Source organism: Azospirillum sp. (assembly GCF_050789165.1).
On sequence record NZ_JBOZRT010000153.1, the window covers coordinates 1 to 42,933 of the forward strand.

The window sequence follows — 42,933 nt, forward strand, 5'->3', positions numbered from 1 at the left end:
CCACGGTGATGCAGCGCTCCAAGGGCCTGTTCGGGCCGTCCAACGCCGCCAACGTCCAGAACCTCTCCGCCGGCATCGGCAACTTCGCCGGCCAGGGCGCCCTCGTCCGCCAGCGCTGAGCGCCGTGACCTGCAAAGCCCCTCTCCCGTCAAGGGAGAGGGGCTTTTTGCTTACTCCGCGGCCAGCGCCGGCTCGGACGCGGGCGTCCAGCGCAGCACCGGCTTGCGGGCCGCCGCCGTCTCGTCCAGGCGGCGGCGCGGGGTGAGCCGCGGGGCGCCCTGGAAGTACGCCACGTCGCCCGTCTTGGCGCGCTCCGCCAGCGACTTCAGCGCCAGGATGAACTGGTCGAGGCCGGCCTTGGACTCGGTCTCGGTCGGCTCGATCAGCAGGGCGCCGTGCACCACCAGCGGGAAGTACATGGTCATCGGGTGGAAGCCCTCGTCGATCAGCGCCTTGGCGATGTCGAGCGTGGTCACCCCCGTGCCCTTCAGGAAGCGGTCGTCGAACAGGCACTCGTGCATGCACGGCCCCTCGAACGACGCGCTCAGCGTGTCCTGCAGGCGCGCCATCACGTAGTTGGCGTTCAGCACCGCGTCGCCCGCCGCCTGCCACAATCCGTCGGCGCCGTGGCTGAGGATGTAGGACAGCGCGCGGACGAACATGCCCATCTGGCCGTGGAAGGCCTTCATGCGGCCGACCTCGGTGCCCTGCTCGCTGCCTTCCACCAGACGGAAGCCGTTTGCATCGTGCACCACGTAAGGCACCGGCACGAAGGGCGCCAGCGCCTCGGAGAACACCACCGGCCCCGACCCCGGCCCGCCGCCGCCGTGCGGCGTGGAGAAGGTCTTGTGCAGGTTGATGTGCATGGCGTCGATGCCGAGGTCGGCGGGCTTCACCCGGCCGACGATGGCGTTGAAGTTGGCGCCGTCGCAGTAGAAGTAGCCGCCGGCCCCGTGGATGGCGTCGGCGATGGCGCGCACGTCGCGCTCGAACAGGCCGCAGGTGTTGGGGTTGGTCAGCATGATGCCGGCCACGTCCGGCCCCAGCTTGGCCTCCATCGCCGCCAGATCGACGCGCCCGTCCGGCCCGGCCGGGATCGGATCGACCGAGAAGCCCAGCGCCGCGGCGGTCGCCGGGTTGGTGCCGTGCGCGCTTTCCGGCACCAGCACGCGGGTGCGCGTTTTCTCGCCGCGGTGCTCCAGCGCCGCGCGGATCGCCATCATGCCGGCCATCTCGCCGTGCGCGCCGGCCGCGGGGGCCAGCGTCACCGCCGGCATGCCGGTCAGCGTCTTCAGCCAGTGCGCCAGCGCGTCCATCAGCTCCAGCGCGCCCTGCACCGTGCTGACCGGCTGGAGCGGGTGCACGTCGCCGAAGCCGGGCAGCCGCGCCATCTTCTCGTTGAGGCGCGGGTTGTGCTTCATGGTGCAGGAGCCGAGCGGGTACAGCCCGGTGTCGATGGAATAGTTCTTCTGCGACAGCCGCGTGTAGTGGCGGACCACCTGCGGCTCCGACAGGCCCGGCAGACCGATGCGGGCGCGCGGCTTGACGGCGCCGAGGCGGAGCTGCGTGGCGGGCACCGCGGGCAGGTCGACGCCGGACATGCCGGGGCTGTCCTGCTCGAAGATCAGCGCCTCTTCGATCTGCAGGCCGCGGTTGCCGGTGACGGTCTCCGGAACGGCGCTGTCGGCGCCGGCCGGGGTGGAGGGGCGTCCCTGGGAATTCATCGTCATCACAGCACCTCGGAGAGCGCCTTGGTCAGCGCATCCATGTCGGACTCGGTGGTGGTCTCGGTGGCGGCGAGGATCAGGTGATCCTCCAGCTGCCCCGCGAACAGGCGCGAGGCCGGCACGCCGGCGAGGATGCGGCGCTTGGCCAGTTCCTCCACCACCTCCGCCGCGGCGCGCGGCAGGGTCACCGTGAACTCGTTGAAGAAGCTGTCGTTCACCACCGACACGCCCTTCACCCCGGACAGCCGGTCGGCGAGCTGCACCGCCTTGGCGTGGTTGATCGCCGCCAAGCGCGTGAAGCCCTCCTCGCCCAGCAGGCTGAGGTGGATGGAGAAGGCCAGCGCGCACAGCCCGGCGTTGGTGCAGATGTTGGAGGTCGCCTTCTCGCGGCGGATGTGCTGCTCGCGGGTGGACAGCGTCAGCACGAAGCCGCGGCGGCCGTCGGCGTCCACCGTCTGGCCGCACAGGCGGCCGGGCATCTGCCGGACGTACTTCTCCTTCACCGCGAACAGGCCGACGTACGGCCCGCCGAAGTTCAGCGCGTTGCCCAGCGACTGGCCCTCGGCCGCGACGATGTCGGCGCCCATCTCGCCCGGCGGGGTGAGCAGGCCGAGCGACACCGCCTCGGTCACCACGACGATCAGCAGGGCGCCCTTGGCCTGGCACTGCTGGGCGAGCGCGGTGTAGTCGCGCACATGGCCGAAGACGTCCGGGTTCTGCACGACGACGCAGGCGGTGTCGGCGTCCACCTGCGCGACCAGATCCTCGCCACCCTTGGGCGCCGGGGGCAGCGCCACCGCCTCGAAGCCGATGAAGTGGGCGTCGGTGGTGGTGACGTCGCGGTAGTGCGGGTGCAGGCCGCCGGACAGGATCGCCTTCTTCCGCCGGGTCAGGCGGTTGGCCATCATGACGGCCTCGGCGCAGGCGGTGGCGCCGTCGTACATGGAGGCGTTGGCGACGTCCATGCCGGTCAGCAGCGCGACCTGGGTCTGGAACTCGAACAGGACCTGCAGCGTGCCCTGGCTGATTTCCGGCTGGTACGGCGTGTAGGCGGTCAGGAACTCGCCGCGCTGGACCATGTAGTCCACGGTGGCGGGGATGTGGTGCTTGTAGGCGCCGCAGCCGACGAAGCTCGGCACCGTGCCGACCGCGATGTTCTTCGCCGCCATCGCGGACAGCTGGCGTTCGACCTCCAGCTCGCCCGCGAAGCCCGGCAGCCCCTCGACGGGGCCGGAGCGGCGGGCCGCCGCCGGCACGTCGCGGAACAGCTCGTCCACCGACGACGCGCCGATGGCCGCGAGCATCGCGTGCCGGTCGGCCTCGGTGAGGGGCAGGTAACGCATCAGTGCAGACCCTCCACGAAGCCCTTGTAGGCCGCTTCGTCCATCAGGCCGTCCAGCTCGGCCGGGTTGGCGAGCGTCATCTTGAAGAACCAGCCGTCACCCTCGGCGCCGGTGTTGACCTTGGCCGGCTCGCCCTCCAGGTCGGGGTTCACCTCGGTGACGGTGCCGGACGCGGGCGCGAAGACCTCGCTGGCGGCCTTGACGGACTCGACGACCGCGGCCTCCTTGCCCTGCTGCAGCGCGCGGCCGACCTCCGGCAGCTCGACGAAGACCACGTCGCCGAGCTGGCTCTGCGCGTAGTCGGAAATACCCACCGTGGCGACGTCGCCCTCGACGCGGACCCACTCGTGATCCTTGGTGTACTTGATGGTCATGGAAGCCCCCTGTTCGATGTTCGGTCTCTTAGCCCCTCCCCCCTCGCGGGGGAGGGGTTGGGGAGAGGGGGAGAAACGTGGCCGCTTCGCGGCGCCACCCTCTCCCCACCCCCTCTCCCGTCAAGGGAGAGGGGCTTGACGCTCAGCCCCGGTAATAGCGTTGCGGAACGAACGGCATGGCCGCGACCCGGGCGGCCAGCGGCTTGCCGCGGACCAGCAGCGCCAGCGGCGTGCCCTCGGATGCGCGGCCGATGTCCACGTAGCCCATGGCGACCGGGCCGTTCACCGTCGGGCCGAAGCCGCCGCTGGTGATCTCGCCCAGCCGGTTGCCGGCCTCGTCGACGATCTCCGTGTGCTCGCGCGCCGGGGCGCGGCCATCGGGCTTGATGCCGACCCGCCGGCGCTGGGCGCCGGACTTCAGCTGGCCCAGGATGATCTCGGCGCCGGGGAAGCCTCCCTCCTCGCGGCGGCGCTTGGACAGCGCCCACTCCAGCCCCGCCTCGACCGGCGTCGTCGTCTCGTCGATGTCGTGGCCGTACAGGCACAGGCCGGCCTCCAGGCGCAGCGAATCGCGGGCGCCCAGGCCGACGGCTTCGACCTCCGGCTCGGCCAGCAGGGCGCGGGCGATCGCCTCGGCGTCCACGGACGCGCAGGAGATCTCGTAGCCATCCTCGCCGGTGTAGCCGGAGCGGGTGATCAGCACCGGGATGCCGTTGAAGGTGGCCGGCAGCAGCGTCATGAACTTCATGGTCGCCGCCTCGGGGATGAAGCGCGCCAGCACGCCGGCCGCGTCCGGCCCCTGCAGCGCCATCAGCGCGGCGTCGGGCAGCGGCTCCACCTCCGCCTTGCCCTTCAGGCGCTCGCGCAGGTGGGCGATGTCGTGCTCCTTGCGGGCGGCGTTGACCACCAGGAACAGGTGGTCGCCGGCGTTGGTGACCATCAGGTCGTCCAGGATGCCGCCGGTCTCGTTGGTGAACAGCGTGTAGCGCATGCGGCCGCGGCCCAGCCCCCGGATGTCGCCGGGCACCAGCGCCTCCAGCGCCGCCGCGGGGTCCTCGCCGGTCAGGCGCACCTGCCCCATGTGCGACACGTCGAACAGGCCCGCCTTCGCGCGGGTGTGCAGGTGTTCCTTGAGGATGCCCGCGGGGTACTGCACCGGCATGTCGTAGCCGGCGAACGGCACCATGCGCGCGCCCAGCTCGACGTGCAGGGCGTGCAGGGGCGTCTTCAACAGACTTTCAGGCGAATCGGTCACGCGCGTCCTCCGACAGTGGTTCACGCCGCGCGGATGCGCGGTGTGCCAGCCCCCTCTGTCGTGGACCTGAGAGATTCACCGGCCGGGCGCAAGCCCGGAAACCGGTTTACTCCTTCGGTGAGACGCCCTGCCCGATGGCGGGGCGCCTGCTTTCCAGAGTGCCTTTCCCTGCGGTCCGTTTGCCTGAGAGTTTCCGGGGGCGGTTGCTCCTTCGGCGCCGCCTGCCAGCGCCTGATGAAGGCGCTGCGGCGGTCTCTCCCGCGAGGGGTCGTCGGCGTGTGCGGCTACCCTACCGGCTCGCCCCGGATTGTCAATCCGCGCGAAGGGCGGTAGGCCAAGCCGCTCAGCGCTTGATCTGCGCGAGGTTGAAGTTGAGCTGCTCCGGCGTCAGCTGGAAGCCGACCAGCACGCGCCAGCTCTTGGCGTTGGCGTCCTTGGGCAGCGGGATCTTCGGCGCCAGCTCCTCCTTGGTGACGACTCGCGTCTGGCCCTTCGGGAAGTTGACGGTGGTCTCGAACTCAGCCTTGCTGGCCGGGTTCTCCTCGTCCGGGCGGGCCACCGCCACGAAGTAGCGGTAGGTCGCCTGGTCGCCCTGCATGGCCGGGCCGCGCTCGGCCAGCACGAAGAGGTTCAGGTTGATGGTGACGCCGTCGCTGCCGTACTCGCAGTTGCCGCTGTAGTCGGTGAGCGCGGCGCGCGAGGTGACGTCGGTCATGTCCTTGCCGCCGGCGCGGAACTGCGTCATCTCCGACAGCTCACGCACGATGCCGATCTTCGGGCAGGCCAACGCCGCGGTCGCCGGATTCGCCGGCTGCCCGCCGCCGAACATCGAGCAGCCGGACAGCGCCAGAACGCCGAACGCCAGCAGGCTTTTCCGGACGGGGGTTCCTATATTACGGTCGCGGCGGTCCATGGGTCTGGCCTGTTCTCGGTTGGATCGTGTGGCGCCGCACTGTAGAGAACCCGCCGCACCCGCACAAGGCGGCGCACCGCTCTTGAGGACCCCGAGGACGTATGACTGCCAAGCCCCCGCTGACCATCCTGCTCGCCGCGCCGCGCGGCTTCTGCGCCGGCGTCGACCGGGCGATCCAGATCGTCGAGGTGGCGCTGGAGCGCTACGGCGCGCCGGTCTACGTGCGGCACGAGATCGTGCACAACCGCTTCGTGGTCGAGAGCCTGGAGGCCAAGGGCGCCGTCTTCGTCGATGAGCTGGACGAGGTGCCGGACGGCGTGCCGGTGGTGTTCTCGGCGCACGGCGTGCCCAAGGCGGTGCCGGCCGAGGCGGAGCGGCGCGGCCTGTTCTACCTGGACGCCACCTGCCCGCTGGTCAGCAAGGTGCACCGCGAGGCCGAGCGCCGCCACGCCGAGGGCCGGCAGGTGATCCTGATCGGCCACGCCGGCCACCCCGAGGTGGTCGGCACCATGGGCCAGCTGCCCCCGGGCGCGGTGGTTCTGGTGGAGACGGTGGAGGACGTGGCGCGCATCGAGGTCGAGGACCCGGGCAACCTCGCCTTCGCCACCCAGACGACGCTGTCGGTGGACGAGACGGCGGGCATCCTCGCGGCGCTCCAGGAGCGCTTCCCGGCGATCTCCAGCCCGCGCAAGGAGGACATCTGCTACGCCACCACCAACCGCCAGCAGGCGGTGAAGGCCATCGCGCCCACGGTGGACGCGGTGCTGGTGCTGGGCGCGCCGAACTCGTCCAACTCCAAGCGGCTGGTCGAGGTGGCGAAGAACGGCGGCTGCACCCGCGCGCAGCTGGTGCAGCGGGCGGCGGACATCGACTGGACGGCGCTGAGCGACATCCGCCGCCTCGGTATCACGGCCGGCGCCTCGGCGCCCGAGGTGCTGGTCGAGGAGGTGATCGCCGCGGCGAAGGAACGCTTCGAGGTCAGCGTGGAGCAGGTGCGGACGGCCACCGAGGACGTGGTGTTCAAGCTTCCCAAGGCGCTGACGGAAGAGGATGGGGCTTCCCGGAAGGTGGGGGCGGACGCATAATTCTCTGCGTTTGCGGTCCTGCGCTGGGCCCCCACCCTAACCCTCCCCCACGTCGCGGGGAGGGGATCTGTTCCTTCCCCCGCGACGTGGGGGAAGGTTGGGATGGGGGCCCAATGCATGCGCCTTTCCGGTCTCCAAGGCGGGAGAATGATGTGGCCGAGCCGATCAGCACGCCGATGACCATCGATACGTTCATCCCCTGGGCCGAGCAGATCCCCGATATCCGGTACGAACTCGTTCACGGCAAACCGAGAGCCAAGCCACTCAACACCGTGGGACATGGCTTGATCGTCGGCAACCTCATCGGTGAACTTGGCGGACGCCTGCACAAACCCTTTCGCGGCTTGATGGGCTGTGGCGTGCGGTTCGACGACCGCGATGAGTGCCTCTATTCTCCTGACTTCACCGTAACCGGCACGCCATACGACCCTCATGCTTATTGGGTCCGGCTTCCAGTCCTGATCGTGGAAGTCCTCTCCGAGAGCACCGCCACCCACGACCGCGGCACCAAGGTGCCTGACTACATGCGGATCCCCTCGGTGCAGGAGATCCTGCTGGTGGACAGCCGCGCCCCACGCGTCCAGCTGTGGCGCCGCGACGGGACGCGCTGGATCGTCGAGGACTTCGCGGACACCGCCACGCTGCCGCTGGCCTCGGTGGGCGTCGACCTGCCGATCCCGGCGCTGTACGAGGGCGTGGCGTTGTAGCCGTTGACCGCCGCCGCGAATCCCGGTAAGCGGCTGGCCCATGGCCGTATACACCGAAGTCTCCGACGAGGAGCTGAGCGCGTTCGCCGCCCAGTACGACCTGGGCGCCGTGCTGTCGTGCAAGGGCATCGCCGAGGGGGTGGAGAACTCCAACTTCCTCCTCGTCACCGAGACCGGGCCGTACATCCTCACCCTCTACGAGAAGCGCACCCGGCGCGAGGACCTGCCCTTCTTCCTCGGCCTGATGGAACATCTGTCGGAGCACGGGGTGGACTGCCCGCTGCCGGTGCACGCCCGCGACGGCGAGGCGCTGCACGAGCTGTGCGGCCGGCCGGCGGTGATCGTCACCTTCCTCAAGGGCATGTGGCCGCGCCGCATCCAGCCGCAGCACTGCGCGCAGCTGGGCGAGGCGCTGGCGCGCCTGCACCTCGCCGGGGCCGGGTTCGGCATGACGCGCGCCAACGCGCTGTCGCTGGCCGGCTGGCAGGACCTGTTCGCCCGGTGCGCCGAGCGCGCCGACGAGGTGCGCCCCGGCCTGCGCGACACGCTGGCGACGGAGCTGGACGCGCTGGCCGCGCACTGGCCGGGCGGGCTGCCGAGCGGCGTCATCCACGCCGACCTGTTCCCCGACAACGTGTTCTTCAGCGGCGAGCGGCTGTCCGGCCTGATCGACTTCTACTTCGCTTGCAACGACTACCTCTCCTACGACATCGCCATCTGCATGAACGCGTGGTGCTTCGAGGCGGACGGGTCGTTCAACGCCACCAAGGCGCGGCTGCTGCTGACCAACTACCAGCGCGTCCGGCCGCTGTCGGCGGAGGAGCTGAGCGCCCTGCCCTGGCTGTGCCGCGGCAGCGCGGTGCGCTTCCTGCTGACCCGGCTGTACGACTGGCTGAACCACCCGCCGGGCGCCTTCGTGCGGCCCAAGGACCCGCTGGAGTACCTGCGCAAGCTGCGCTTCCACCAGACGGTGCGGAGCGTCGGCGACTATGGCCTGGACACCGCGCCATGAGCGAGGCAAGCGACGCCAAGGCCGTCGACATCTTCACCGACGGCGCGTGCAGCGGCAACCCGGGCCCGGGCGGCTGGGGCGCCATCCTGCGCTTCGGCGCGGTGGAGAAGGAGCTGTGCGGCGGCGAGGCCAACACCACCAACAACCGCATGGAGCTGATGGCCGCCATCCAGGCGCTGGAAGCCCTCAAGCGGCCGGTGAAGGTGCGGCTGTACACCGACAGCGAGTACGTGAAGAACGGCATCACCCAGTGGATCAAGGGCTGGAAGGCCCGCGGCTGGCTGACGGCCGACAGGAAGCCGGTGAAGAACGTCGACCTGTGGCAGCGCCTGGACGAGGCGGCGCAGCGCCACGACATCGAGTTCCACTGGGTGCGCGGCCACGCCGGCCACCCGGAGAACGAGCGCGCCGACGAACTGGCCCGGCGCGGGCTGGCCGAATCGCGCGAGGAGCGCGGGCTGGGGCGGGCTTGACGCCTGCCGGCGCAGCTCTCAGAATTCTGAGAGCAATCGGAGTGGCGCCATGAAATCCGTACGCGTCCGGATCGACGAGCAGGGGCACCTCGCGCTTCCCGTCCAGCATCGGCAGGCCCTCGGCCTGAAGCCCGGCGACGAGGTGACGATCAGCGTCGAGGATCACGCGCTGCGGATCGCGCGGACGTTGACCGCACAGGCGGGCATCGCCGAAGCACGCCGCATCGTGCGCCAGTACGACCAGGGGAGCGGCTCGCCCGTTGACGACCTGATCGCGCAGCGACGGGCGGAGGCGCGGCGTGAGTGAAGCCGCTCTCGCCTGCGTGGTCGATACGTCGGCGGTGCTGGCCCTGCTGTGGGAAGAACCCGGAGCCGACATGGTGGCGGCGGCTCTCGAACAGGCCGCCATAAGCGCCGTAAACTGGTCGGAACTGGTTGCCGTCATGACCGAACGCGGCCTGCCGGACGATGCGGTCCGCGGCAGCCTGTCGGCCCTGCCCATCGCCGCCGTGGTTCCCTTTGATGGCGACCACGCGGAAATCGCGGGGCGCCTTCGGCGATCCACACGTCACGCCGGCCTGTCCCTGGGCGACCGCGCCTGCCTTGCACTCGGCTTGGCTCTGGGGCTGCCTGTCCTGACCGCCGACCGCGCGTGGCGCGACCTGCAAATCGGCGCCGAGATCCGCCTCATCCGATAGGTCGGGGTGCAGGGGCCCTGCCCCTGCCGCGGGAAGCGCGAGGGGCGCGCAGCCCCTCGCTACGTTCCGATCAAAGCGTCGCCAGCACCGCCTCGGCGCTCGACACTTCGAACTTGCCGGGCTCCTCGACGGCGAGGTGGGTGACCTTGCCGTCCTCGGCGACCAGCACGAAGCGCTGGCCGCGCTTGCCCAGGCCATAGCCCGAGCCGTCCATGGTCAGGCCCAGCGCCTCGGTGAAGGCGGCGTTGCCGTCGGGCAGCATGAACACCTTGCCCTCGGTGCCGTTCTTCTCGCCCCAGGCGCGCATGACGAAGGGGTCGTTGACGGCGAGGCAGACGATCTCCTGCACGCCCTTGGCCTTGAGCGCCTCGGCCTGCTGGACGAAGCCCGGCAGGTGCTTGGCCGAGCAGGTCGGCGTGAAGGCGCCGGGAACCGAGAACATCACGACTTTCTTGCCCTTGAAGAAGTCGCTGGTGTTCAGCTCCTGCATGCCGTTGTCGGTCAGGTGCTTCAGTGCGACGGACGGAACGGCGTCGCCAACGGAAATGGTCATGGTGTCTCTCTCCCTTTGTTCGCCGGCCCTTTGGTTCGTTGGGCCAAGCATCCGTTGTACCGGCGGGGCCGCCGTCCGGCAAGCTCAGCGCTTGGCGGATGCCCTGTCGAGCGCCTCGACCACCACCGCCTCGCTCAGCAGCTCGGGCAGGGCCACGCCGTCCGGCGCGCCGGGGCCGTAGACGATGTTGAACGGGATGCCGTAGCGGCCGTTCGCCGCCAGATAGGCGGTGATCCGCTCATCCGGCCGCGTCCAGTCGGCGCGCATGGCGACGATGCCGCCGCCCTTCAGCCGCCTGGCGGTCTCGCCGCGGTTGATGACCAGCTTCTTGTTGGCCTGGCAGGTGATGCACCAGTCGGCGGTGACGTCGACGAACACCGTGCGGCCGGCGGCGACGTGGCTGCGGACCGCCGCCTCGTCGAAGCTCTCCCAGCGCGCCACCGCGTCCACCACCGGGGCGGCGTCGGCGCCGCGGCCGAACTGCGCCGGCACGACGAAGGAGGCGACGGTCAGCAGCGCCGCCAGCGCGGCGCCACCCCACCCCACCGGCCCGCTTCGGCCGCCGCCGGCCCACAGCGCCGCCAGCAGCGCCAGCATCAGCCCTGCGACCACCGCGGCCACCGTGTCGCCGACCTGCACCGCCATGACGGTCAGCAGCCACACGCCGGTCAGCGCCAGCGCCGCGCCCATCACCCGGCGCAGCGCCAGCATCCAGCGCCCCGGCCGCGGCAGCAGCCGCGCGGCGCGCGGGAAGGCCGCGACCGCCAGGTACGGCAGCGCCAGCCCGACGCCCAGCGCCGCGAACACCGCGACGATCTCCAATGCTCCACGCGCCAGCGCGAAGCCCACGGCCGTGCCGAGGAACGGCGCCGAGCACGGCGTGGCCAGCAGCGTGGCGAAGGCGCCGGTGGCGAACGGCCCGGCCAGCCCATGCCCCTCCTCCGGCCCGGCCAGCGCGTCGGCGATCCGGCGCGGCAACGGGATCTCGAACAGGCCCCAGAGGTTGGCGGCGAACAGCGTCACCAGCACCACCATGAAGACCAGGAACAGCGGCTGCTGGAACTGGATGCCCCACCCCACCGCGGCGCCCGCCGCCTTCAGGCCGACCATGACGCCGGCCAGCAGCAGGAACGAGGCGACGATGCCCGCCGCCGAGGCCAGGAAGCCGGCGCGCACCGCGCGCGGCGGCGCGGCGGAGTGCTGCACGGCGTGCAGCAGCTTGAGCGACAGCACCGGCAGCACGCACGGCATCAGGTTGAGGATCAGCCCGCCGAGCAGCGCCACGCCCAGCATGGCGAGCAGCGACGGCGCCACCCCCGCCGGAGCGCCGCCGACCGGCCCGGCGGCGACGGTGGCGCGCAGCTCCGCGGCACGGGCGCCGTCCACCACGGTCAGCACCGCCGGCCGGCCGGTCAGGTCGGTGTCCTTCGGGGCGTCCGGCACCTGGAAGCGCAGCACCGCGGTGCGCCCGCCGTCCGACAGGCGAACGGTCGGCGCGGTGAGCGGCGCCGGCGGGTCGAGTTCGACGAAGACGTCGGGCTTGGCGAAGGGCTCGCGGGCGGTGGCCTCGACCTCCAGCACGGCGCCCTGGGTGCGGACGGCGCGGATCTCCAGCCCCGCCGCGCGCCCGTCGCCGGGCACGGAGTTCTCGGCGCGGGAGACGATGTTGGCTTCCGGCCCCGCGGCCGCCGGCCCGGCCGGCAGGGTCAGCGCCACATCGACGCGCTGCGGCACGCAGATCTCCGAGCACACCAGCAGGTCGACGCCGGCCTTGAGGCCCAGCGGCTTCCCCGGCTCGGCCGGCACGGCGCGCACCGGGAAGGTGACCACGCCCTCGTAGCCCACCGTCTCGATGCCCAGGGTCGTCGTGCGGTGCGGCACCGGGTAGCCGAACCCGGCCTCCTTCAGGTTGGCCGAGCCCTCCCACTCCACACGCGGCGGCAGGCCGGCGTCGCCGGGCGAGCGCCAGTAGGTCTTCCAGCCCTTGTCGAGGCGGACCTCCAGCGCCAGCGGCAGCGACTCGCGCTCGCCCACCGCCTCCACCGCCGAGACCAGCCGCGCTTCCACCGGCCCGCCCTTGACCCAGGGACCGGCGGCGGCGAAAGCGTTGCCCGAAAGGACAAGACCCAAGAGCATCGGAAGGACGGCAAGCTTTTTCATCGTCCGCACTGTTCTCATCTCAGTCCGCGATCCACCGCGCGTCCGGTGGCGCAAATTTGGGTGACAGCCTGCGCCTCCTGCTGTCACACTTGCAATTCAGGCGGCGGCGGGGTCCGTGCACCCCGGGTGTTTCCGCCCAGGACGAAGGATAGCCGCGCATGCCGTACTCGACCATGTCTTCCGGTCTCCTGAAGTCTTCCGAGTACCTCACCGGACAGCTTCTGATCGCCATGCCCGGCATGACGGATCCGCGCTTCCACCGCACCGTAATCTACATGTGCGCACACAACGAGGACGGCGCCATGGGGCTCGTCGTCAACAAGCTGTTCGGTTCGATCACGTTCCATGACCTGCTCGACCAGCTGGGCCTGGAGGATACCAAGCCCACGGTCAATTTGCCCGTGCATTATGGCGGACCTGTGGAATCCGGGCGCGGATTCGTCCTGCATTCGACCGATTACGTGCGCGAGGGCACGCTGGTGGTGGACGACGAGGTGGCGCTGACCGCCACCATCGACATCCTGCGCGCCATCGCCGAGAACCGCGGGCCGAAGCGCTCGTTCCTGCTGCTCGGCTACGCCGGCTGGGGGCCGGGTCAGCTGGACGCGGAGATCCAGGCCAACGGCTGGCTGAACGTGCCCTGCGACGAGGACCTGCTGTTCGACCCCGACCTGGAGGCGAAGTGGGAGCGCGCCATCGGCAAGCTGGGCGTGAGCGTGTCGATGCTGTCGGGCGAAGCCGGGCACGCGTGAGACGTCAAAAAGCCCCTCTCCCCTCGCGGGAGAGGGGTTGGGGAGATGGGCCGGCGCGGTAGTCCACCACGTTCGCCAAGCGCCTCCGCCAGAATTCCACGGACGTTGAACGCCGCCTCTGGAGCGCGCTCCGCAACCACCGACTCAATGGGCTGAAGTTCAAACACCAGCAGCCGATCGATCGGTACATCGTCGATTCCGTCTGCTTCGAGCGCCGGCTCGTCATCGAAGTCGATGGCGGCCAGCACGGCGCACCGGTGGACGCGGCGCGCACGGGGCACTTGGAGGCCCATGGCTTTCGGGTGCTGCGGTTCTGGAACCCGGGGGTTTTGACGAGACTGGAGGATGTGCTCGCCACGGTCCTCGCGGCGGCGGAGGATCCGGGCTTCGTGCGGGGCGGCTGAAGTGCCCCCCTCTCCCCAACCCCTCTCCCGCGAGGGGAGAGGGGCTCCAAACTTCTTAGCGCGAGGCCACCGCCAGGGCGACGCCGCGGGCCTGCATGAACTCCTGGCAGCGCTCGACCACGCGGCTGCCGACGACGATCGCCCAGGCGCTCTGGAACCCGGCGGACTCGTAGCGCACCTCGACGCGGCGGTCGGCCAGATTCAGCGTGTAGTGGCGGGAGGATTCCTGCGTCCAGATCGGCTTCTCGGTCATCGCTGCACCATAGGCTTTTGGAACGTTGTTGCCTGCAGGATGCCTGGAAGAGGTTAAACGTTGCTTAACCGCGCAATGTCCGGAATGTCCGAATAGGAGTTATTGATACTTCCTAATCGCGCCACTCCTCGCGCAGCATGGCGTAGAGCACGTGGTCGCGCCACGTGCCGTCGATGCGCAGGTAGCCGCGGGCATAGCCCTCGTGGGTGAAGCCGACCTTTTCCAGCAGGCCGCGGCTCGCCTCGTTGGTCGGCAGGCAGGCCGCCTCGACGCGGTGCAGGCCGAGCTGGCCGAAGGCGAAGTCCAGCACCAGCCGCGTCGCCGCGGAGATGTAGCCGCGCCGCGCGTACGGCTTGCCGGCCCAGTAGCCGAGCGTCGCCATCTGCGCCACCCCGCGCCGCACGTTGGACAGCCCCAGGCCGCCGACCATGGTGTCGCTCTGCCGGTCGAAGGCGAGGAAGCTGTAGCCCTCGTCGTCGCGCCATTCCTGCGCCTGCCGCCGCAGCCGGCGGGTGAAGGAGGAGCGGGTCAGCGCGTCGGCTGGCCAGGTCGGCTCCCAGGGCGTCAGGAAGGCGCGGGATTCGGCGCGCAGATCGGCCCATTCGCGCCAGTCGCGCGGCAGCGGCGGCCGGATGTAGCAACGCGACCCGTCGAGCCGCACCGCCGGCGGGCTGATCAGGCCGCTGCCGAGCAGGCGGATCATAAGGGCGCGCCTTTACGCCGGAAGCCGTCAGGCCAATCGGGCCGCGATCCGCTCATACGCCTCCAGACGGTGCACGGGGCCGAGCGCCGCCACGGTCGGGCGGCACTGGCGCAGGCGGCGGGCGGCGCGGGTGATCGCGTCCGCGTCCACGCCCTCGATGCGGGTGACGATCTCCTCCACCGGGATCGGCCGGCCGTAGACCAGCAGCTGCTGGCCGAGCTGCTCGCAACGCGACATGGTGCTCTCCAGCGCCATCAGCGTGCCGGCCTTCATCTGGGCGCGGGCGCGGGCCAGCTCGTCCTCGCTGACGCCGTCGGCGACCTTGACGATCTCCTCGCAGACCACCGGGACCAGTTCCTCCACCTCGCCCTCGCCGGTGCCGGCGTAGACGCCGAACAGCCCGCCGTCGCGGTAGCCCCCGGTGAAGGTGTAGATGGAGTACACGAGGCCGCGCTTCTCGCGGATCTCCTGGAACAGGCGGGACGACATGCCGCCGCCCAGCAGCGTCGACAGCACCGCGTGGGCGTAGAAGTCCGGGTCGTGGATGCCCACCCCGTCGAAGCCGAGCACGAGGTGCAGCTGCTCCAGGTCGCGCTCCTCGCGGAAGTCGCCGCCGCGGTAGAGGGCGGGCTCCGGCTCGGCGTGCGTGGTGTTGGGCAGATGGGCGAAGGCCTTCTCGGCCAGGGCGACGAAGGCGTCATGCTCGATCCGCCCGGCGGCGGCCAGCACGGTGGCCGGGCCGGAGTAGTGCCGGCCCAGGTAGTCCACCAGGGCCGAGCGCGGCAGTTTCCCGACGATCTCCGCCGAACCGAGCACCGGGCGCCCCAGCGCCTGCTCCGGGTAGGCGGTGGACTGGAAATGGTCGAAGATGATGTCGTCGGGCGTGTCGATGGCCTGCCCGATCTCCTGCAGCACCACGGTGCGCTCGCGCGCCAGCTCGCCCTCGTCGAGCAGCGAGTGCTGGAGCATGTCGGCGATGATGTCCAGCGCCAGCCCGGCGTCCTCGTGCAGGACCTTGGCGTAGTAGGCGGTGTGCTCGCGCGTGGTGTAGGCGTTGAGCTGGCCGCCGACGTTCTCGATCTCCTCGGAGATGCGGAACGCCGAGCGGCGCTTGGTGCCCTTGAACAGCATGTGCTCCACGAGGTGGGCGACGCCGTTGACGCTGGACGCCTCGTTGCGCGTGCCGACGCCGACCCAGCAGCCGAGCGACACGGTCTGCACGTCCGGCATGGTGTCGGTGGCGACGCGCAGGCCGTTCGCCAGCGTGGTCACCCGCACCCGGCTCATGCCACCCCCTGCGCCGCGCGGGCGCGCTGGGCGACGAAGGCCTGCACTTGGGCGAGGTCGTTGGGCAGCACGCTCAGCCGCTCCTCGCGCTCGTACAGGTCGCCCAGGCGCGGCGGCAGGGCGGGACGGCGGCCGGTGGCCTTCTCGACGGCGTCGGGGAACTTGGCCGGATGCGCGGTGGCCAGCACGACCACCGGGCGGCCGGGCGCGGTCTCGACCGCGGCGGCCGAGGCGACGCCGACGGCGGTGTGCGGATCGACGGTGTAGCCGCCGTGGCGCTTCCAGGTGTCGGTGATGGTGGCCATGGTGGCGGCCTCGTCCACCCGGTGGCCGGCGAAGACCGCCAGCGCCTGGGCGAGCTGCGCGTCGGTGACGGCGAAGCGGCCCTCGGCGCGGAAGGTGCGCATGCAGGCCTCCACCGCGGCCCCGTCGCGGCCCAGCAGGTCGAACAGCAGGCGTTCGAAGTTGGACGAGATCTGGATGTCCATGCTGGGGCTTAAAGTAGGCGTGACGCCCTGCGCCGCCATGGTGCCGCTGGCGAAAAAGCGCGCCAGGATGTCGTTGGTGTTGGAGCCGACGATCAGCTTGCCGATCGGCAGCCCCATGGCCCGCGCGCCGTAGGCGGCGTAGACGTTGCCGAAGTTGCCCGTGGGCACGACGAAGTCGATCTCGCGGTCCGGCGCGCCGAGCGCCGCCGCCGCCGCGAAGTAGTAGACGATCTGGGCCATGATGCGCGCCCAGTTGATGGAGTTCACCGCCGACAGGTTCAGCTTGTCGCGGAAGGCGGTGTCGTTGAACATCGCCTTCACGAGGTCCTGGCAGTCGTCGAAGCTGCCTTCCAGCGCGATGTTGTGGACGTTGGAGGACAGCACGCTGGTCATCTGCCGGCGCTGCACCTCGGACGTGCGGCCCTTCGGGTGCAGGATGAAGATGTCCACGTTGTGGCGGTCGCGGCACGCCTCGATGGCGGCGGAGCCGGTGTCGCCCGAGGTGGCGCCGACGATGGTCACCCGCTCGCCGCGCTTCTCCAACACGTGGTCGAACAGGCGGCCGAGCAGCTGCAGCGCCACGTCCTTGAAGGCCAGCGTCGGACCGTGGAACAGCTCCAGCACCCAGGTGCGCTGGTCGAGCTGGACCAGGGGCGTCACCGCGTCGTGGTCGAAGGTGGCGTAGGCGTCCCGCACCAGGGCGCGGAAGTCGCTTTCCGAGATCGCACCGCCAAGGAACGGCAGCATGACGCGCACCGCCACCTCGCTGTAGGGCAGGCCACGCAGCGCGCGGATGTCGTCGGCGGTGAACTGCGGCCAGGTCTCCGGCACGTACAGGCCGCCGTCGCGGGCGAGCCCGGTCAGAAGGACGTCCTCGAAACCCAGGGCCGGGGCCGCGCCCCGCGTGCTGATGTAGCGCACCGCGATCACTCTCGCTGGACAGGAAAGGCGGCAAAAGTAGCGGTAGGCGCGGGTTTTCCGCAAGCGGCATGGGCGCGATAAATCGCGGCGCACCGCATGGAATTTGCCGCACCGTGCGCCGGGCGCCGGACATGCTATAGCCACGGCATCGCTTCACGCAGCACACGGAGGACGGCATGGCGATCCGAACCCTCGCGGGAACCCTGGCCGCGCTCGCGCTGCTGGCCGCGGACCCGGCCGGCGCCGCCGGCGCCGCGACCGCCACCGGCATCCCCGGCCTGACCGTCCTCGGCACGGCAAGCGCGGAGTCGATGCTCACCGCCTTCCAGGGCATCTACGGCACGACCGAGGTCAACCCGCCGTTCGAATTGGGCACCACCGCGTACGTCGTGCGCACCACGCAGCCCTTCGTGGCGGTGCGCAGCTACGTCAGTCCACGCGACCTGCCAGGCAAGGCCGGGCAGACCGGCGGCTGGGTCATGCCGATCGCCGAGATGCGCGGGCTGACTCGGGCGCAGATCCTCGACCGCTGGGCGCTGCCGGTCTACGGCGACGGCACGCGCAACAACATGATGACGTTGGTCGTCGTCCCGGCCGGCGTGTCGTTCTGGAGCGGCGTCGCCGGCCCGATCACCAACGCCGTGGACGGCACCGGCAGCTGGGGCCAGGGCGGCGGCATCCAGTATTACGTCGGCTGGGGCGCGGCGGGTGTGCAGGGCTATCAGGTGCCGGCGGCCAACTACACCGTCACCGGCAGCGCCGACCCGGGGCCGGTGCTGGTCTACGGCCCGCGGCTGTCCGGCCCGGCGAAGGCGGTCGGAAGCTATCTGGACAGCCTGCCGGTGGCCGCCTACAGCGACCTCGACCGCGCGCTGCTGACGCTCGACGTGCTGAACCTGACCAGCCCGGCCGACGCCGCGCCGTTGCAGGCCGCCGTCCGGCAGTTCGGGCCGGAGGTGTACGGCGCGCTGCCGCACGTCCTCGACCACCAGCGCACGCTGTTCCTCGACGCGCTCGACCGGCGGGGCGGCCGGCCGGAGGCGGCGCTGGCGCCGGGGCTGACGGTGTGGACGCAGGCGCTCGGCTCGGCGGCGCGCCTGGGCAGCACCGAGACGATGGCGGGCTACCGCGCGGTCACCTGGGCCGGCATGAGCGGCGTGGACTACCGCGTATCCGAGGCGCTGGCGGTCGGCCTCGGCGGCGGCTACCTGCGCAGCCGGCTGGATTGGAAGGACGCCGGATCCAGCACCGGCCGGGTCGAGACGGCGCTGCTGGGGGTGCACGGCACCTACACGCCGGGCAGCGTCGTCCTGAACGGGCAGGTGGCGGGCGGCACCAGTTGGGGCGACGTCGGCCGCCGCATCGCCATCGCCGACAGCGGTGCCCTGCCCGGCGTCTCCACCGCCATCGCCCGCACCGCCACCGGCAAGCCACGGGCGGACTCCGTCGTCACCCGCCTCGACCTCGGCACCGAAGTGGCGCTGGAAAGCGCGCGGGTGACGCCCTTCGTCGGGCTGCAGCACGCGTGGCAGCACGGGCGCGGCTTCACGGAGAGCGGCGCCGACGGCCTGAACCTCGCGGTGGAGGGGCGGGACGGGCACAGCCTGCGCTCGCGCGCGGGCATCGCTCTCGCCTACCCGCTTGCCGCGGGCTGGACGCTGGGCGGCCGCCTGCTGTGGAGCCAGCGGCTGTCGGCGTCGTCCGCGGCGGTAAGCGCGGGGCTGGCCGGGCAGCCGGGCTCGTTCACCATCGGGACCACGGGTGAATCGCCGTGGAGCGTGCAGCCGGCGCTCGGGCTGTCCGGGCGGTTCACGGGCGGGCGGGCGTATGTGCGGTACGAAGGGGACCTGCGCCGGAACTACCGGGCGCATGCGGCGGTCGCGGGGGCGGCCCTGGCGTTCTGAGAACGTTTCTGAGCTGAGCCCCCACCCTAACCCTCCCCCACTGCGCGGGGGAGGGGATCAACTCCTCCCCCCGCGAAGTGGGGGGAGGTTAGGAGGGGGGCCGGGCCCTACGACTCATCCGCCCAGATACCGCCGCTCCAGATGCCGCTTGAACACCGCGGCGTCGAGCGGCCGGCCGGTGGCCCCGGTCAGCAGCTCGTCCGTGCTCGCCGGCAGGCTGCCTCGGCCGTGCACGTTCGTGCGCAGCCATCCCACCAGGGGGGCGAAGTCGCCGCGCGCCAGCCCCGGCTTCACGTCGGGCTCGGCGGCGCAGGCCGCTTCGAACAGCTGTGCGGCGGTCATGGCGCCCAGCGTGTAGGTCGGGAAATAGCCCCAGCCGCCGCCCGGCCAATGGATGTCCTGCAGGCAGCCCAGCCGGTCGTTCGGCGGCTCGACGCCGAGCAGCGTCCGCATGCCCTCGTTCCAGGCGCCCGGCAGCTCGGCGAGGTCGAGGTCGCCGGCGATCAGCGCCTTTTCCAGCCGGTAGCGCAGGATGACGTGCGCCGGGTAGGTCACCTCGTCGGCGTCGACGCGGATGAAACCGCGCTCGACGCGGGTGGTGAGGCGGCGCAGGTTATCCGGCTCCCAGGCCGGTCCGCCGCCGCCGAACGCCGCGCGCGCCTCGCCGGCCAGCCAGCCGATGAACTCGGCCGAGCGGCTGGCCTGCATCTCGACGATCAGCGACTGCGATTCGTGCGCCGCCATGCCGCGGGCGTTGCCCACCGGCTGCAGCATCCAGGCGCGCGGGCGGCCCTGCTCGTACAGCGCGTGGCCGGTCTCGTGCAGCACGCCCATTAGCGCCTTGGCGAAGTCGGCCTCGTCGTAGCGGGTGGTGATGCGCACGTCGTCGTTCGCGCCGCCGCAGAACGGGTGCAGCGACACGTCCAGCCGGCCGCGCGTGAAGTCGAACCCGGCGGCACGCATCATCCGCTCGCCCAGTTCCTTCTGGCGATCCACCGGGAACGGTCCCTCCAGGCGCAGCACCGGCGGCTCGGCCGCCTGCTTCTCCAGGACGCGCTCCAGCAGGTCGGGCAGGAAGCCCGCGAGGTCGTCGAACAGCGCGTCGATCCGCGCCGCGCGCGAGCCGGGGTCGTGCTCGTCCAGCAGCGCGTCGTAGGGGGAGACGCCCAGCGCCTCGCCCTTCGCCCGCGCGCCTTCGCGCACGAGGCGCAGAACCTCGCGCAGGGACGGCAGCAGGGCGGCGTAGTCGCTCTCGGCCCGCGCGGTGCGCCACGCCATCTCGCAGGCGGAGATCGCCTTGCTGGTCGCCTCCACCAGATCGGCGGGCAGCGCAGTGGCCTGGACGTGCAGGCGCCGCATCTCGCGCAGGTTGGCCGCCTGCCACGCGTCGAGCCCGCCCTGCGCCTCGGCCGTCGCGAGGAGGTCGGCCATGTCCGGCGCCGTCATCAGCTCGTGCGCCAGCACGGACAGGGTGGCGGTCTGCTCGGCGCGGCCGTCGGCGGCGCCATCCGGCATCATGGTCTGGGTGTCCCAGCCGAGGATGCCCAGGGCTCCGCCGATGGCGGCGACGCGGGCGAAGCGGCGTTCCAGGTCCTGGTAAGCGGTCATGGGTCCGATCTGCGGCGAAGGTGGAAGACGACGTAGATGACCAGCAGGGTCGCCGCGAGGCTATACCAGGTGATGGCGTATTGCAGGTGGTTGTTCGGCAGGTCCACCCGCGGCTCGATGCCCGCGGGGCCGCCGGGCGAGGACTGTCCCGGCAAGGCTTCCACCACCACCGGCGCCACCGCGGCCAAGCCGAGCGCGGCGGCCATGGCGGGCGGGTCGAGGCGGCTCCACACCTCGGCGCCGGGCGTGTTGCCGGGCTGCATCCAGCCGGCCGGCGCCGGCACGCGGGCGACGCCGCGCAGCGTCACCTCACCCGGCGGGCCGTCGCGGCGGGCCTCCTTGCGGTCCATCGGGATCCAGCCGCGGTTGACCAGCACCGGCGGGCCGCCGTCGGCGCGCTGCAGGGGGGTCACCACCTCGTAGCCCATCTGCCCCTGGCGCGGCCGGGCGATCATCAGGAGGGCGCGGTCGTTGAGCAGGCGCCCGGTGACGGTGACCGGGCGCAGGTCGAGAGCCTCGGGCTCGGGGAGGGAGGCCGGCAGCGGGATGGGGGCGGCCGCCATGCGCTCGTGCACGCGGCGGATCAGGTCTTCCTTCCAGCCCAGCCGCTCCACCTGCCACGTGCCGAGGCCGAGCATCGCCAGCACCGCCGGAACGGTGAACAGCGTCGCCCACAGGCTGGGGCGGAAGCGGCGGACGGAACCGGACATGGCGGCGGCGCTCACGCGGCGGGCCCCTCGTAGTCGTGGCGGCGGTAACGGTACTGGAGCGCGATCATGTAGGCCTTGGCCGGCCGCAGCATGCCGAGCGCCAGACCGAGGATCAGCGTGCCCCAGACCAGCGTGTGCAGCCACAACGGCCATTCCGCGTGCATCGACACCCACAGCGCGACCGGCACCACCAGGAAGCCGAGGATGAAGATCAGGAACACCGCCGGGCCGTCGCCGGTGTCCTGCTTGCACAGGTCGAGGCCGCAGACCTCGCAGACGTCGGCCACGGTGAGGAAGCCCTTGTAGAGCCTCCCCTTGCCGCAGCGCGGGCACACGCAACGCATGCCCGCGCTCAACGGCGCTACCCGTGGGTAGTATGTGGTCAATGCCCGGCGGCCGCGCCCAGCGACCCCCACCAGTAGATGGAGACGAACAGGAACAGCCAGACCACGTCCACGAAGTGCCAGTACCAGGCCGCCGCCTCGAAGCCGAAGTGGCTGTTCGGCGTGAAGTGCCCCTTCACCGTGCGGTACCAGCAGACCGCCAGGAAGATGGTGCCGACGATGACGTGGAAGCCGTGGAAGCCCGTCGCCATGAAGAAGGTGGACGGGTAGATGCCGTCGGTGAAGCCGAACGAGGCGTGGCTGTACTCCCAGCCCTGGAAGAAGCTGAACATGATGCCGAGCAGCACGGTCAGGCCCAGCGCCTGCGCGGCCTTCTTGTTGTTGCCGTGCACGATCTCATGGTGCGCCCAGGTGACCGTGACGCCGGACAGCAGCAGGATGACCGTCATCATGAACGGCAGGTGGAACGGGTCGAACGGCTTGATGTGCGGCGGCGGCCACACGCCGTGCGGGTTCTGGGCGAAGATCTTCGGGAACAGCGAGGCGTCGAAGTACGCCCAGAAGAACGCCGCGAAGAACATCACCTCCGACGCGATGAACAGCGCCATGCCGTAGCGCAGGCCGATCTTCACCACCGGGGTATGGGCGTGCTCGACCACCGCTTCCTTGATGATGTCGCGCCACCACAGGAACATCACCGCCGACACCGCCAGGAAGCCGAGGACCAGCAGCCACACGGTGTTGTAGTGCATGTACATGACGGCGCCGGTGGCCAGCAGGCCGCCCGCGAAGGCGCCGGCCAGCGGCCAGGGGCTGGGCTTCACCAGGTGGTAGGGGTGCGGGATGCCCTCCCCGTGCGCCGTGGGCGCTGTGTCGTGCGTGATGTCGGCCATTTGCTCCAACCCCGTGCTCAATTCGTGGCGCCGGTCTCGCCCGGGCGGGCGGCCGTACGCTCCTTGGTTGACGATGCCGCGCCGGTCTTGGCGCGGAAGAAGGTGTAGGAGAGCGTGATGGTCTTCACGTCCTCCGCGTCGCGGTCGTTGACGATCGCCGGATCGACGAAGAACGCCACCGGCATATCGACGGCCTCACCGGGGTTCAGCACCTGCTCGGTGAAGCAGAAGCACTCGATCTTGTTGAAGTAGGCGCCGGTCTTCTCGGGCGTCACGTTGAACACGGCGGTGCCGGTGAGCGGCTCCTTGCCGCGGTTCTCCGCGTGGTAGCTGACCAGCACCGTCTCGCCGAGCTTCGCCGTCACCTCCCGCTGGTTGGGGCGGAAGACCCAGGGCAGCCCGGCGTTGACGTCGGCGTTGAAGCGCACCGTCACCGTGCGGTCGAGCACGGTGTCCGGCGCCTTCTCCGCCCGCTGGGTGGTGCCGCCAAAGCCGGTCACCTGGCAGAACAGCGAGTAGAGCGGCACCGACGCGTAGGCCAGCCCGACCATCCCGAAGGCCAGACCCAGCAGGCCGAACAGAAAGTTGCGGTTGCGGCGGCGGGTGCGCTCGTCCATCCCCAGCCTCCCGGCTCAGTGCCCGCCGCCCATGCGGACGATGGTGATCAGGTAGAACAGCGCCACCAGTCCCAACAGCGCCAGCAGCGTGGCGATGTTGCGGCCGCGCAGCCGCTTGGCACGATCGTCTTGCGGTTCGGTCATCGCCATTTAGAAACCTCCGGGCCTTAGAAATTCACGGGAACGGCGTGCTCGCCCACCAGCAGGGCGAACAGCAGGAACAGGTACAGGATCGAGAAGCCGAACATCTGCTTGGCCGGCTTGTCGTCGGTGGCCTTCAGCACGCGCACCGCGCACAGCACGAACAGCAGCCCCAGCACCACCGCGCCGGCCAGATAGGCGTAGCCGGCGATGCCCAGGACGAACGGCGCCACCGCGGTCGGCAGCAGCAGCAGCGTGTAGAGCAGCATCTGCCGCTTGGTGGCATCCGGCCCCTCGACCACGGGCAGCATCGGCACGCCGGCCCGCGCGTAGTCGCCGCTGCGGAACAGCGCCAGCGCCCAGAAGTGCGGCGGCGTCCACAGGAAGATCAGCGCGAACAGCGCGATGGACGCCACGTCCACCCCGCCGGTCACCGCCGCCCAGCCGATCATCGGCGGGAAGGCGCCGGCGGCGCCGCCGATCACGATGTTCTGCGGCGTGCGGCGCTTCAGCCACATGGTGTAGACGAAGACGTAGAACAGCGTGGCCAGCGCCAGGATGCCGGCCGCCACCCAGTTCACCGCCAGCCCCATCACCACCACCGAGGCCACCGCCAGGAAGACGCCGAAGGCCAGCGCCTCGTCCGGCGCCACCCGGCCGGTGGGGATCGGCCGCTTGGCCGTGCGGGCCATCACCGCGTCGATGTCGCGGTCGTACCACATGTTGATGGCGCCCGACGCCCCGGCGCCGACGGCGATGCACAGCACCGCCACCGCGGCGAGCAGCGGGTGCAGGTGCCCCGGCGCCACCACCAGCCCGGCGAAGCCGGTGAACACCACCAGCGACATGACGCGGGGCTTCAGCAGCTCGATGAAGTCGCCGACGGTGGCGGACGGCGCGTCGGCGGAGACGCGCTGGACGGTGAGATCCGTCATTCTTCTTCCTCCGGTGACGGGGGAGGCGGTTCCCTCCCCCGCGTCTCTAACCCTCGACCAGGTTTACGCGATGCCCGATCACTTGATCTTGGGCAGCGTCTCGAAGGCATGGAACGGCGGCGGCGAGCTGACCGTCCATTCCAGCGTCGTGGCGCTCGGGCCCCAGTAGTTCGCCCCCACGCGCGCCCCGCGGGTCAGCGTGGTGATGGCGATCCACACGAACAACAGCGTGGAGCCGAAAGAGATGTAGGAGCCGATCGAGGAAATCATGTTCCAGCCGGCGAACGCATCCGGGTAGTCCGGGATGCGGCGCGGCATGCCCGACAGGCCCAGGAAGTGCTGCGGGAAGAAGGTCAGGTTGACGCCCACGAAGGTCGTCCAGAAGTGGACCTTGCCCCAGAACTCCGGGTACTGGCGGCCCGACATCTTGCCGATCCAGTAGTACCAGCCGGCGAAGATCGAGAACACCGCGCCCAGCGACAGCACGTAGTGGAAGTGCGCGACCACGTAGTAGGTGTCGTGCAGCACCACGTCCATGCCGCCGTTGGCCAGCACCACGCCGGTCACGCCGCCGACGGTGAACAGGAAGATGAAGCCGAAGGCCCACAGCATCGGCGTCTTGAACTCGATGGAGCCGCCCCACATGGTGGCGATCCAGCTGAAGATCTTGATGCCGGTGGGCACCGCGATGATCATCGTGGCGGCGGTGAAGTAGGCCTTGGTGTCGACGCTCAGGCCCACCGTGTACATGTGGTGCGCCCACACGACGAAGCCGACGACGCCGATGGCGACCATGGCGTAGGCCATGCCGAGGTAGCCGAACACCGGCTTCTTCGAGAAGGTCGACACGATGTGCGAGATGATGCCGAAGCCCGGCAGGATCATGATGTAGACTTCGGGGTGGCCGAAGAACCAGAACAGGTGCTGGAACAGGATCGGGTCGCCGCCGCCCTCCGGGTTGAAGAAGGAGGTGCCGAAGTTGCGGTCGGTCAGCAGCATGGTGATGGCGCCGCCCAGCACCGGAACCGCCAGCAGCAGCAGGAACGCGGTCACCAGCATCGCCCAGACGAACAGCGGCATCTTGTGCAGCGTCATGCCCGGGGCGCGCATGTTGAAGATGGTGGTGATGAAGTTCAGGGCACCCAGCACCGACGAGGCGCCGGCGAGGTGCAGCGCGAAGATCGCCATGTCCACCGACGGGCCGTTCTGGCCCATGGCGCCGGACAGCGGCGGGTAGATGGTCCAGCCGGTGCCGGCGCCCTGGCCGACGAAGGCCGAGCCCAGCAGCAGCAGGAAGGCCGGCACGATCAGCCAGAAGCTGATGTTGTTGAGGCGCGGGAACGCCATGTCCGGCGACCCGATCATCATCGGCACGAACCAGTTGCCGAAGCCGCCGATGACCGCGGGCATGACCACGAAGAACACCATGATCAGGCCGTGCGCGGTGATCAGCACGTTCCACATCTGGCCGTCGCCGACGATGCCGAGGCCCGGGTGCTGCAACTCGGCGCGCATGATGACGGAGAACAGACCGCCGATCAGGCCGGCGATCACCGAGAACACCAGGTACAGCGTCCCGATGTCCTTGTGGTTGGTGGAGAACAGCCAGCGCTCGACGAAGCCCGGCGTGTGGTGGTCGTGCCCGTGGGCGTCATGCCCGTGCGCACCGGTGGAGTTAGCCATCTCTATCCCTCGCTTATGCGATTCTTATGCGGGCGTCAGCGCGTCTCGGCCGCCGTGGGCATCTGCGCCAGCTCGCGCGAGCCGTCCGGCGTGCCGTAGGCGAGCTTCGCCTTGGCGACCCACTCCGTGAACTTCTCCTTCGACATCGCCTCGACGGCGATGGGCATGAAGCCGTGGTTGGTGCCGCAGATCTCCGAGCACTGGCCGTAGTAGACGCCTTCCTTCTCGACCTTGAACCAGGTCTCGTTCAGGCGGCCGGGCACCGCGTCCTTCTTGACGCCGAAGGCCGGCAGCGCCCAGGCGTGGATGACGTCGCCGGCGGTGAGCTGCACGCGCACCACGGTGTTGACCGGCACGACCACGCGGTTGTCCACCTCGAGCAGGCGCTTCTGGCCCGGCTTCAGGTCGGACTCCTGGATCATGTAGCTGGAGAAGGCGAGACCGCCCTGGTCCGGGTACTCGTAGTCCCAGTACCACTGCCGGCCGGTGACCTTGATGGTCATCTCGGCCTCCGGCGTCACCTCCATCATGTAGAGGACGCGGAAGGACGGCACGGCGATGACGATCAGGATGATCACCGGAACCACCGTCCACGCCACCTCGAGCAGCGTGTTGTGCGAGGTGCTGGACGGGGTCGGGTTGCGCTTGGCGTTGAAGCGGACGGCCACCGCGACCAGCAGCGCGAACACCAGCAGCGTGATGGCGATGATGATCACCAGCAGCAGGTTGTGGAAGTCGTCGAGCGCGTGCTTGACCGGCGAAGCCGCCGGCTGCAGGCCCATTTCCCACGGCTGGGGCGCGGCGGCCAGCGCGCTTTGAGCCAATCCGAGTACGCAAGTCAGTGCCGCCACGCCGGCGGCGCGCAAGGTGTGCCTGGTCATCCCCAACCCTCTCTCTGCCGTGCGGCCGACCACGGCCCACGGATGCCCCTATGGCCCGGCTGCCACCCCGTCCTGTCTCTCGCGCCCCGCCCGGTTCTCCGGGTCTGGGGGCGGACGGTTCCGGCGGCGCCGGTGTTGATTTCTCCGCGGGCCGTCCATGCGCGCCGGGGTGGTCTCCGATACCCCCACTGCATGTGCGGCAAATCCGCGCACCTAGAACGTAGCTCCTGCCATGCCCGCCTTACAAGGTCTTCCGTATACAAAATGTGGCTTTATGCCGCATTCCGGAAGCCCGACGGTCCGCAGCGTGGCCGCAGCCTTTTCCTAATGGTTGAGTGTCTTCGTCAAGTGATAAGTGCGACAGGTTGACGCAGGCCGTCAGCCGGGCTGACGATTGCCGTTGGTCAATTGGACGCAAAAAGCCCCTCTCCCCTTGCGGGAGAGGGGTTGGGGAGAGGGGTTGGGGAGAGGGGCCTATGCGGCGCTTTCCAGCCGCGGCGCTCCGGCCACCAGCTGCGGGAAGGTGCGGGCGAACGCCTCGGCGTCCGTGCCCGCCAGTTCGAAGCGCACGCGGAGGTCGCCCTCGTGGCGCTCCATGGCGATGAAGGGGATCGCCACCGCGCAGCCGTCGATCCGCAGCGTGCCCGCCGTGCCCGGCGCCAGCTCCGGCGCGTCGGTCAGGCAGGCGCCGCGCTCCGACACGTCCGCCACCCGCGCCGCCGACTCGGCGCCGGCCACGGCCACCCGGCAGCCGCGGTCGAGGCGCCAGCGCGGGCGCTGCCGGCGGTCCACCTCCTGCGTCGCCGTGCGCACCGCCCGCACCAGCGTGCCGCGCAGCGCGTCGATGCTGCCGGCCAGTTCGGCGGCGATGCCGCGCACGTCGGAAGCGCGCGCGCCGTTGGCGGACGCCTCCGCCGACACCTGGGCGATGCGCGAGGACACCTCCTGGGCGGCCCCGGTGGTCTCCACCACGTTGCGCGAAATCTCGTGCGTCGCCGCCCCCTGCTGCTCCATGGCGACGGCGACCGAGCCGGCGATGGAGTCGATCTCCTGGATGGTCGCGCCGATCTCGCGCACCGCCTCCACCGCGGAGGCGGTGCCGACCTGCACGGCGGCGATCTGCTGGGCGATCTCCTCGGTCGCCTTGGCGGTCTGGTTGGCGAGATTCTTGACCTCGGTGGCCACCACGGCGAAGCCCTTGCCGGCCTCCCCCGCCCGCGCCGCCTCGATGGTGGCGTTGAGGGCCAGGAGGTTGGTCTGCGCGGCGATGCCCTGGATCAGCGTCGCCACCTCACCGATGCGGCCGACGGTGTCGGACAGCGACTGGATGGTCTCCTGGGTGCGCGTCCCCGCCCCCACCGCGCGCCGCGTCACCGCGCTGGCGTGGCCGAGCTGGTCGTTGATCGCCCGGATCGAGGCGGTCAGCTCCTCCACCGCGCTGGCGACGCACTGGGCGTTCGACAGCGCCTGCTCGGCCGCCGCGGCGACGCCCTGCGCGTTGCTCGACACCTGGTCGGCCGAGGTCGCCATGGAACCGGCGGAGCCGTCCATCTCCTTGGTCCGCGCCGCCACCCGCTCGACGGCCGAGCGCATCTCGCGCTCCACGGTGTCGGCCATGCCGGCAAGCGCGGCGCGCTTTGCCACCTCGGATTCGGCGCGGGCACGCTCCTGCTCGGCGCGCAGCCGCTCGTTCTCCAGGCCGTGCTGCTTGAACACCTCGACCGCCCTGGCCATCAGGCCGATCTCGTCGCGCCGCGCGGTGCCCGGCACCTCGACGTCGAAGCGCCCTTCGGCCAGCACGCCCATGGTGTCGGTCATGCCGCGGATCGGCCGGTTGACCTGGGCGGTGATGACCCAGGCGGCCACGGCGGCGAGCACCAGCACCGCCGCCAGCAGCGCCACGCTGACCGTCAGCGTGCGGTCCGCCGCCGCCGCCTCGCGGTCGAGCAGCCCGCGCACCTCGGCGGAGGCCGCCGCCTGCGCCTCCAGGATGCGCTCGATGCCGGCCGTGGCGGCGGCGAACCAGCGCGCGCCGTCCACCGGGTACGCCGCGCCCGCCGCCGAGGCGTCGTAGACCGCGGCGCGGGTCGTCTCGAACTCGCCGAAATAGGCGCGCGCGATGGCGTCGGCCGCCGCGGCCATGCCGGGGCCGAAGCCGCCGACCAGCCGGCGGAACGACGTCCAGCCGCTGTCCACGCGGCCGCGGGCGCGCGACACCGCCTCCAGCTGCGCCGGGGTGAACGGCTTGCCGCCGGCCACCGCGCCGGCCACCATGCCGCGCTCGCGCCCGGCGAACTCGCTCATCTCCCACAGGGCGCTCTTCAGGTCGAAGGCGCGCAGCACCGCGCCGCCGGCCGTCGGGCCGGAATCCTCCACCGCGCCGCGGAACGCCTGGCTGGCGAGGATCAGCGCGCTCGTGCGCGGGAACCAGTCGCGCTTCAGCTCCGCCGGGGCCGCGCCGCCGGCCAGCGCGGCGTCCACGCCGCGGCGCAGCTCCTCCACCGCGCGCAGCGCCGCCTCGGCGTCGCGCAGCGGCTTGTCGAGGGAAACGCCCAGCAGGCGGGCGCGGGCGACGGCGTCGGCGAAGGCGGCGTCGGCCTCGCGCCGCTTGCCGGTGATGGCGTCGCGCTGCGCCGGGGTGGCGGCCTTCGGGTCGGCCAGCACGGCGTTGGCGGTGCCGCGCTCGACCGCCCAGGCGCCGGCCGCGGCCAGCAGCTGGTCGGAAATGCCGTTGACGGCGCGCACCGTCTCCGCCGCCCGCCGCGCCTCCAGCGCATCGAGCGCCCGCTGCCCGGCCACCGCAATCAGCATGGCCCCGAGGATGGCGACCAGCGCCAGCAGCTTCGCCCGGATCGTCATGACACACCCTTCCCACATCGGCACGGCCGATCCCGTGCAATTTAGTGGGATTTTACGGATGTAATTAAGCATGCAAACGAGGCAAAATGGCGCAGCCTTGGGCAACGGCCGCTTCTGCCGGGACAACCTGGGTTCACACGGATTTCACGGACTTCCAAGCTTGCGGTGCCTTGGCCCGCAGGACCGCTGCGGCCGTGGCACGATCAAAAGAAAATCCGTGTAATCCGTGCCTCAATCCGTGAAATCCGTGTGGACATGGTTGTCCATCAAGGATGATGGGCAAGCACCCTGCGGATTCGCCGCACGCCCGTCCACACCAGGAACAGCACGACGGGGATCATCAGCCCGACGATGATGTCCGGATCGACCTTCCAGCCGAAGCCCTTCAAGGACTTGGCGGCGTAGCCGACGATGCCGATCAGGTAATAGCTGATGGCGACCACCGACAACCCCTCCACCGTCTCCTGCAACCGCAGCTGCAGGTCGGCGCGGCGGTCCATGGAGCGCAGCAGCTCGGCGTTCTGCCCCTCCACCGCGATCTCGACCCGGGTGCGCAGCAGGTGGCTGGCACGCGCCAGACGCTGCGACAGCGTGTCGAGCCGGCCCTGCACCGCCTCGCAGGTGCGGATGGCGGGGGTGAGGCGGCGGTCCATGAACTCGCCGACCGTCTGCAGGCCCTCCATGCGCATCTCGCGCAGTTCGCCGATGCGGCGCTCGACCAGTTCGTAGTAGGCGCGCGCGGCGCCGAAGCGGTAGGCGGTCTCGGCGGCGATCTGCTCGGTCTGCGCCGACAGGCGGGTCAGCTTGTCGAGCACGCCGCGCTCGTCCTCCAGGCCGGAGAGGTCGGTGGTGCGGGCGGTCAGCTCGGCCAGCTCGCGCTCGATGGCGCCGATGCGCGGCAGCACGCCGCGCGCCACCGGCAGCGCCAGCAGCGCCATCATGCGGTAGACCTCGATCTCCAGCAGGCGCAGGACGATCCGCCCGGTCTGCCACGCCGACATGCTGTGGTTGGCGATCAGCACGCGCGAGAAGCCGTCGCCGTGGATGCGGAAGTCGGTCCATGCCGTCGCCGCCCGTCCGGCGACGCGCGACCCGACGTAGGCGTCCGAGCCGAAGACGCCCGCCAGCTGCGCGCCCGTCGGCTCCGCCATGTCGGCGTCGAGCACGGCGACGTGCACGCCGACCAGCAGCTCCCCCGCCAGCCCGGCCAGCCAGTCGCGCGGCAGCGCGTTCAGCGCCGGGTCGGCGAAGGGCTCGCCGAAGGCGCCCTCGCGGTAGACGGTCCAGGTCGAGAACTCGGTGTGGCGCTCCCACTTCAGGCGGAAGCTGCCGAAATTGCCGCTGTAGTGCGTGGCGCCCGACGCCGGGCGCGGCACGCCGGCCCAGTCGCACAGCGTCTCCAGGTGCTTGCGCTCGCGCTCCCCCGCCGCCTCGCCGGAGAGCATGGCGAGCACGGTGGCGCGCACGGGCGCGCGCATCGCCTCGGACGGACGCGCGTGCACCTCGTTGGTCAGCGGCACGCGCAGCGCGTGCTCGCGCAGGGGATGGGCCGTGCTGGCGAGCGGACGTTCGGTTCCGGCGGTCAGGTTGGTCACGGGACGATCCGCTGAAGCTCGCGCACGGTGCGCCCGGTCTCCACGGTTCCGGTGTTGAGGGTGGTGTTCGGCTCCAGCAGCAGCACGTGGCACTCATCCGTCAGGGCTTCGGGCCGGTGCTCGACGCCGTGCGGGACGATGATGAACTCGCCGGGGTCGAGGTCGATGGTCCGGTCGCGGAACCCCATCCGCATCCGCCCGGCGACGACCAGGAACAGCTCGTCCTCCGCCTCGTGGTGATGCCAGTCGAAGGCACCCTTGAGCTTGACGAGCTTGACCTGGAACGCGTTGATGTCGCCGGCGACCCGGGGGCTCCAATGATCGGAGAAGCACCGGAACGCCTCGGCCAGATTCACCTTGTCCATCCTGCCCCTCCCCTTATCGCCGGACGGCAAGGCTTGCCGGGCCGGCTTTGTGTCGCCACACTATAGACCATATCCCGGGGCCGGGTGCCTAGGCGTCCCCGGCTCATCAAATGGTACCAGCACCGGAGCTTCCATGAGCGCGCTCGCCGTCACCGACGACCTGTTCTTCAACCGCGCCGGCCTCGACCGCCCCCGCATCGAGGGGATCGTGTCGGAGGCGCTCCGCGGCGCCGACGACGGCGAGCTGTACCTGGAGTATGCGCAGAGCGAGAGCCTGGGCTGGGACGACGGCAAGCTGAAGTCGGCCAGCTTCGACACCACCCAGGGCTTCGGCCTGCGCGGCATCGCGGGGGAGGCGACCGGCTTCGCGCACGCCTCGAACCTGTCCGAGGACGCCATCCGCCGCGCCGCCGAGACGGTGCGCGCCGTGCAGGCCGGCCACACCGGCACCGTGGCGGAGCCGCCGCCGGGCACCAACCGCGCGCTCTACATGCCCGACAACCCGCTCTCCCTGGTGCCCTTCGCCGACAAGGTGAAGCTGCTGGCCGACATCGACGCCTACGCCCGCGCCAAGGACCCGCGCGTGCGGCAGGTCAGCGCCTCCATCAGCGGCGAGTGGCAGGCGGTGCAGATCCTGCGCGGCGACGGCGTGCGGGTGGCCGACCTGCGACCGCTGGTGCGGCTGTCGGTCTCGGTGGTGGTCGGCGACGGCGACAAGATGGAGAACGGCAGCTACGGCGGCGGCGGCCGCGTCACCTACGAGCAGTACCTGCAGCCGGAGACCTGGCGCTTCTTCGTCGATGAGGCGCTGCGCCAGGCGCTGGTGAACCTGGATTCGGTGGCCGCGCCGGCCGGCGAGATGACCGTGGTGCTCGGCCCCGGCTGGCCCGGCATCCTGCTGCACGAGGCGATCGGCCACGGGCTGGAGGGCGATTTCAACCGCAAGAAGACCTCGGCCTTCGCCGGCCTGATGGGCCAGCGCATCGCCGCGCCGGGCGTCACGGTGGTGGACGACGGCACCATCGAGAACGCCCGCGGCTCGATCAGCGTGGACGACGAGGGCACGCCCGGCCAGTGCACGACGCTGATCGAGGACGGCATCCTGGTCGGCTTCATGCAGGACCGCATGAACGCCCGCCTGATGGGCGTGCGCCCGACCGGCAACGGCCGCCGGCAGAGCTTCGCCTACCACCCGATGCCGCGCATGACCAACACGGTGATGCGCAACGGCCAGCACACGCCCGAGGAGATCATCGCCTCGGTGAAGAAGGGTCTGTACGCCAAGAACTTCGGCGGCGGGCAGGTGGACATCACCTCCGGCAAGTTCGTGTTCTCGGCCAGCGAAGCCTACCTGATCGAGGACGGCAAGCTCGGCCCGGCGGTGAAGGGGGCGACGCTGATCGGCAACGGCCCGGACAGCCTGACCCGCGTCGGCATGGTCGGCAACGACAGCCGGCTCGACCCGGGCGTCGGCACCTGCGGCAAGGACGGCCAGGGCGTGCCGGTCGGCGTCGGCCAGCCGACGCTGCGGCTCGACGGGCTGACGGTGGGCGGGACCGCGGCGTAGTCGTCGCGCCGGTCCCCCGGCGGAGTCCCCTCCCCCGTCGAAGATGGGGGAGGGTTAGGGTGGGGGTCCGATGCCGGCGCTCCCTCGCAACCAAGAAAAGCAACATCGCAAGGGAGGCCACCGTGGCGGGACTCGCACTGGTATCCACCTTCTGCCCCGACCGGGTCGGGCTGGTCTCCGGCATCACCGGGCACCTGTTCGACCAGGGCATCAACCTGCGCGACGTGACCTTCGCCGTGATGGGCTCGGGCGCCGAGTTCTCCGCCGTGTGCGAGCTGCCGGCCGACGCGTCCGTCGAGGACCTGCACGCCAGCCTCGCCGCCACGCCGGAGCTGGCCGGCGCGCAGATCAAGGTGACGCCGTTCGATTTCGACCCGAACCCCGGCCCGCTCGGCCTGATCACCCACCGCGTCGAGGTGTCGGGCGGCGACCAGCCGGGCCTGATCGCGCGGCTGTCGGAGGTGTTCGGGCAGTTCGGCGCCAACATCGTGCGCCTTGACGCGCAGACGCTGCCCGACCGCGAGGGCGGGCGCTACAGCATCCGCTTCGCCGTCTCCATCCCGGCGGAGCGCGCCGCCGCCTGCCTCGCCACGGTCGCGAACACCGCCGAGAGCCTGGGCCTCGCCAGCACGGCCGAGGCGGTCTGACACCGCTTCCACGCGGGCCGGGCGCCGAATGATACGGCGCCCGGCCCGTTCCTTTTTCTGCGTGTCATTCTCATTTGCAAAGAAAAGCCAAACATTTGCTTAGGACATAGGCAGATCAGGCGAAACAAGTTACATTAGCAACTGCCGATTACTCGACTTTTGATTTGACCAATTCCAATCTCCGTGCGATACGGCAGGCAGGCCCGTAAAAGAAGAAGAGGCATGCCATGCAGGGAAAGCAGAGCGTCATCGACCGCCTGAACCGGCTGCTGACCGGCGAGCTGAGCGCCGCCGACCAGTACCTCGCGCACTCGCGGATGATGGAGAACTGGGGCTTCAAGGCGCTCTACGAGCGCATCGCGCACGAGCGGCACGACGAGCTGGAGCACGCCGACAAGCTCATCAAGCGCATCCTGTTCCTGGAGGGCACGCCCGACGTCGCCAGCCGCGCGCCGCTGAACATCGGCAAGGACGTGCCGGAGATGCTGCGCAACGACCTCGCCTACGAACTCCAGGTCGTCGCCGAGCTGAAGGAGGCGATCGCCCACGTCGAGCAGGAGCAGGACTACGACACCCGCCGCATCCTGGTCGAGCTGCTGGAGGACACCGAGGAGGACCATGCCCACTGGCTGGAGCAGCAGATCGGCCTGATCGACCGCATCGGCCTGCAGAACTACCTGCAGTCCGCCATGGGCAAGGCTTCGGAATAAGGACGCGCCGCCATGAAGGGTAACCCCGACGTCATCGCCCAGCTGCAGCTGGTGCTCAAGGACCAGCTGACCGCCATCAACCAGTACTTCCTGCACGCCCGCATGGAGAAGAACTGGGGCTTCAAGGCGCTGGGCAAGTGGGAATACAAGGCCTCCATCGAGGTGATGAAGAGCGCCGACGAGCTGGTCGAGCGCATCCTGTTCCTGGAGGCGATCCCCAACCTGCAGGATCTCGGCAAGCTGAAGATCGGCGAGGACGTGCCGGAGATCCTGGACTCCGACCTCGCCATGGAGCGCGAGTACCGCGACCGCATCGTCGCCGCCATCGCGCTGTGCGAGCAGAAGGCCGACTACGTCTCCCGCGACCTCCTGGAGGAGATCCTGGAGGAGACCGAGGAGCGCATCGACTATCTCGAGATGCAGATCGGCCTGATCGCCAGCATCGGCCTGCAGAACTACCTGCAAAGCGCCATCGGCGAGATCGAGTAAGCCCTATATAGCCCTCCCCCGCCTCCGGCGGGGGAGGGTTGGGTGGGGGCAAGTTGTTTTCGCGAAAGCCGTAGCCCCCACCCTTCCCGCTTCGCGGGCCCCTTCCCTCCCCCATCGGGGATGGGGGAGGGATTGATTCGCGTTCCAGTTCCGCATATTCTGCGGCCATGGACGACATGGACCGCAAAATCATAGCGCACATCCAGCATGACGGACGCGCTTCTTACGCCGAAATCGGCACAGCCGTCGGGCTGTCGGTGTCCGCCGTCAACGAGCGGCTGAAGAAGCTCCAGGCCTCCGGGGTGATCGCCGGCTGGGGGGCGCGGATCGCGCCGAAGCCGGTCGGGCTGGATGTGCTGGCCTTCGTGCACGTGCTGCTGGACCGGCCGGAGCACGACGCCGGCTTCCGCGCCGCCATGACCGGCAACGCCGCCGTCCAGGAATGCCACCACCTGACCGGCGAGTGGTCCTACCTGCTCAAGGTCCGCGCGTCCGACACCGCGGCGCTGGAGCGCTTCCTGACGGAGGAGTTGAAGGCCCTGCCCGGCGTGGTGCGCTCGCACACCGCCATCGCCCTGTCGTCGGTGAAGGAGACGGCCGCGCTGCCGGTCGGATAGCCGCCATGGACACGACGCTCCTGTTCCTCAAGGGCGCCCTCATCGGGCTGTCCATCGCCGCCCCGGTCGGCCCCATCGGCCTGCTGTGCATCCGCCGCACGCTGGCGGACGGCGCCGCCGTGGGGTTCGCCACCGGGCTGGGCGCCGCCACTGCGGACGCGGCGTACGGGGCGGTGGCCGGCTTCGGGCTGGCCGCCGTCACCGACCTGCTGCTGGGCTGGCAGACCGCGCTGCGGCTGGTCGGCGGGCTGGTGCTGCTGTGGCTGGGCGTCGCCACGTTGCGCGCGCGGCCGGCGGAGCACGCCGCCGACGCGCCGACGACGCACACGCTGCTGGGCGCCTACGCGACGACGGTCGCCCTGACGCTGGCAAACCCGGCGACGATCATCAGCTTCGTCGCGGTGTTCGGCGCCCTGGGGCTGGCCGAATCCGGCGGCGCGCCCGCGCTGGGAGCGTCGATGCTGGTGCTCGGGGTGTTCCTGGGGTCGGCGGCGTGGTGGCTGCTGCTGAGCGCCGGGGTCGGCGTGTTCCGGCGGCGGGTCACGGCGGCCGCCATGCTCTGGATCAACCGCGCGTCGGGCGCGGTGCTGGCCGGGTTCGGGCTGCTCGCCCTGGCCGCGACCCTTTAGACGCTCAGAGAATGCCGAGGGTGAGCGGTCCGCCCAGCAGGGCGGTGACGCCGACCAGCAGGGCAACCGCGGTCAACCGCTCGACGCGGCTCCAGCGCTGCCAATCCTTCTTGAAGCTCTTCAGGTCGTTCGACATGGCTGCCTCCGCCACGCAAGAGAACTGATCGAAGCCACCCTACCGCCCAGCAAGTTGCTGCTTGGTTAACGAGCAGCAGAGAAAAAATCATCCATCCAAAAATCGTCACAGCCCGCCCGGCTTTAAAGAAATCCGATGGATGATCGTGAAAAACTTTCGACAAAAGGCACCAGCCCCTCAGCTAACCCGGAGGGGCGATCCCCACCGCGCGGCATAGGGACCACGGTGGGACCTAGGCCGTGCGGACGGCGTCCGTCCGGCGGCTTTCCATCCGGGCGGCGATGCTCCAAATTGGGAGGAGGCGGGAAGCGAGGCGTGCCGTGGCGAAATTGAAGATCGGCTTGGCGCTGGGCAGCGGGGCGGCGCGCGGCTGGGCGCACATCGGCGTGCTGCGCGCGCTGGACGAGCTGGGGATCGAGCCGGACATCGTCTGCGGCACCTCAATCGGCGCGGCCGTGGGCGCGGCCTATCTGACGGGGCAGCTCGACGAGCTGCAGAGCTGGGCGCAGAGCATGGGCCTGCTCGGCATGCTGGGGATCATCGACGTGACGTTCCGGCGCGGCGGCCTGGTCGCCGCCGAGCGCGTGTTCGAGCGCTTCCGCAACGCCGCCACCGACGTGCGCATCGAGGAGCTGCCGAAGCCCTACGCCGCCGTGGCGACCGACCTCGCCACCGGCCGCGAGATCTGGCTGCGCGAGGGGCCGATGCTGGACGCGGTGTGCGCCTCGGCGGCGATGCCCGGCGTCTTCCCGGCGGTGCGCAACGGCCAGCACTGGCTGGTGGACGGCGCGCTGGTCAACCCGGTGCCGGTGTCGCTGTGCCGGGCGCTGGGCGCCGACCTGGTGATCGCGGTCAACCTGAACAACGAGATGTCCACCCCCTCCCGCCCGGTGATGGCGGAGGCCGGGGTGGCGCCCTCCACCTTCCAGCAGCTGACCCAGCAGGTCGGCTCCTGGATCGGCAAGCGGCCGAGCCTGCGCACGCGCTTCTTCGCCGACCAGATCGAGGAGGCGGTCAAGGAGCCGGCGCCCAACGTGCTGGAGATCCTGGCCGGCTCTATCGACATCATGCAGGACCGCATCACCCGCTCCCGCCTCGCCGGCGAGCCGCCGGACGTGCTGGTGACGCCGCGCCTCGGCCACGTCGGGATCCTGGAGTTCGACCGCGCCGCCGAGGTGGTGGAGATCGGCTACGCCGCGGCGAGCATCATGCGCCCGCAGATCGAGCTGGCGCTGCGGCGGGCGTAGGCCGGACGCCCCGCCCTTTCGTGTTCAGCCGCGAGGGGCGCCCGGCGCCGCAGCAACGACGAAGCCGACGCCGGGTCCCCGACGCGGATGAACGCGAAAGGGCGGGGCGTCCGGCCTATTCCGCCGCCACGGAACGCACCGGGGCCTGCGGCCGCATCAGGCGGGTCAGCAGGGTGATGCCCGCCACCACCGCCAGCCACGCGCCGGCCTGCAGCGCGGTCGGGCGGTCGGTGTAGCCGACGAGGATGTGCAGCACCTGCCCCAGCGCGCTGCCGTCGCTCAGCAGGAAGCTGGTGTCCCACAGCTCCGTCTCGCCGACGCTGACCAGCCCGGCCTGCGACAGGTAATGCATGGCCGAGGCCGCCATGCCCGCCGCCAGCAGCGTGATCATCCAGCTGGTGACGCCGAACAGGTGCCGGGTGGCGATGGTCAGCAGCCCGCGGTAGACCAGGAGCGCTGCCACCGCGCCCAGCGCGATGCCGCCCAGCGCGCCCAGCGCCACCGAGGCGCCGCCGCCGCCCTCGGCCGAGACGATGCCGGCCAGGAACAGCACGACCTCCGCGCCCTCGCGCAGCACCGCGGCGCCGACCACCACGGCCAGCGCGTGCGGCGGCCGGTCGCCGGATTCGACGGCGCGGCCCACCGCGCGCATCTCCGCGGCGTGCTCGCGGCCGTGCCGGGCCATCCAGGCGTTGTGCCACGCCAGCATGGCCACCGCCGTCAGCAGCACCGCGGCGTTGAACAGCTCCTGCCCGCTGCCGTCGAGCTGGTCGGAGATCACGTCGGCGAAGGCCGCCACGCCACAGGCCCCGGCGATGCCGGCGGCGACGCCCGCCGCCACCCAGCGCCCGCGGCCGGGCACGCCGCGCGTGGCCGCCAGCACGATGCCGATGATCAGGCCGGCTTCCAGAACCTCGCGGAAGACGATGATGAGACTGGCGAGCATGGTGGCCTCCGGTCTACTTGGCGATCAACACGCCCTGCGCGGTGTCCATGTTGAACTCGCCGAAGAACTTGTAGGTACCGGGCTTCAGGGGGGCGACGTTGACCTTCGCCGACCGGTTGCCGCCGATGATCTTCTCGGCCTTGAAGTCGCGGCTCTCGAACTCTTCGGGGGTGGGATCCTGGTTATCGACGATCAGCACCAGCTTCTGCCCGGCCGGAACCTCCAGCGTCGCGGGCTGGAATTTGTGGTCTTTGATGACGATGGTGAACTCGTTGTCCGCCAGGGCGGGACTCGCCAGCAGCAGCGGGGCGACGGCAAGGGCGGCGATCCAAGGGCGCATGTCGGACAATTCCCACGACGGTGTCGGCTCAACTGAGAACCATTCTCACCGCTGGGGCCGAACTGTCAACGCGAAGCACTTGCAATGCAGGTGCGGCGTGGAGTCGCAGGTCGGGCGCCGCGTCAGGCGGCCGGCCACATCCAGGTCACTTCGTGCTTGTTGTGGAACAGGTGCTCGACCCGGCCGCCGGGGATGGCGGCGAAGGCGCGCGCCGTCTCGTGGTCGGTCTCCGCCTGGAACTTCAGGGTGCAGACGAAGTTCTTCACCAGCCCGCTCTTCATCCACTCGTCCACCAGCCGCAGCAGGCGCGTGGGGTAGCAGATGACGTCGCAGACCAGCCAGTCGAGCGGCCCGATGTCCTGCGGCTTCAGGCCGAAGGCGCTCTCCTGCCGGTAGTCCACGCGCGGCAGCGCCGCGATCTCCGGCGCCAGCGGCGCCTTGTCGACGCTGACCACCGCGGCGCCCAGCTCGTGCAGCACCCAGGTCCAGCCGCCGGGGCTGGAGCCGAGGTCGAGGCAGCGGTCGCCCGGCCCGGGGTGGCGGCCCATGCGGGTCAGCGCCTCCCACAGCTTGAGGTAGGCGCGGTTCGGCGGGGCGGTCCGGTTCTCGACGAAGTGCAGCTCGCCGTGCCGCCACGGGCTGGAGCAGCGCGCCGCCGCGATCACCGTGAACTCGTCCAGCAGCGTCCAGGAGCCGAGCGGCGCCGTGGGGATCGGCGACGGGAAGGCTATGGGCTTCGCCGAGACGTGCGGCAGGTTCTCCTGGATCAGGTTGGCGCGGCGGTGGTGGCGCAGCGACCACAGCGCCCAGTTCCGCTGGACGGCGCGCAGCTTCTTGGCGGCGTCCTTGATGGACTCCACCTCGATGCGGACCGGATCGAACCAGACATTCTGCGCCCAGGCCGCCGGCCGCGCCGGGCCGTCCACGAAGACCAGCCGGTCCTCCACCGCCGCCACATCGCCCAGTTCGGCCACGAGGTCGTCCACGAAGCCCTCGGGGGCGAGGTAGATGGTCTGGTTCAGGGGTGTCATCGCGCTGTCTTCATCCGGCTTTGGGAGGCAGAGGAAACAGCGTCACGAAGCGTTCCGCAAGCGCGCGATCGCCGGTGACCGCCAGCGCGCCCTGTTCCTCCAGCGCCGCCAGGGGCACGCCGCCGTAGATTGCCGCGGCGATCACCGGCGCCGGGCCGGCGAACTGCGCGTCGGCACCCTCGGGCTCCCGCCGTTCGATGGCGATGCCGGCGCCGGTCAGGTGGCCGAGGAAGGCGTCCTCCCCCACCCGGAAGCCGACGCGCGCGTCCATCCCCGCGGCCCGCGCCGGATCGAGCATGGTGCGCAGGGAGAGCATCAGCGACACCGCGCTGAACGGCAGCGTCGGGTCGTGCAGCGGCGAGCGCGCCGCCCAGCGCCCCAGCGCCTGGAAGATCGGCTCGCTCTCGTAACCCCACGCGGTCAGCTCGTAGACCTGGGCCGACGCCGGTGGCGGCAGCTTGCGGCGCACCAGCACGCCGGCCGCCTCCAGCCCCTCCAGCCGCTGGGTCAGCACGTTGGCGCTGATGCCGGGCAGGCTGGCGCGCAGGTCGCCGAAGCGGCGCGGACCGAACATCAGCTCGCGCATCACCAGCAGCGCCCAGCGCTCCCCCAGCAGGTCGAGCGCGTGGGCGGCGGCGCAGGCGTCCTCGTACCAGCGCTGGCGGCCTAGGCCGGATGGCTTGGTTATTTTTTCTAACTTCATGGTTGCTTTTTATAACCGATAGGGGCCACCCTGTCAAACAACCAAACAATGGGAGGGGTGCCATGTCGAAGCTGATCTTCGTGAACCTGCCGGTGAGCGACCTGGAGCGCGCCAACGCCTTCTACGAGGCGATCGGCGCGGTGAAGAACCCGCAGTTCTCCGACTCCACCGCGACCTGCATGGTGTTCTCCGAGACCATCCACGCCATGCTGCTGACGCACGACAAGTTCCGCCAGTTCACGCCGAAGCCGATCGCCGACGCGACGGCGAGCACCGAGGTGCTGATCTGCATGTCCGCCGACAGCCGGGAGGACGTGGACGCCGTGGTCGCCCGCGCCGCCGGTGCCGGCGGGCGCGCCGATCCGGGGCCGAAGCAGGACTACGGCTTCATGTACGGCCGCAGCTTCGAGGACCCGGACGGCCACATCTGGGAGATCATGTGGATGGACGTCGAGGCGGCGAAGGCCGCCATGGCCGCGGCGTCGTGAGCGGGAGGCGCGCCATGTCCACCATCACCCCGTGCCTATGGTTCGACGGCCGGGCCGAAGAGGCGGCCGAGTTCTACGTCGCCGCCTTCCGCGAGGGCGGCCACGACGCCGCCATGCTCGACACGCTGCGCGTCGGCGATGCCGGGCCCGGCCCGAAGGGGGCGGTGCTGACCGTCCGCTTCGGGCTGGACGGGCAGGAGTTCGTCGCGCTGAACGGCGGGCCGCACTTCACCTTCTCGCCGGCCATCTCGCTGATGGTGGCCTGCAAGGACCAGCGCGAGGTCGATTGGTTCTGGGACCGCCTGTCGGATGGCGGCAAGCCCGGCCAGTGCGGCTGGCTGGAGGACCGCTTCGGCGTCTCCTGGCAGGTGGTGCCGACACCGCTCTACGCCCTTCTGCAGGACCCGGAGCGCTCCGGGTCGGTCATGCGGGCGCTGATGGGCATGACCAAGCTGGACCTCGCGGCGCTGAAGGCGGCGGCGAACTAACCCGCCGCGAAGGCCGGCGCGGCCAGCCGGCGGGCGTGGTCGCGCAGGTCGGGCGGCCAGGGTTCGGTAAGGGCCTGGAAGCGCGGGGCGTCGCCGGCGTAGAGCGCCCGCGACGCCTCCTCCCAGCCCGGCCGGTCGCCCAGCATCGCCATCATGAAGCGGTCGGCCGCCGTGCGCGCCTGCCGCACCGCGTCGGCCTGCGCCCCCTGCGCGCGGGCTTGGTCGATCAGCCGGCGCAGCGCCGCGGAGGCCCCTTCCGGCTGCGCGGCGAGCCAGTCCCAATGGCGCGGCAGCAGCGTCACCTCGCGCGCGACCACCCCCAGCTTCGGACGCCCGCGCGGGCGGGCGGGCGCGTCGGGGCCGCGCAGCCGCGCCACCACCTCCTCGTCGCTGCCGCGCAGGTCGAAGTCGATCTGTCGGCCGGTGGCGTCGTCGAAGATCAGGACCGGGCCTGCCGCGCGCCTGACGGCGAGCGCCACGTCCCACGGCGCCCCGGTCGCCAGTTGCCGGTCGCCGACGAAGGCGGTGCAGGATGCGGGTTCGGTCACGATAGGTCTCCCTCCGGTTCGCCGCGCTTTATACCCGGATGAAATCCTTGACGTCAATATCACCCGGGTATAAAGCCCGCGGTGCGACGCTGGCAACGATATGAAGGGAAGCGGACGGATGAGCGCAGACAGGAAGGCCGCGGTGGCGGCCTACAAGGAGCGGAAGGCGCCCGCGGGCGTCTACGCGGTGCGGTGCGAGCCGACCGGCGAACGCTGGGTGGGCGGCGCGCCCGACCTCGACACCATCGGCAACCGGCTGTGGTTCCAGCTGCGCCTCAAGGCCTTCCCGTACCGCAGTCTGCAAGCCGCCTGGGACGCGCACGGCGAGGCGGCCTTCTCACTGGACGTGCTGGAACACCTGGAGGACGAGGACATCGCCTACGCCCGGACCGCGGAGCTGCGGAACCGCGCCCGGCACTGGGCGGAGACGCTGGGCGCCCCGCTCATTTAGAGCGGTTTGCTATGGAGGCTGAACGCTCTCTTATCGTCATCCCCGCGAAAGCGGGATCCAGGACAGGCCCCGGCAGGGGCGACACGAGTCATAAGGCTCGCGGACGCGAGCACTGGATCCCCGCCTTCGCGCACGGCTGTCCGGGGGAACGTGTTTAAGCTTCTGAAACGGCAGAGTTCTGTGGTTCCGAGTCTCCACCTCGGGGATGTGACGGCCCCGTGCGCGTTTCTTCCATTTTTCGTCATCCCCGCGA

The 42,933-nt window shown here is 70.6% G+C and carries 47 protein-coding genes, 1 pseudogene and 1 riboswitch; of the genes and pseudogenes, 19 read left to right on the forward strand and 29 right to left on the reverse strand.

Features of this window, described 5'->3' with window-relative positions; all coding sequences use genetic code 11:
- Nucleotides 1–170: 170 nt before the first annotated feature.
- From gcvPB to ACRWK7_RS31330, 5 genes are all read right to left on the reverse strand, one after another.
- On the reverse strand, nt 171–1,730 hold the full coding sequence (gene gcvPB / locus ACRWK7_RS31310) for an aminomethyl-transferring glycine dehydrogenase subunit GcvPB (RefSeq protein ID WP_431861147.1): 1,560 nt from the start codon (nt 1,728–1,730) through the stop codon (nt 171–173).
- Nucleotides 1,730–3,070 (reverse strand): aminomethyl-transferring glycine dehydrogenase subunit GcvPA, encoded by a 1,341-nt coding sequence (gene gcvPA / locus ACRWK7_RS31315; RefSeq protein WP_431861149.1) that lies wholly within the window; start codon nt 3,068–3,070, stop codon nt 1,730–1,732. The genes gcvPB and gcvPA overlap by 1 nt, the downstream gene beginning before the upstream one ends.
- Entirely contained in the window at nt 3,070–3,444 is a 375-nt protein-coding gene (gcvH, locus tag ACRWK7_RS31320; protein ID WP_431861151.1) for a glycine cleavage system protein GcvH, read from the reverse strand. The genes gcvPA and gcvH overlap by 1 nt, the downstream gene beginning before the upstream one ends.
- A gap of 142 nt (nt 3,445–3,586) precedes the next feature.
- Nucleotides 3,587–4,699, reverse strand: a complete 1,113-nt coding sequence (gcvT, locus tag ACRWK7_RS31325; protein WP_431861153.1) for a glycine cleavage system aminomethyltransferase GcvT — start codon at nt 4,697–4,699, stop codon at nt 3,587–3,589.
- A gap of 161 nt (nt 4,700–4,860) precedes the next feature.
- A riboswitch (glycine riboswitch) is annotated at nt 4,861–4,970 on the reverse strand.
- Between the two features lie 72 nt (nt 4,971–5,042).
- Complete coding sequence (locus ACRWK7_RS31330) at nt 5,043–5,612, reverse strand: hypothetical protein (protein WP_431861155.1); 570 nt, start codon at nt 5,610–5,612, stop codon at nt 5,043–5,045.
- Nucleotides 5,613–5,713: 101 nt separating this feature from the next.
- Here ACRWK7_RS31330 and ispH point away from each other — a divergent pair, with 101 nt between their 5' ends.
- From ispH to ACRWK7_RS31360, 6 genes are all read left to right on the forward strand, one after another.
- The gene (gene ispH, locus ACRWK7_RS31335; protein WP_431861157.1) at nt 5,714–6,697 is read left to right on the forward strand and encodes a 4-hydroxy-3-methylbut-2-enyl diphosphate reductase; all 984 of its coding nucleotides are present in this window, start codon (nt 5,714–5,716) and stop codon (nt 6,695–6,697) included.
- 152 nt (nt 6,698–6,849) lie between these two features.
- Entirely contained in the window at nt 6,850–7,404 is a 555-nt protein-coding gene (locus ACRWK7_RS31340) for a Uma2 family endonuclease (RefSeq protein WP_431861159.1), read from the forward strand.
- A 40-nt stretch (nt 7,405–7,444) separates the two neighbouring features.
- Nucleotides 7,445–8,416: a homoserine kinase gene (locus ACRWK7_RS31345; RefSeq protein WP_431861161.1), complete on the forward strand. Its 972-nt coding sequence runs from the start codon at nt 7,445–7,447 to the stop codon at nt 8,414–8,416.
- Nucleotides 8,413–8,889, forward strand: coding sequence for a ribonuclease HI (gene rnhA / locus ACRWK7_RS31350; protein WP_431861162.1), 477 nt, complete (start codon nt 8,413–8,415; stop codon nt 8,887–8,889). Before ACRWK7_RS31345 ends, rnhA begins: the two co-directional genes overlap by 4 nt.
- Before the next feature lie 49 nt (nt 8,890–8,938).
- The gene (locus tag ACRWK7_RS31355; protein WP_431861164.1) at nt 8,939–9,196 is read left to right on the forward strand and encodes an AbrB/MazE/SpoVT family DNA-binding domain-containing protein; all 258 of its coding nucleotides are present in this window, start codon (nt 8,939–8,941) and stop codon (nt 9,194–9,196) included.
- On the forward strand, nt 9,189–9,587 hold the full coding sequence (locus ACRWK7_RS31360; protein WP_431861166.1) for a type II toxin-antitoxin system VapC family toxin: 399 nt from the start codon (nt 9,189–9,191) through the stop codon (nt 9,585–9,587). The genes ACRWK7_RS31355 and ACRWK7_RS31360 overlap by 8 nt, the downstream gene beginning before the upstream one ends.
- Nucleotides 9,588–9,657: 70 nt before the next feature.
- Here ACRWK7_RS31360 and ACRWK7_RS31365 read toward each other — a convergent pair whose 3' ends face one another.
- Together ACRWK7_RS31365 and ACRWK7_RS31370 are read right to left on the reverse strand one after the other, a co-directional pair.
- Nucleotides 9,658–10,140, reverse strand: coding sequence for a peroxiredoxin (locus ACRWK7_RS31365; RefSeq protein ID WP_431861168.1), 483 nt, complete (start codon nt 10,138–10,140; stop codon nt 9,658–9,660).
- Between the two features lie 84 nt (nt 10,141–10,224).
- On the reverse strand, nt 10,225–12,276 hold the full coding sequence (locus ACRWK7_RS31370) for a protein-disulfide reductase DsbD family protein (RefSeq protein ID WP_431861170.1): 2,052 nt from the start codon (nt 12,274–12,276) through the stop codon (nt 10,225–10,227).
- 182 nt (nt 12,277–12,458) lie between these two features.
- On the opposite strand from ACRWK7_RS31370, the gene ACRWK7_RS31375 reads away from it, so the two are divergent.
- Nucleotides 12,459–13,052: a YqgE/AlgH family protein gene (locus ACRWK7_RS31375; RefSeq protein WP_431861172.1), complete on the forward strand. Its 594-nt coding sequence runs from the start codon at nt 12,459–12,461 to the stop codon at nt 13,050–13,052.
- 77 nt (nt 13,053–13,129) lie between these two features.
- Nucleotides 13,130–13,456 (forward strand): annotated as a pseudogene (locus ACRWK7_RS31380) (endonuclease domain-containing protein); the annotation flags it as partial.
- Nucleotides 13,457–13,511: 55 nt separating this feature from the next.
- Here ACRWK7_RS31380 and ACRWK7_RS31385 read toward each other — a convergent pair.
- The 4 genes from ACRWK7_RS31385 to thrC all read right to left on the reverse strand — a co-directional run bounded on the left by ACRWK7_RS31385 (nt 13,512) and on the right by thrC (nt 17,108).
- Nucleotides 13,512–13,709 (reverse strand): hypothetical protein, encoded by a 198-nt coding sequence (locus ACRWK7_RS31385; RefSeq protein WP_431861174.1) that lies wholly within the window; start codon nt 13,707–13,709, stop codon nt 13,512–13,514.
- Between the two features lie 112 nt (nt 13,710–13,821).
- Nucleotides 13,822–14,412, reverse strand: a complete 591-nt coding sequence (locus tag ACRWK7_RS31390; RefSeq protein ID WP_431861175.1) for a GNAT family N-acetyltransferase — start codon at nt 14,410–14,412, stop codon at nt 13,822–13,824.
- Between the two features lie 27 nt (nt 14,413–14,439).
- Complete coding sequence (locus ACRWK7_RS31395) at nt 14,440–15,699, reverse strand: M16 family metallopeptidase (RefSeq protein ID WP_431861176.1); 1,260 nt, start codon at nt 15,697–15,699, stop codon at nt 14,440–14,442.
- Nucleotides 15,696–17,108 (reverse strand): threonine synthase, encoded by a 1,413-nt coding sequence (thrC, locus tag ACRWK7_RS31400; protein ID WP_431861177.1) that lies wholly within the window; start codon nt 17,106–17,108, stop codon nt 15,696–15,698. Before thrC ends, ACRWK7_RS31395 begins: the two co-directional genes overlap by 4 nt.
- A 176-nt stretch (nt 17,109–17,284) precedes the next feature.
- Here thrC and ACRWK7_RS31405 point away from each other — a divergent pair, with 176 nt between their 5' ends.
- The gene (locus tag ACRWK7_RS31405; protein ID WP_431861179.1) at nt 17,285–19,012 is read left to right on the forward strand and encodes an autotransporter outer membrane beta-barrel domain-containing protein; all 1,728 of its coding nucleotides are present in this window, start codon (nt 17,285–17,287) and stop codon (nt 19,010–19,012) included.
- A gap of 114 nt (nt 19,013–19,126) precedes the next feature.
- Here ACRWK7_RS31405 and ACRWK7_RS31410 read toward each other — a convergent pair whose 3' ends face one another.
- The 12 genes from ACRWK7_RS31410 to ACRWK7_RS31465 all read right to left on the reverse strand — a co-directional run bounded on the left by ACRWK7_RS31410 (nt 19,127) and on the right by ACRWK7_RS31465 (nt 31,643).
- Nucleotides 19,127–20,620, reverse strand: coding sequence for a carboxypeptidase M32 (locus ACRWK7_RS31410; RefSeq protein WP_431861181.1), 1,494 nt, complete (start codon nt 20,618–20,620; stop codon nt 19,127–19,129).
- A complete protein-coding gene (locus tag ACRWK7_RS31415; protein ID WP_431861183.1) occupies nt 20,617–21,330 on the reverse strand; it encodes an SURF1 family protein in 714 nt (237 codons plus the stop codon). Before ACRWK7_RS31415 ends, ACRWK7_RS31410 begins: the two co-directional genes overlap by 4 nt.
- A gap of 11 nt (nt 21,331–21,341) precedes the next feature.
- Nucleotides 21,342–21,674 carry a DUF983 domain-containing protein gene (locus tag ACRWK7_RS31420; RefSeq protein WP_431861184.1) on the reverse strand — a complete coding sequence of 111 codons (333 nt, stop codon included), beginning with the start codon at nt 21,672–21,674 and terminating at the stop codon, nt 21,342–21,344.
- A gap of 38 nt (nt 21,675–21,712) precedes the next feature.
- Nucleotides 21,713–22,567, reverse strand: coding sequence for a cytochrome c oxidase subunit 3 (locus tag ACRWK7_RS31425; protein ID WP_431861186.1), 855 nt, complete (start codon nt 22,565–22,567; stop codon nt 21,713–21,715).
- 17 nt (nt 22,568–22,584) lie between these two features.
- The gene (locus ACRWK7_RS31430) at nt 22,585–23,184 is read right to left on the reverse strand and encodes a cytochrome c oxidase assembly protein (RefSeq protein ID WP_431861188.1); all 600 of its coding nucleotides are present in this window, start codon (nt 23,182–23,184) and stop codon (nt 22,585–22,587) included.
- Between the two features lie 15 nt (nt 23,185–23,199).
- Nucleotides 23,200–23,334 carry a hypothetical protein gene (locus ACRWK7_RS31435; protein ID WP_431861190.1) on the reverse strand — a complete coding sequence of 45 codons (135 nt, stop codon included), beginning with the start codon at nt 23,332–23,334 and terminating at the stop codon, nt 23,200–23,202.
- Nucleotides 23,335–23,351: 17 nt separating this feature from the next.
- Nucleotides 23,352–24,260: a heme o synthase gene (gene cyoE / locus ACRWK7_RS31440; protein ID WP_431861192.1), complete on the reverse strand. Its 909-nt coding sequence runs from the start codon at nt 24,258–24,260 to the stop codon at nt 23,352–23,354.
- 78 nt (nt 24,261–24,338) lie between these two features.
- A complete protein-coding gene (ctaD, locus tag ACRWK7_RS31445; protein ID WP_431861194.1) occupies nt 24,339–25,943 on the reverse strand; it encodes a cytochrome c oxidase subunit I in 1,605 nt (534 codons plus the stop codon).
- A 35-nt stretch (nt 25,944–25,978) separates the two neighbouring features.
- Nucleotides 25,979–26,824, reverse strand: coding sequence for a cytochrome c oxidase subunit II (coxB, locus tag ACRWK7_RS31450; RefSeq protein WP_431861196.1), 846 nt, complete (start codon nt 26,822–26,824; stop codon nt 25,979–25,981).
- A gap of 474 nt (nt 26,825–27,298) precedes the next feature.
- Nucleotides 27,299–29,683 (reverse strand): methyl-accepting chemotaxis protein, encoded by a 2,385-nt coding sequence (locus tag ACRWK7_RS31455; protein ID WP_431861198.1) that lies wholly within the window; start codon nt 29,681–29,683, stop codon nt 27,299–27,301.
- A 266-nt stretch (nt 29,684–29,949) separates the two neighbouring features.
- The gene (locus ACRWK7_RS31460) at nt 29,950–31,278 is read right to left on the reverse strand and encodes a DUF3422 family protein (RefSeq protein WP_431861199.1); all 1,329 of its coding nucleotides are present in this window, start codon (nt 31,276–31,278) and stop codon (nt 29,950–29,952) included.
- Nucleotides 31,275–31,643, reverse strand: a complete 369-nt coding sequence (locus ACRWK7_RS31465) for a cupin domain-containing protein (protein ID WP_431861201.1) — start codon at nt 31,641–31,643, stop codon at nt 31,275–31,277. Before ACRWK7_RS31465 ends, ACRWK7_RS31460 begins: the two co-directional genes overlap by 4 nt.
- A gap of 133 nt (nt 31,644–31,776) precedes the next feature.
- Between ACRWK7_RS31465 and tldD the strand changes: the two genes are divergently transcribed.
- The 6 genes from tldD (at nt 31,777) to ACRWK7_RS31495 (ending at nt 36,302) form a co-directional block, all read left to right on the forward strand.
- Nucleotides 31,777–33,210, forward strand: coding sequence for a metalloprotease TldD (gene tldD, locus ACRWK7_RS31470; protein WP_431861203.1), 1,434 nt, complete (start codon nt 31,777–31,779; stop codon nt 33,208–33,210).
- Between the two features lie 122 nt (nt 33,211–33,332).
- The gene (locus ACRWK7_RS31475) at nt 33,333–33,857 is read left to right on the forward strand and encodes a glycine cleavage system protein R (protein WP_431861205.1); all 525 of its coding nucleotides are present in this window, start codon (nt 33,333–33,335) and stop codon (nt 33,855–33,857) included.
- A 227-nt stretch (nt 33,858–34,084) separates the two neighbouring features.
- Complete coding sequence (gene bfr / locus ACRWK7_RS31480; protein ID WP_431861207.1) at nt 34,085–34,567, forward strand: bacterioferritin; 483 nt, start codon at nt 34,085–34,087, stop codon at nt 34,565–34,567.
- Between the two features lie 12 nt (nt 34,568–34,579).
- Entirely contained in the window at nt 34,580–35,056 is a 477-nt protein-coding gene (bfr, locus tag ACRWK7_RS31485; RefSeq protein WP_431861209.1) for a bacterioferritin, read from the forward strand.
- A 176-nt stretch (nt 35,057–35,232) separates the two neighbouring features.
- On the forward strand, nt 35,233–35,673 hold the full coding sequence (locus ACRWK7_RS31490; RefSeq protein ID WP_431861211.1) for an Lrp/AsnC family transcriptional regulator: 441 nt from the start codon (nt 35,233–35,235) through the stop codon (nt 35,671–35,673).
- A 5-nt stretch (nt 35,674–35,678) separates the two neighbouring features.
- Nucleotides 35,679–36,302, forward strand: coding sequence for a LysE family transporter (locus ACRWK7_RS31495; RefSeq protein ID WP_431861213.1), 624 nt, complete (start codon nt 35,679–35,681; stop codon nt 36,300–36,302).
- A gap of 4 nt (nt 36,303–36,306) precedes the next feature.
- Here ACRWK7_RS31495 and ACRWK7_RS31500 read toward each other — a convergent pair whose 3' ends face one another.
- Nucleotides 36,307–36,438, reverse strand: coding sequence for a hypothetical protein (locus ACRWK7_RS31500; RefSeq protein WP_431861215.1), 132 nt, complete (start codon nt 36,436–36,438; stop codon nt 36,307–36,309).
- 320 nt (nt 36,439–36,758) lie between these two features.
- On the opposite strand from ACRWK7_RS31500, the gene rssA reads away from it, so the two are divergent.
- The gene (rssA, locus tag ACRWK7_RS31505) at nt 36,759–37,685 is read left to right on the forward strand and encodes a patatin-like phospholipase RssA (protein WP_431861217.1); all 927 of its coding nucleotides are present in this window, start codon (nt 36,759–36,761) and stop codon (nt 37,683–37,685) included.
- A gap of 115 nt (nt 37,686–37,800) precedes the next feature.
- On the opposite strand, the gene ACRWK7_RS31510 is transcribed toward rssA, so the two are convergent.
- The 4 genes from ACRWK7_RS31510 to ACRWK7_RS31525 all read right to left on the reverse strand — a co-directional run bounded on the left by ACRWK7_RS31510 (nt 37,801) and on the right by ACRWK7_RS31525 (nt 40,705).
- On the reverse strand, nt 37,801–38,631 hold the full coding sequence (locus ACRWK7_RS31510) for an FTR1 family iron permease (RefSeq protein ID WP_431861219.1): 831 nt from the start codon (nt 38,629–38,631) through the stop codon (nt 37,801–37,803).
- Between the two features lie 13 nt (nt 38,632–38,644).
- On the reverse strand, nt 38,645–38,971 hold the full coding sequence (locus ACRWK7_RS31515) for a cupredoxin domain-containing protein (RefSeq protein ID WP_431861221.1): 327 nt from the start codon (nt 38,969–38,971) through the stop codon (nt 38,645–38,647).
- Between the two features lie 122 nt (nt 38,972–39,093).
- The gene (locus ACRWK7_RS31520) at nt 39,094–40,002 is read right to left on the reverse strand and encodes an SAM-dependent methyltransferase (protein WP_431861223.1); all 909 of its coding nucleotides are present in this window, start codon (nt 40,000–40,002) and stop codon (nt 39,094–39,096) included.
- Nucleotides 40,003–40,012: 10 nt separating this feature from the next.
- Nucleotides 40,013–40,705, reverse strand: a complete 693-nt coding sequence (locus tag ACRWK7_RS31525; RefSeq protein WP_431861224.1) for a winged helix-turn-helix transcriptional regulator — start codon at nt 40,703–40,705, stop codon at nt 40,013–40,015.
- 62 nt (nt 40,706–40,767) lie between these two features.
- Here ACRWK7_RS31525 and ACRWK7_RS31530 point away from each other — a divergent pair, with 62 nt between their 5' ends.
- Together ACRWK7_RS31530 and ACRWK7_RS31535 are read left to right on the forward strand one after the other, a co-directional pair.
- Complete coding sequence (locus ACRWK7_RS31530; protein WP_431861226.1) at nt 40,768–41,193, forward strand: VOC family protein; 426 nt, start codon at nt 40,768–40,770, stop codon at nt 41,191–41,193.
- 14 nt (nt 41,194–41,207) lie between these two features.
- On the forward strand, nt 41,208–41,681 hold the full coding sequence (locus ACRWK7_RS31535; RefSeq protein WP_431861228.1) for a VOC family protein: 474 nt from the start codon (nt 41,208–41,210) through the stop codon (nt 41,679–41,681).
- On the opposite strand, the gene ACRWK7_RS31540 is transcribed toward ACRWK7_RS31535, so the two are convergent.
- Nucleotides 41,678–42,229 (reverse strand): DUF2239 family protein, encoded by a 552-nt coding sequence (locus ACRWK7_RS31540; RefSeq protein ID WP_431861230.1) that lies wholly within the window; start codon nt 42,227–42,229, stop codon nt 41,678–41,680. The genes ACRWK7_RS31535 and ACRWK7_RS31540 overlap by 4 nt on opposite strands.
- A gap of 118 nt (nt 42,230–42,347) precedes the next feature.
- Here ACRWK7_RS31540 and ACRWK7_RS31545 point away from each other — a divergent pair, with 118 nt between their 5' ends.
- Nucleotides 42,348–42,680 (forward strand): GIY-YIG nuclease family protein, encoded by a 333-nt coding sequence (locus ACRWK7_RS31545; protein WP_431861232.1) that lies wholly within the window; start codon nt 42,348–42,350, stop codon nt 42,678–42,680.
- The last annotated feature ends 253 nt before the right edge of the window (nt 42,681–42,933 follow it).

What these genes read in the sequence shown, in the direction of transcription:
- gcvPB (WP_431861147.1), bottom strand. Translation starts at nt 1,730, where the DNA reads ATGACGATGAATTCCCAGGGACGCCCCTCCACCCCGGCCGGCGCCGAC.
- gcvPA (WP_431861149.1), bottom strand. Translation starts at nt 3,070, where the DNA reads ATGCGTTACCTGCCCCTCACCGAGGCCGACCGGCACGCGATGCTCGCG.
- gcvH (WP_431861151.1), bottom strand. Translation starts at nt 3,444, where the DNA reads ATGACCATCAAGTACACCAAGGATCACGAGTGGGTCCGCGTCGAGGGC.
- ACRWK7_RS31330 (WP_431861155.1), bottom strand. Translation starts at nt 5,612, where the DNA reads ATGGACCGCCGCGACCGTAATATAGGAACCCCCGTCCGGAAAAGCCTG.
- ispH (WP_431861157.1), top strand. Translation starts at nt 5,714, where the DNA reads ATGACTGCCAAGCCCCCGCTGACCATCCTGCTCGCCGCGCCGCGCGGC.
- ACRWK7_RS31345 (WP_431861161.1), top strand. Translation starts at nt 7,445, where the DNA reads ATGGCCGTATACACCGAAGTCTCCGACGAGGAGCTGAGCGCGTTCGCC.
- rnhA (WP_431861162.1), top strand. Translation starts at nt 8,413, where the DNA reads ATGAGCGAGGCAAGCGACGCCAAGGCCGTCGACATCTTCACCGACGGC.
- ACRWK7_RS31355 (WP_431861164.1), top strand. Translation starts at nt 8,939, where the DNA reads ATGAAATCCGTACGCGTCCGGATCGACGAGCAGGGGCACCTCGCGCTT.
- ACRWK7_RS31365 (WP_431861168.1), bottom strand. Translation starts at nt 10,140, where the DNA reads ATGACCATTTCCGTTGGCGACGCCGTTCCGTCCGTCGCACTGAAGCAC.
- ACRWK7_RS31370 (WP_431861170.1), bottom strand. Translation starts at nt 12,276, where the DNA reads ATGCTCTTGGGTCTTGTCCTTTCGGGCAACGCTTTCGCCGCCGCCGGT.
- ACRWK7_RS31375 (WP_431861172.1), top strand. Translation starts at nt 12,459, where the DNA reads ATGCCGTACTCGACCATGTCTTCCGGTCTCCTGAAGTCTTCCGAGTAC.
- ACRWK7_RS31385 (WP_431861174.1), bottom strand. Translation starts at nt 13,709, where the DNA reads ATGACCGAGAAGCCGATCTGGACGCAGGAATCCTCCCGCCACTACACG.
- ACRWK7_RS31390 (WP_431861175.1), bottom strand. Translation starts at nt 14,412, where the DNA reads ATGATCCGCCTGCTCGGCAGCGGCCTGATCAGCCCGCCGGCGGTGCGG.
- ACRWK7_RS31395 (WP_431861176.1), bottom strand. Translation starts at nt 15,699, where the DNA reads ATGAGCCGGGTGCGGGTGACCACGCTGGCGAACGGCCTGCGCGTCGCC.
- ACRWK7_RS31405 (WP_431861179.1), top strand. Translation starts at nt 17,285, where the DNA reads ATGGCGATCCGAACCCTCGCGGGAACCCTGGCCGCGCTCGCGCTGCTG.
- ACRWK7_RS31410 (WP_431861181.1), bottom strand. Translation starts at nt 20,620, where the DNA reads ATGACCGCTTACCAGGACCTGGAACGCCGCTTCGCCCGCGTCGCCGCC.
- ACRWK7_RS31415 (WP_431861183.1), bottom strand. Translation starts at nt 21,330, where the DNA reads ATGTCCGGTTCCGTCCGCCGCTTCCGCCCCAGCCTGTGGGCGACGCTG.
- ACRWK7_RS31420 (WP_431861184.1), bottom strand. Translation starts at nt 21,674, where the DNA reads ATGCGTTGCGTGTGCCCGCGCTGCGGCAAGGGGAGGCTCTACAAGGGC.
- ACRWK7_RS31425 (WP_431861186.1), bottom strand. Translation starts at nt 22,567, where the DNA reads ATGGCCGACATCACGCACGACACAGCGCCCACGGCGCACGGGGAGGGC.
- ACRWK7_RS31430 (WP_431861188.1), bottom strand. Translation starts at nt 23,184, where the DNA reads ATGGACGAGCGCACCCGCCGCCGCAACCGCAACTTTCTGTTCGGCCTG.
- ACRWK7_RS31435 (WP_431861190.1), bottom strand. Translation starts at nt 23,334, where the DNA reads ATGGCGATGACCGAACCGCAAGACGATCGTGCCAAGCGGCTGCGCGGC.
- cyoE (WP_431861192.1), bottom strand. Translation starts at nt 24,260, where the DNA reads ATGACGGATCTCACCGTCCAGCGCGTCTCCGCCGACGCGCCGTCCGCC.
- ctaD (WP_431861194.1), bottom strand. Translation starts at nt 25,943, where the DNA reads ATGGCTAACTCCACCGGTGCGCACGGGCATGACGCCCACGGGCACGAC.
- coxB (WP_431861196.1), bottom strand. Translation starts at nt 26,824, where the DNA reads ATGACCAGGCACACCTTGCGCGCCGCCGGCGTGGCGGCACTGACTTGC.
- ACRWK7_RS31455 (WP_431861198.1), bottom strand. Translation starts at nt 29,683, where the DNA reads ATGACGATCCGGGCGAAGCTGCTGGCGCTGGTCGCCATCCTCGGGGCC.
- ACRWK7_RS31465 (WP_431861201.1), bottom strand. Translation starts at nt 31,643, where the DNA reads ATGGACAAGGTGAATCTGGCCGAGGCGTTCCGGTGCTTCTCCGATCAT.
- tldD (WP_431861203.1), top strand. Translation starts at nt 31,777, where the DNA reads ATGAGCGCGCTCGCCGTCACCGACGACCTGTTCTTCAACCGCGCCGGC.
- bfr (WP_431861207.1), top strand. Translation starts at nt 34,085, where the DNA reads ATGCAGGGAAAGCAGAGCGTCATCGACCGCCTGAACCGGCTGCTGACC.
- bfr (WP_431861209.1), top strand. Translation starts at nt 34,580, where the DNA reads ATGAAGGGTAACCCCGACGTCATCGCCCAGCTGCAGCTGGTGCTCAAG.
- ACRWK7_RS31490 (WP_431861211.1), top strand. Translation starts at nt 35,233, where the DNA reads ATGGACCGCAAAATCATAGCGCACATCCAGCATGACGGACGCGCTTCT.
- ACRWK7_RS31495 (WP_431861213.1), top strand. Translation starts at nt 35,679, where the DNA reads ATGGACACGACGCTCCTGTTCCTCAAGGGCGCCCTCATCGGGCTGTCC.
- ACRWK7_RS31500 (WP_431861215.1), bottom strand. Translation starts at nt 36,438, where the DNA reads ATGTCGAACGACCTGAAGAGCTTCAAGAAGGATTGGCAGCGCTGGAGC.
- ACRWK7_RS31510 (WP_431861219.1), bottom strand. Translation starts at nt 38,631, where the DNA reads ATGCTCGCCAGTCTCATCATCGTCTTCCGCGAGGTTCTGGAAGCCGGC.
- ACRWK7_RS31515 (WP_431861221.1), bottom strand. Translation starts at nt 38,971, where the DNA reads ATGCGCCCTTGGATCGCCGCCCTTGCCGTCGCCCCGCTGCTGCTGGCG.
- ACRWK7_RS31520 (WP_431861223.1), bottom strand. Translation starts at nt 40,002, where the DNA reads ATGACACCCCTGAACCAGACCATCTACCTCGCCCCCGAGGGCTTCGTG.
- ACRWK7_RS31525 (WP_431861224.1), bottom strand. Translation starts at nt 40,705, where the DNA reads ATGAAGTTAGAAAAAATAACCAAGCCATCCGGCCTAGGCCGCCAGCGC.
- ACRWK7_RS31530 (WP_431861226.1), top strand. Translation starts at nt 40,768, where the DNA reads ATGTCGAAGCTGATCTTCGTGAACCTGCCGGTGAGCGACCTGGAGCGC.
- ACRWK7_RS31535 (WP_431861228.1), top strand. Translation starts at nt 41,208, where the DNA reads ATGTCCACCATCACCCCGTGCCTATGGTTCGACGGCCGGGCCGAAGAG.
- ACRWK7_RS31545 (WP_431861232.1), top strand. Translation starts at nt 42,348, where the DNA reads ATGAGCGCAGACAGGAAGGCCGCGGTGGCGGCCTACAAGGAGCGGAAG.